Annotated in this window: 73 protein-coding genes and 1 other RNA gene; 11 read left to right on the top strand and 63 right to left on the bottom strand. The window is 39.4% G+C overall.

Annotated features, from left to right (window positions below; all coding sequences use genetic code 11):
* Positions 1–104 precede the first annotated feature (104 nt).
* Genes HMPREF2795_RS00800 through HMPREF2795_RS00815 form a run of 4 tightly spaced genes read right to left on the bottom strand, consistent with a single transcriptional unit; the run spans position 105 to position 3272 of the window.
* Positions 105–341 (bottom strand): acyl carrier protein, encoded by a 237-nt coding sequence (locus HMPREF2795_RS00800; protein ID WP_060955040.1) that lies wholly within the window; start codon positions 339–341, stop codon positions 105–107.
* A 5-nt stretch (positions 342–346) separates the two neighbouring features.
* Positions 347–1339, bottom strand: a complete 993-nt coding sequence (gene plsX / locus HMPREF2795_RS00805) for a phosphate acyltransferase PlsX (RefSeq protein WP_075227952.1) — start codon at positions 1337–1339, stop codon at positions 347–349.
* On the bottom strand, positions 1336–2106 hold the full coding sequence (gene recO, locus HMPREF2795_RS00810) for a DNA repair protein RecO (protein WP_049509320.1): 771 nt from the start codon (positions 2104–2106) through the stop codon (positions 1336–1338). The genes plsX and recO overlap by 4 nt, the downstream gene beginning before the upstream one ends.
* Positions 2103–3272, bottom strand: a complete 1170-nt coding sequence (locus HMPREF2795_RS00815) for a pyridoxal phosphate-dependent aminotransferase (RefSeq protein WP_075227953.1) — start codon at positions 3270–3272, stop codon at positions 2103–2105. The genes recO and HMPREF2795_RS00815 overlap by 4 nt, the downstream gene beginning before the upstream one ends.
* A gap of 256 nt (positions 3273–3528) precedes the next feature.
* Between HMPREF2795_RS00815 and HMPREF2795_RS10170 the strand changes: the two genes are divergently transcribed.
* The 4 genes from HMPREF2795_RS10170 to HMPREF2795_RS00830 all read left to right on the top strand — a co-directional run bounded on the left by HMPREF2795_RS10170 (position 3529) and on the right by HMPREF2795_RS00830 (position 6079).
* Positions 3529–3696: a plasmid mobilization relaxosome protein MobC gene (locus tag HMPREF2795_RS10170; RefSeq protein WP_398578192.1), complete on the top strand. Its 168-nt coding sequence runs from the start codon at positions 3529–3531 to the stop codon at positions 3694–3696.
* Positions 3697–3965: 269 nt separating this feature from the next.
* Positions 3966–4250, top strand: coding sequence for a type II toxin-antitoxin system RelB/ParD family antitoxin (locus tag HMPREF2795_RS00820; RefSeq protein WP_000213598.1), 285 nt, complete (start codon positions 3966–3968; stop codon positions 4248–4250).
* Positions 4240–4593, top strand: a complete 354-nt coding sequence (locus HMPREF2795_RS00825) for a type II toxin-antitoxin system RelE/ParE family toxin (RefSeq protein WP_049526778.1) — start codon at positions 4240–4242, stop codon at positions 4591–4593. Before HMPREF2795_RS00820 ends, HMPREF2795_RS00825 begins: the two co-directional genes overlap by 11 nt.
* A gap of 475 nt (positions 4594–5068) precedes the next feature.
* Positions 5069–6079 (top strand): YeiH family protein, encoded by a 1011-nt coding sequence (locus HMPREF2795_RS00830; RefSeq protein ID WP_075227954.1) that lies wholly within the window; start codon positions 5069–5071, stop codon positions 6077–6079.
* Positions 6080–6213: 134 nt separating this feature from the next.
* Here HMPREF2795_RS00830 and HMPREF2795_RS00835 read toward each other — a convergent pair whose 3' ends face one another.
* The 12 genes from HMPREF2795_RS00835 to tadA all read right to left on the bottom strand — a co-directional run bounded on the left by HMPREF2795_RS00835 (position 6214) and on the right by tadA (position 14939).
* A complete protein-coding gene (locus HMPREF2795_RS00835; protein WP_075227955.1) occupies positions 6214–6651 on the bottom strand; it encodes a CoA-binding protein in 438 nt (145 codons plus the stop codon).
* 135 nt (positions 6652–6786) lie between these two features.
* Positions 6787–7626 carry a class B sortase, LPKTxAVK-specific gene (gene srtB / locus HMPREF2795_RS00840; RefSeq protein ID WP_000091240.1) on the bottom strand — a complete coding sequence of 280 codons (840 nt, stop codon included), beginning with the start codon at positions 7624–7626 and terminating at the stop codon, positions 6787–6789.
* Between the two features lie 73 nt (positions 7627–7699).
* Positions 7700–8347 (bottom strand): amylase-binding adhesin AbpA, encoded by a 648-nt coding sequence (gene abpA / locus HMPREF2795_RS00845; protein WP_075227956.1) that lies wholly within the window; start codon positions 8345–8347, stop codon positions 7700–7702.
* 300 nt (positions 8348–8647) lie between these two features.
* Positions 8648–9616: a ribose-phosphate diphosphokinase gene (locus HMPREF2795_RS00850; RefSeq protein ID WP_000010179.1), complete on the bottom strand. Its 969-nt coding sequence runs from the start codon at positions 9614–9616 to the stop codon at positions 8648–8650.
* A gap of 216 nt (positions 9617–9832) precedes the next feature.
* A complete protein-coding gene (locus HMPREF2795_RS00855) occupies positions 9833–10327 on the bottom strand; it encodes a beta-class carbonic anhydrase (RefSeq protein WP_075227957.1) in 495 nt (164 codons plus the stop codon).
* A 160-nt stretch (positions 10328–10487) separates the two neighbouring features.
* The gene (locus HMPREF2795_RS00860; RefSeq protein WP_075227958.1) at positions 10488–11183 is read right to left on the bottom strand and encodes a TIGR00266 family protein; all 696 of its coding nucleotides are present in this window, start codon (positions 11181–11183) and stop codon (positions 10488–10490) included.
* Between the two features lie 70 nt (positions 11184–11253).
* Positions 11254–12618: a DNA repair protein RadA gene (gene radA, locus HMPREF2795_RS00865; RefSeq protein ID WP_186822891.1), complete on the bottom strand. Its 1365-nt coding sequence runs from the start codon at positions 12616–12618 to the stop codon at positions 11254–11256.
* Positions 12619–12659: 41 nt separating this feature from the next.
* Complete coding sequence (locus HMPREF2795_RS00870; protein WP_075227960.1) at positions 12660–13151, bottom strand: hypothetical protein; 492 nt, start codon at positions 13149–13151, stop codon at positions 12660–12662.
* 16 nt (positions 13152–13167) lie between these two features.
* Positions 13168–13725, bottom strand: a complete 558-nt coding sequence (locus HMPREF2795_RS00875) for a histidine phosphatase family protein (protein ID WP_075227961.1) — start codon at positions 13723–13725, stop codon at positions 13168–13170.
* Complete coding sequence (locus HMPREF2795_RS00880; protein WP_075227962.1) at positions 13685–14128, bottom strand: dUTP diphosphatase; 444 nt, start codon at positions 14126–14128, stop codon at positions 13685–13687. Before HMPREF2795_RS00880 ends, HMPREF2795_RS00875 begins: the two co-directional genes overlap by 41 nt.
* A gap of 213 nt (positions 14129–14341) precedes the next feature.
* An RNA gene (ffs, locus tag HMPREF2795_RS00885) (signal recognition particle sRNA small type) lies at positions 14342–14439 on the bottom strand.
* Positions 14440–14471: 32 nt separating this feature from the next.
* Entirely contained in the window at positions 14472–14939 is a 468-nt protein-coding gene (gene tadA / locus HMPREF2795_RS00890; protein ID WP_075227963.1) for a tRNA adenosine(34) deaminase TadA, read from the bottom strand.
* A 303-nt stretch (positions 14940–15242) separates the two neighbouring features.
* Here tadA and HMPREF2795_RS00895 point away from each other — a divergent pair, with 303 nt between their 5' ends.
* The 3 genes from HMPREF2795_RS00895 (at position 15243) to HMPREF2795_RS00900 (ending at position 16772) form a co-directional block, all read left to right on the top strand.
* The gene (locus HMPREF2795_RS00895) at positions 15243–15782 is read left to right on the top strand and encodes a hypothetical protein (protein WP_075227964.1); all 540 of its coding nucleotides are present in this window, start codon (positions 15243–15245) and stop codon (positions 15780–15782) included.
* 519 nt (positions 15783–16301) lie between these two features.
* The gene (locus HMPREF2795_RS10725) at positions 16302–16451 is read left to right on the top strand and encodes a hypothetical protein (RefSeq protein ID WP_169446852.1); all 150 of its coding nucleotides are present in this window, start codon (positions 16302–16304) and stop codon (positions 16449–16451) included.
* 141 nt (positions 16452–16592) lie between these two features.
* Positions 16593–16772, top strand: coding sequence for a hypothetical protein (locus HMPREF2795_RS00900; RefSeq protein ID WP_075227965.1), 180 nt, complete (start codon positions 16593–16595; stop codon positions 16770–16772).
* A gap of 88 nt (positions 16773–16860) precedes the next feature.
* Here HMPREF2795_RS00900 and HMPREF2795_RS00905 read toward each other — a convergent pair whose 3' ends face one another.
* The 45 genes from HMPREF2795_RS00905 to HMPREF2795_RS01110 all read right to left on the bottom strand — a co-directional run bounded on the left by HMPREF2795_RS00905 (position 16861) and on the right by HMPREF2795_RS01110 (position 46459).
* Complete coding sequence (locus HMPREF2795_RS00905; RefSeq protein ID WP_075227966.1) at positions 16861–17829, bottom strand: N-acetylmuramoyl-L-alanine amidase family protein; 969 nt, start codon at positions 17827–17829, stop codon at positions 16861–16863.
* Positions 17830–17831: 2 nt separating this feature from the next.
* Complete coding sequence (locus HMPREF2795_RS00910; protein ID WP_075227967.1) at positions 17832–18164, bottom strand: phage holin; 333 nt, start codon at positions 18162–18164, stop codon at positions 17832–17834.
* Between the two features lie 14 nt (positions 18165–18178).
* Positions 18179–18820 (bottom strand): hypothetical protein, encoded by a 642-nt coding sequence (locus HMPREF2795_RS00915; protein ID WP_075227968.1) that lies wholly within the window; start codon positions 18818–18820, stop codon positions 18179–18181.
* A 5-nt stretch (positions 18821–18825) separates the two neighbouring features.
* Entirely contained in the window at positions 18826–19146 is a 321-nt protein-coding gene (locus HMPREF2795_RS00920) for a hypothetical protein (protein ID WP_075227969.1), read from the bottom strand.
* Positions 19147–19149: 3 nt separating this feature from the next.
* Positions 19150–19626: a hypothetical protein gene (locus HMPREF2795_RS00925; RefSeq protein WP_075227970.1), complete on the bottom strand. Its 477-nt coding sequence runs from the start codon at positions 19624–19626 to the stop codon at positions 19150–19152.
* A gap of 32 nt (positions 19627–19658) precedes the next feature.
* Positions 19659–20075, bottom strand: a complete 417-nt coding sequence (locus tag HMPREF2795_RS00930) for a hypothetical protein (protein WP_075227971.1) — start codon at positions 20073–20075, stop codon at positions 19659–19661.
* Between the two features lie 16 nt (positions 20076–20091).
* Positions 20092–20715, bottom strand: a complete 624-nt coding sequence (locus HMPREF2795_RS00935; protein WP_075227972.1) for a hypothetical protein — start codon at positions 20713–20715, stop codon at positions 20092–20094.
* A 3-nt stretch (positions 20716–20718) separates the two neighbouring features.
* Positions 20719–20892, bottom strand: coding sequence for a hypothetical protein (locus HMPREF2795_RS10730; protein ID WP_186822889.1), 174 nt, complete (start codon positions 20890–20892; stop codon positions 20719–20721).
* Complete coding sequence (locus tag HMPREF2795_RS00940) at positions 20889–25205, bottom strand: phage tail spike protein (RefSeq protein WP_083303330.1); 4317 nt, start codon at positions 25203–25205, stop codon at positions 20889–20891. Before HMPREF2795_RS00940 ends, HMPREF2795_RS10730 begins: the two co-directional genes overlap by 4 nt.
* Positions 25206–25928 carry a phage tail protein gene (locus tag HMPREF2795_RS00945; RefSeq protein WP_075227974.1) on the bottom strand — a complete coding sequence of 241 codons (723 nt, stop codon included), beginning with the start codon at positions 25926–25928 and terminating at the stop codon, positions 25206–25208. It abuts the gene before it with no gap.
* Positions 25925–28945: a phage tail tape measure protein gene (locus tag HMPREF2795_RS00950; protein WP_075227975.1), complete on the bottom strand. Its 3021-nt coding sequence runs from the start codon at positions 28943–28945 to the stop codon at positions 25925–25927. Before HMPREF2795_RS00950 ends, HMPREF2795_RS00945 begins: the two co-directional genes overlap by 4 nt.
* 277 nt (positions 28946–29222) lie before the next feature.
* Complete coding sequence (locus HMPREF2795_RS00955; RefSeq protein WP_075227976.1) at positions 29223–29642, bottom strand: hypothetical protein; 420 nt, start codon at positions 29640–29642, stop codon at positions 29223–29225.
* Positions 29643–29653: 11 nt separating this feature from the next.
* The gene (locus tag HMPREF2795_RS00960; RefSeq protein ID WP_075227977.1) at positions 29654–30232 is read right to left on the bottom strand and encodes a major tail protein; all 579 of its coding nucleotides are present in this window, start codon (positions 30230–30232) and stop codon (positions 29654–29656) included.
* 11 nt (positions 30233–30243) lie between these two features.
* On the bottom strand, positions 30244–30567 hold the full coding sequence (locus tag HMPREF2795_RS00965) for a hypothetical protein (RefSeq protein ID WP_075227978.1): 324 nt from the start codon (positions 30565–30567) through the stop codon (positions 30244–30246).
* The gene (locus HMPREF2795_RS00970) at positions 30564–30923 is read right to left on the bottom strand and encodes an HK97 gp10 family phage protein (protein ID WP_075227979.1); all 360 of its coding nucleotides are present in this window, start codon (positions 30921–30923) and stop codon (positions 30564–30566) included. The genes HMPREF2795_RS00965 and HMPREF2795_RS00970 overlap by 4 nt, the downstream gene beginning before the upstream one ends.
* Positions 30920–31219: a phage head closure protein gene (locus HMPREF2795_RS00975; RefSeq protein WP_075227980.1), complete on the bottom strand. Its 300-nt coding sequence runs from the start codon at positions 31217–31219 to the stop codon at positions 30920–30922. The genes HMPREF2795_RS00970 and HMPREF2795_RS00975 overlap by 4 nt, the downstream gene beginning before the upstream one ends.
* Positions 31206–31487: a hypothetical protein gene (locus HMPREF2795_RS00980; RefSeq protein WP_075227981.1), complete on the bottom strand. Its 282-nt coding sequence runs from the start codon at positions 31485–31487 to the stop codon at positions 31206–31208. Before HMPREF2795_RS00980 ends, HMPREF2795_RS00975 begins: the two co-directional genes overlap by 14 nt.
* A gap of 2 nt (positions 31488–31489) precedes the next feature.
* A complete protein-coding gene (locus HMPREF2795_RS00985) occupies positions 31490–31780 on the bottom strand; it encodes a hypothetical protein (RefSeq protein ID WP_075227982.1) in 291 nt (96 codons plus the stop codon).
* Positions 31781–31791: 11 nt separating this feature from the next.
* Positions 31792–32955 (bottom strand): phage major capsid protein, encoded by a 1164-nt coding sequence (locus HMPREF2795_RS00990; RefSeq protein WP_075227983.1) that lies wholly within the window; start codon positions 32953–32955, stop codon positions 31792–31794.
* Entirely contained in the window at positions 32940–33524 is a 585-nt protein-coding gene (locus HMPREF2795_RS00995; protein ID WP_075227984.1) for an HK97 family phage prohead protease, read from the bottom strand. The genes HMPREF2795_RS00990 and HMPREF2795_RS00995 overlap by 16 nt, the downstream gene beginning before the upstream one ends.
* Entirely contained in the window at positions 33508–34710 is a 1203-nt protein-coding gene (locus tag HMPREF2795_RS01000) for a phage portal protein (RefSeq protein WP_075227985.1), read from the bottom strand. The genes HMPREF2795_RS00995 and HMPREF2795_RS01000 overlap by 17 nt, the downstream gene beginning before the upstream one ends.
* A gap of 19 nt (positions 34711–34729) precedes the next feature.
* A complete protein-coding gene (locus HMPREF2795_RS01005) occupies positions 34730–36460 on the bottom strand; it encodes a terminase large subunit (protein ID WP_075227986.1) in 1731 nt (576 codons plus the stop codon).
* A complete protein-coding gene (locus HMPREF2795_RS01010; protein WP_075227987.1) occupies positions 36453–36845 on the bottom strand; it encodes a P27 family phage terminase small subunit in 393 nt (130 codons plus the stop codon). The genes HMPREF2795_RS01005 and HMPREF2795_RS01010 overlap by 8 nt, the downstream gene beginning before the upstream one ends.
* 136 nt (positions 36846–36981) lie before the next feature.
* The gene (locus tag HMPREF2795_RS01015) at positions 36982–37302 is read right to left on the bottom strand and encodes an HNH endonuclease (RefSeq protein WP_075227988.1); all 321 of its coding nucleotides are present in this window, start codon (positions 37300–37302) and stop codon (positions 36982–36984) included.
* Between the two features lie 130 nt (positions 37303–37432).
* Positions 37433–37609 carry a hypothetical protein gene (locus HMPREF2795_RS10735; protein WP_186822890.1) on the bottom strand — a complete coding sequence of 59 codons (177 nt, stop codon included), beginning with the start codon at positions 37607–37609 and terminating at the stop codon, positions 37433–37435.
* Positions 37610–37773: 164 nt separating this feature from the next.
* The gene (locus HMPREF2795_RS01020; protein ID WP_075227989.1) at positions 37774–38316 is read right to left on the bottom strand and encodes a site-specific integrase; all 543 of its coding nucleotides are present in this window, start codon (positions 38314–38316) and stop codon (positions 37774–37776) included.
* Between the two features lie 191 nt (positions 38317–38507).
* A complete protein-coding gene (locus HMPREF2795_RS01025; protein ID WP_075227990.1) occupies positions 38508–38909 on the bottom strand; it encodes a transcriptional regulator in 402 nt (133 codons plus the stop codon).
* On the bottom strand, positions 38906–39244 hold the full coding sequence (locus HMPREF2795_RS01030) for a helix-turn-helix domain-containing protein (RefSeq protein WP_075227991.1): 339 nt from the start codon (positions 39242–39244) through the stop codon (positions 38906–38908). The genes HMPREF2795_RS01025 and HMPREF2795_RS01030 overlap by 4 nt, the downstream gene beginning before the upstream one ends.
* Positions 39235–39486, bottom strand: a complete 252-nt coding sequence (locus HMPREF2795_RS01035) for a hypothetical protein (RefSeq protein ID WP_075227992.1) — start codon at positions 39484–39486, stop codon at positions 39235–39237. The genes HMPREF2795_RS01030 and HMPREF2795_RS01035 overlap by 10 nt, the downstream gene beginning before the upstream one ends.
* Positions 39486–39746: a DUF1372 family protein gene (locus HMPREF2795_RS01040; protein WP_075227993.1), complete on the bottom strand. Its 261-nt coding sequence runs from the start codon at positions 39744–39746 to the stop codon at positions 39486–39488. Before HMPREF2795_RS01040 ends, HMPREF2795_RS01035 begins: the two co-directional genes overlap by 1 nt.
* Positions 39747–39758: 12 nt before the next feature.
* On the bottom strand, positions 39759–40094 hold the full coding sequence (locus HMPREF2795_RS01045) for a hypothetical protein (RefSeq protein WP_075227994.1): 336 nt from the start codon (positions 40092–40094) through the stop codon (positions 39759–39761).
* Positions 40095–40820 (bottom strand): DUF1642 domain-containing protein, encoded by a 726-nt coding sequence (locus tag HMPREF2795_RS01050; protein ID WP_075227995.1) that lies wholly within the window; start codon positions 40818–40820, stop codon positions 40095–40097.
* Positions 40813–41229, bottom strand: a complete 417-nt coding sequence (locus tag HMPREF2795_RS11045; protein ID WP_075227996.1) for a helix-turn-helix domain-containing protein — start codon at positions 41227–41229, stop codon at positions 40813–40815. The genes HMPREF2795_RS01050 and HMPREF2795_RS11045 overlap by 8 nt, the downstream gene beginning before the upstream one ends.
* 13 nt (positions 41230–41242) lie before the next feature.
* Entirely contained in the window at positions 41243–41659 is a 417-nt protein-coding gene (gene ssb, locus HMPREF2795_RS01060) for a single-stranded DNA-binding protein (protein ID WP_075227997.1), read from the bottom strand.
* On the bottom strand, positions 41656–41832 hold the full coding sequence (locus HMPREF2795_RS10740; protein WP_186822892.1) for a hypothetical protein: 177 nt from the start codon (positions 41830–41832) through the stop codon (positions 41656–41658). Before HMPREF2795_RS10740 ends, ssb begins: the two co-directional genes overlap by 4 nt.
* A 153-nt stretch (positions 41833–41985) precedes the next feature.
* Positions 41986–42252, bottom strand: a complete 267-nt coding sequence (locus HMPREF2795_RS01065) for a hypothetical protein (protein ID WP_075227998.1) — start codon at positions 42250–42252, stop codon at positions 41986–41988.
* 1 nt (position 42253) lies between these two features.
* On the bottom strand, positions 42254–42745 hold the full coding sequence (locus HMPREF2795_RS01070; protein ID WP_075227999.1) for a MazG-like family protein: 492 nt from the start codon (positions 42743–42745) through the stop codon (positions 42254–42256).
* A gap of 1 nt (position 42746) precedes the next feature.
* The gene (locus HMPREF2795_RS01075; protein ID WP_075228000.1) at positions 42747–42968 is read right to left on the bottom strand and encodes a hypothetical protein; all 222 of its coding nucleotides are present in this window, start codon (positions 42966–42968) and stop codon (positions 42747–42749) included.
* Positions 42961–43734, bottom strand: coding sequence for a DNA cytosine methyltransferase (locus tag HMPREF2795_RS01080; RefSeq protein ID WP_075228013.1), 774 nt, complete (start codon positions 43732–43734; stop codon positions 42961–42963). The genes HMPREF2795_RS01075 and HMPREF2795_RS01080 overlap by 8 nt, the downstream gene beginning before the upstream one ends.
* A 24-nt stretch (positions 43735–43758) precedes the next feature.
* A complete protein-coding gene (locus tag HMPREF2795_RS01085; protein ID WP_075228001.1) occupies positions 43759–43956 on the bottom strand; it encodes a hypothetical protein in 198 nt (65 codons plus the stop codon).
* Positions 43956–44828: a phage replisome organizer N-terminal domain-containing protein gene (locus HMPREF2795_RS01090; RefSeq protein WP_075228002.1), complete on the bottom strand. Its 873-nt coding sequence runs from the start codon at positions 44826–44828 to the stop codon at positions 43956–43958. The genes HMPREF2795_RS01085 and HMPREF2795_RS01090 overlap by 1 nt, the downstream gene beginning before the upstream one ends.
* Positions 44829–44842: 14 nt before the next feature.
* Positions 44843–45055 carry a hypothetical protein gene (locus tag HMPREF2795_RS01095; protein WP_075228003.1) on the bottom strand — a complete coding sequence of 71 codons (213 nt, stop codon included), beginning with the start codon at positions 45053–45055 and terminating at the stop codon, positions 44843–44845.
* Positions 45056–45135: 80 nt separating this feature from the next.
* Positions 45136–45393, bottom strand: coding sequence for a hypothetical protein (locus HMPREF2795_RS01100; protein WP_000370959.1), 258 nt, complete (start codon positions 45391–45393; stop codon positions 45136–45138).
* Between the two features lie 12 nt (positions 45394–45405).
* Positions 45406–46113: an ORF6C domain-containing protein gene (locus HMPREF2795_RS01105; protein WP_075228004.1), complete on the bottom strand. Its 708-nt coding sequence runs from the start codon at positions 46111–46113 to the stop codon at positions 45406–45408.
* 142 nt (positions 46114–46255) lie between these two features.
* On the bottom strand, positions 46256–46459 hold the full coding sequence (locus tag HMPREF2795_RS01110; protein ID WP_038804347.1) for a transcriptional regulator: 204 nt from the start codon (positions 46457–46459) through the stop codon (positions 46256–46258).
* Between the two features lie 423 nt (positions 46460–46882).
* Between HMPREF2795_RS01110 and HMPREF2795_RS01115 the strand changes: the two genes are divergently transcribed.
* From HMPREF2795_RS01115 to HMPREF2795_RS01130, 4 genes are all read left to right on the top strand, one after another.
* Complete coding sequence (locus HMPREF2795_RS01115; protein ID WP_075228005.1) at positions 46883–47248, top strand: helix-turn-helix domain-containing protein; 366 nt, start codon at positions 46883–46885, stop codon at positions 47246–47248.
* Positions 47249–47260: 12 nt separating this feature from the next.
* Positions 47261–47650, top strand: coding sequence for an ImmA/IrrE family metallo-endopeptidase (locus HMPREF2795_RS01120; protein WP_075228006.1), 390 nt, complete (start codon positions 47261–47263; stop codon positions 47648–47650).
* A gap of 9 nt (positions 47651–47659) precedes the next feature.
* The gene (locus HMPREF2795_RS01125; protein ID WP_007519035.1) at positions 47660–48079 is read left to right on the top strand and encodes an Ltp family lipoprotein; all 420 of its coding nucleotides are present in this window, start codon (positions 47660–47662) and stop codon (positions 48077–48079) included.
* Between the two features lie 172 nt (positions 48080–48251).
* On the top strand, positions 48252–49400 hold the full coding sequence (locus tag HMPREF2795_RS01130) for a tyrosine-type recombinase/integrase (protein WP_075228007.1): 1149 nt from the start codon (positions 48252–48254) through the stop codon (positions 49398–49400).
* Positions 49401–49663: 263 nt separating this feature from the next.
* On the opposite strand, the gene HMPREF2795_RS01135 is transcribed toward HMPREF2795_RS01130, so the two are convergent.
* Both HMPREF2795_RS01135 and comW read right to left on the bottom strand, forming a co-directional pair.
* Positions 49664–50950, bottom strand: a complete 1287-nt coding sequence (locus HMPREF2795_RS01135; RefSeq protein ID WP_070458011.1) for an adenylosuccinate synthase — start codon at positions 50948–50950, stop codon at positions 49664–49666.
* 231 nt (positions 50951–51181) lie between these two features.
* The gene (gene comW, locus HMPREF2795_RS01140) at positions 51182–51418 is read right to left on the bottom strand and encodes a sigma(X)-activator ComW (RefSeq protein WP_075228008.1); all 237 of its coding nucleotides are present in this window, start codon (positions 51416–51418) and stop codon (positions 51182–51184) included.
* Positions 51419–52769: the final 1351 nt, after the last annotated feature.

Genomic DNA, 52769 nt, shown 5'->3' on the forward strand with positions numbered 1-52769 from the left:
CTTAGTTTGCTCTTTGATTTTCATTGAGTATCAACTGTAAAATTTCAAAATCTTATCTTTTTTCGAGAAACAAAAAAACAACATGACTTGCATGTTGCTATATGTTAGATTTTATCTTTAATGGCTTTCAATACATCTGCCACACTTTGAAGATGGTCGATTTCTTCATCGCTGATTTCAATTCCAAATTCATCCTCAATGGTTAGTACGAATTCCATCAAATCTACCGAATCAGCATCCAGATCATCCTTCAAACTCAAGGCCTCTGTGACTACAAAGTCATCCCCTTGACGTTCTTGGATAATGGCCACGACACGGTCAAAAATTTCTTTTTCTGTCATATATATTATTCTCCTGAAAATTCACGCGCAGTTTGAGCAACTACGTCTGTTTCTAGCATGGTACGAATCTGACGAATCGTACTGTACACAGCCTTGGCATCACTTGAGCCATGAGTCTTGACAACAGGCGCCTTGACACCAAACAAGACTGCACCCCCAACATCTGAATAGTTGAGCTGCTTTTTCAAGCCTTTAAGGCTATCCTTGAGAAGAAGAGCACCAAGTTTTGCTCGAAGTCCACCACCTGTAATAGCATTTTTTAGCAAGCCCATGATTCCCATGGCTGTACCTTCGATGGATTTTAGCACAGCGTTTCCCGTGAAACCGTCTGCCACGACAACATCTGCAACACCCTCCATCAAATCACGCGCTTCCACATTACCGACAAAGTTCAAACTCTCATCAGCTGCTAGCAAGTCATAAGTTTCCTTGCGGAGTGGATCTCCCTTGCTGCTCTCTGTCCCGTTATTAAGCAAACCAACTCGTGGTTTTGCAATTCCACGAACATTTTTAGCGTAGAAAGAACCTAGGATGGCATATTGATGAAGGTGATGGGCTGTGTTTTCTGCATTGGCACCAAGGTCTAGCATATCAAAACCTTTCCCATCAACTGTTGGTAAGGTTGACATAAGTCCAGGTCGGTCAATATTCTTGATGCGACCAACGATGAAAAATCCTGCCGCTAGCAAAGCACCTGTATTTCCTGCAGAGAGCACAGCATCAGCCTCACCGTCCTTGACAGCCTTAGCAGCCAATACCATACTGGCTTTTTTCTTCTTACGAATGGCTTTTGTTGGTTCATCATCCGAATCAATTTTCTCATCTGTATGGATAATACTGACGCGATCTGTCGCTGTTAGATATTGCTTAATCTTGCTCTCATCTCCGTAAAGTTGAATCTCAATATCTGAAAAGTCAGCAAGGGCTTGATTAACACCTTCAACAATTGCCTGTGGTGCGTAATCCCCACCCATTGCATCTACTGCGATTTTTTTCATTTGTCTTCCTCTTTTAGTAATTGTCCCCAATCAGCTAGGGAATCAATAAATTTCTTTGATTTTAGGTGAATTCCTACGTATTCTTCATAAATTTGATCCATGAACTGACGCAATTCTTGCTTGATTTCAGACTTGAGAGAAATAGTCTCTAAAGTCTCAAAGTTAATAGCTTGAAATTGATTGAGCAGATAGGGAATGTTTGGATTCAGATGACAACGTTTCTCATCCTCATGATAATGCTCAGGACATAAGCAAGCGCCATATTTGAAAGAAAAATCAAAGGCCTGACCTACCCGATGGCAAAAAACACACTCATTAAAGTTAAGACTGATCCCAAAACGTGTCAAAATCTGAATTTCAAAAATATTAGTCAAAACTTGATAATCCAGACCCTCTTCCATCAACTCTAAAGTCTTTTGTAAAAAAGCAAACAAGGGAGCATCCTGTTGATTGTCCTGCAAACTAGCATCTGCCAGAGCTGCCACATAGGTCGCATAGGCCATGACAAAGAGATCACTATTGATTTTTGGAAAGGTCATCACCTCATGGTAGTCTTCAATATAACTAAGCCCATCATCATTGATTCGTAAAAGAAAACGAGCCAGCACCAAAGGTTGAATAACTGGAGCCAGTTTGGATTGACCGGCATGTTTGACAAAAAACATGCGCTTACCGACCTGCTCTGTAAAAATCTTGACTAGCTTGTCATCCTCACGAAAATTACGATTGTAGAGCACCAACCCCTGACTCGTAATAGACTGAATCATGCTTCTCTCATGTACTCCTCAAGACGTTTCATAGCCTCTCTGATGGTTTCCATACTAGCCGCATAAGACAAGCGCACATAACCTTCTCCATATTGACCAAAAGCTGCACCAGGGATAAAGGCAACAGCCTTCTTCTGAGCAAAATCCTTCAGAAAAGCAAAGGAATCTTGATTGTAGCCTTCTGGAATCTTAGCAAAGATATAAAAAGCACCATCTGGTTTGATGATCTCAAAACCAAGGTCAGTCATCTTCTCGATAATGTAGTCCCGACGTTGGATATACTCCTTCTTCATCGGCTCTGCATCGTTCTTACCAGCCGTCAAGGCTTCCACCGCAGCATGTTGAGCCATGGTATTTGCGGCAGTGACCAAGTACTGATGACTCTTGATTAACTGGGCTGTGAAATTTGCTGGAGCAAAGATAAAACCTAAACGCCAACCTGTCATAGCATGGGATTTGGATAGACCGTTGATGATAATAGCCTGATCTCTCAGCATCGTTCCCAAAGATACATGATTTTCCCCTGTATAGGTTAATTCTGAATAGACCTCATCACAGACAACGAAAATCTCATACTTACGTAAAACGTCTCCCAAGGCTTCCAACTGTTCGCGACTATAGGTAATTCCTGTAGGATTAGCTGGATAGTTGAGAATAACTGCCTTGAGCTTATCACCTTGCTCGATAATAGCTTTCTCTAGCATTTCAGGAGTTAAGACAAAACCGTTCTCAGTCGTATCAATCTCGACAATCTCTGCACCAACTAGATTAACAATTGGTTCATAACCAGGATAGGCAGGAGCTGGCAAGAGAACCTTGTCACCCTCTTCTAAAATAGCTGTCAAAGTAGCTGATAGAGCCTCTGTCGCACCAATTGTGACCAAGATTTCATTCTCTGGATTATAGTCGAGCTGGTATTTTTCTCTTACAAAATCACTAGCTGCCTGGCGTAAAGTCATCAAACCACTCATCCCTGTATAGTAGGATTGATTTTGGTCAATGGCTCGCTTAGCCGCCTCCTTGACATGGTCTGGAGTTGTGAAGTCAGGCTCTCCCAATGTCAGACGTAAAACCCCAGGAATCTCTGAAATAGCCTGGTCAAACTGACGAATCAAGGAAACTTGAATCTTATCTAATTGTTTATTAAATCGCTTGGTTAAGTCCATAGATACCCTCCTTGCTTAAAGAACATATGTCTATTATACTACAAAAGCTCTCTGACCGCAAAATCACACTAGTATAAGCAACTGATGTATGTTCATTTAAATTCATTACAACACTATGTTTTTAAAATACTCAATGAAAATCTCATGAAACTAGGAATCGAGGTGAAAGCATAACTAAAGTTAGGTAAGCCGAAGATAACAACGTATTAGGAGATTTTCGACGAGTATTGAGAAGTTACGTAAGGAAATAAATCGGATAGGGGTCAATATAAATCAGATCACAAAAAAAGTAAACGAAGATAATCAGGCTAGTCTAAATGAATTTAGTCAGATTCTTGAATTGCAGAAACATTTGAAAGATACAGTCAGACAATTTATTCAAAAACAAGAAAATCAAACACAGGTACAGGACAGATGGTTGTAATAAGAATTATTGTTGATATTCTCTCTTATCTATCCTAAACTTATAACTAAGGATAAGATGATGTCGAGTGACTAGTAACAGTTTGCTCAAATGTTGCTGATGATTCAGGTTCAGGTTCGGCACTACCTTCAGCTTTAGGTTGTAAAGAACCCGCTCCACCACTGGTCCTATTCGTTTCACTCTTGGAGTATATTCAAGAGTTTTTTTTCTTGCAAAAAAAGTTCAAAAAATATATACTGGATATACACGATATAGAACGGAGATATACCATGACTACATCACTTGTTAAGCAATACAATTTTAAAATCAATGAGTTAGCAATGGAACAAGCTAGAGCCATTATCAAGGAAAAAGGAATGACCATGACGGATGCTATCACTCTTTTTATAGAGCAGATTGTCCTCGAACAGGACTTGCCAATCAAGACTGCAGAAGATTTACACCGTGAACAGTTGATTGAGGAATTACAAGCTCAATCCGAACGAGCCTTAAGAGAGTATGAAGCAGGAAAAGGGACTTCCCTAGACAGTATGAGGGCACGCTATGGCTTATAAAGTAATTATTTCTGATGAAGTGAGCCAAGCTATTGACAGTATTCATGATTACATCACTACTGTTCTTTTATCATCTCAGTCTGCTAAAAATACTGTGGGTAAAATTTTAGATGGCTTAAAAAGTTTAGAAGTCTTTCCTGAGGCTGGTTTTGACGCCGATGAAAAAATTGGTATAAAGATTAATAGTAAGTACCCTACACGAGGAAAAATTATCGGTCAGTATGTCTTACTCTACTTCATCGACCAAAAACAAAACACTGTTTTTTTATCTCACCTATTCCACATAAAAAGCGACTATGTCACTTTGCTACAAAATGGTAATAAAAGAAGCTCAACTGATTGAGACATCTTTCTTTATTTTATAAGCTCCGAAACCTTAATTTTTGGTACCGTCTTGGTTTAACAGTACGCTGTATATATAATATTTTACAGCTACTTTTTCTTTAGAAACGTTGATTTAATAAGGATTTAAATATTACAGAGTATACCTTTGTAAAATACGGTTTTGCTAATCTTCGTTACAACTATTCTAGCACCATTATTGATTACTAGATCGGTAATGTCATTTCTGAGTGGATAGTCAGAAAGTGGTTAGATAAGTGCGACAAAAAAATATAACCTGAGTTTAGTTTTAATATGACTAGACAAACAGAAATACCAGAGGTGGAGCTCTGGTATTTCTGTTTTTTCCAAGACTTCGTTACAGTTCTAATCACATAAATTTGAGAAACTTGTCAAATAATTATTAAACTTTACTTTCTCTTTACTTTTCTGACAGATAAGATTATAATAAGGAGTATTTATTTTCGGAGGTTTTTATGTCATTTCTATCAAAAAATTGGGCTGGACTTTTGGTCTGTCTTATCATATCTATCATTTCTTGGATTTTAGGAGGCTTCTTGCCTGTTGTCGGGGCACCTGTCTTTGCCATCTTTATTGGCATGATTCTCCACCCATTTCTCACTTCCTATAAACAACTAGATGCTGGTTTGACTTACAGCTCCAAGAAATTGCTTCAGTATGCTGTTATCTTGCTTGGGTTTGGACTCAATATCTCTCAAGTTTTTGCAGTAGGAAAATCTTCCCTTCCTGTCATCCTCTCAACTATTTCAATTGCTTTGATTATAGCTTTCTTTTTCCAACGCTTTTTTAATCTGGATACTAAGCTAGCTACCTTGGTTGGTGTAGGCTCTTCTATCTGTGGCGGTTCTGCCATTGCAGCGACTGCTCCTGTCATCCATGCCAAGGAAAAAGAAGTCGCACAAGCCATATCTGTTATCTTTTTCTTCAATGTCTTGGCAGCTCTTATCTTCCCAACCCTAGGAACCTGGCTCCATCTTTCCAACGAAGGTTTTGCTCTCTTTGCAGGAACTGCGGTCAATGATACTTCCTCTGTAACAGCCACTGCCAGCGCTTGGGATAGTCTTTACCAGTCCAATACTCTCGAAGCTGCCACCATTGTCAAATTGACCCGTACCCTAGCTATTATCCCTATCACTCTCTTCCTCTCTTACTGGCAAAGTCGTCAACAAGGAAACAACCAAGGGGTAAAACTTAAAAAAATCTTCCCTGTTTTCATTCTCTACTTCATCCTAGCTTCTCTGATAACCACCGTCCTTACTTCTTTTGGTGTCAGCAGTAGCTTCTTTGCACCTCTCAAACAACTCTCTAAATTCCTCATCATCATGGCCATGAGCGCTATCGGCCTCAAAACCAATCTCATTGCTATGATTAAGTCCAGTGGTAAATCCATTCTTCTTGGTGCCCTCTGCTGGATTGCCATCATCCTGACTAGCCTCGGTATGCAAACGCTCATCGGTATTTTCTAATACTCTTCGAAAATCAAATTCAAACCACGTCAGCTTCGCCTTGCCGTACTCAAGTACAGCCTGCGGCTCGCTTCTTAGCTTGCTCTTTGATTTTCATTGAGTATAACACAAAAGGTAGCCTGCAAGCTACCTTTTTATTGTTCAAGAATTAAGCGTGTATGTTCTCTCTTAATACAACGATTCATCACGATATCATCGCAACCTCCAGCACGCAAGATTTCTTCCGCTTCTAGACTTTCAAGTCCTAGTTGCGCCCAGAAAATCTTAGCATTAGCCTTGAGAAAATCACGTGCTACATCAGGCAGAAATTCACTACGACGATAGACATTGACGATATCTACAGGGAAAGGAATCTCAGCTAGACTGGCATAAGCCTTTTCTCCCAAGATTTCCCCACCTGCAGCCTTAGGGTTTACTGGTATGATTTTATAGCCACGAGCCTGCATTTCCTTTGTCACTCGATTGCTAGTTGTTTCTTCACGATCAGACAAGCCTACTACTGCTAGAGTCTTACTGTTTGCTAGATACTGACGGATCACGCCATCACTTGGATTGATAAATTCTTGAGTCATAAAAATCCTCCTTTTTCATCAGTATAGCATATTTTGAAAGGGTTTGCAGAAATTTACTATAAAATCAAAAAATCCTCCCAAAATTAAACTATTTCATTTAATTTGAGGAGGATTCATAAAAATTTTATTTAAAGATTATTCTCTTGTTGGTTTATACTGAAGGCTTTCTCCATGTTGTTTGACAAAGTCACTCATCTCTGAGTCAGGAATTTGTCGAAGGTAGAGATTGGCACGAATCGTATCATCTTCTTCACGACAAGTAGAAAGAACAAGATATTTATCCTTAGCTGATACCTTAACATTTGGTTTCTTAACCTCTGCAGTATCATAAATAATATTTAGCTGTTTCTCAAAATCCGCATCATCATCAAAAGAAGTACGGTAAAAAGCTGTTTCTTCTGGAACAATAATCATAGCAACAGCTTCATAATAATACTTTCTCTCTGGAGTTTCAATGACTACATAAGGATGTTCATCAAAATATTCTTGGCGACTGAAGTAATTCACATCTTTAAACATGCGGTGGTCAGGAACTTTACTACCACGAGCATGACCAAATAACCAAGTCAATCGATCACTAAAGTCCTTCTTGTTATCAGCATCCATAAAGACTGCACCCATTAAAGGTTCGTTAACGCCATCAAAACGCTTATCCAAATAAGTCGCATTATCCGTTGTTTGAACAACTGGCTCATCTAACTGTGTACCAGGAATATATACATAGCCAACCGTTTCAGAGTTTGTTGCGAGCAAGCCTTTAAACTTATTAGCGAGATATTCTTTTTCTTCTTGGCTAGCAGTATAGGTTTGCTTTGGAGCTTCCTGAGTAACCTTTGCATCATTTAGCTTATCTCCACTTGGAGCTAGGAAGCTTTTATAGATAAAGAAGCCTCCCAAAGCAACGATAGCTACTGCAACGATTGAAGCAATTATTTTAGTAATTGGTGATTTCTTTGTCGTAGAACGTCTACTCATCTTTTCCTCCTCATTTTTTACCAAAAAAATCACTGAAACCAAGTTTCAGTGATTGGCTACTTTTTAAATAAAATTATTTAGCAGCGTGTGTTTTTGGAAGAGCTTTTTGACCTGCTTTAGCATTTGCTCCAGCTTTTTTAGCTGCAGCGTCTGCTTTTTTAGCTTGGTCTGTAGCACCTGGTTTACCAGGTTCTGGTTGAGCTGCTGCTTGGTCAGCTGCTGCTTGTTCTTCTGTTACTGCAGGACGACCAGTTTGGTTAGCTTGGTCTTCAGCAATACGAGTTGGGTTAGGTTTGTTGTCTTCAACACCAGTTGGGTCGTTCCAGTAGTTACCTTGAGCTTTAGCTGCGTTACGGTATGTTTCTTGCAAGTATTGGATTGCACGGTTACGTTGTGAATTTGTTGCATCAGCCAAAACTTCATCAAGGTTAGCTTTAGCAGCTGCTACAGCTTTTTCATGAGTGTGACCAACGATTGCTTCAGCTTTAGCAAGTTCTGCACGAGCTGCAATCACTGAAGGTTCTTTTTCAACAGCTGCTGCGATATCTTCTGGGTGAGCTTCTACGTATGCATAAGCTTGATCTGCAATATCACGTTCAGAAACATATTTCTTTTGGATCAATTGGTTAGAAGAAGCTGGGTTTTCTCCTTGTGCAAAAACTGGAGCTGCTGCTGAGAATACTGCAAGAGCTGCTACTGATGATAATAAAACTTTCTTCATGTTTTATCTCCTCTTTAATTTTAAAATTTAATTATAAGGATAATCCTTACTACCTCAAATTATATCACATATATTAGAGTTGTCAAGCTTTTTCTTAAAGTATTTATAAAATTTCTGGTAAAAAACGAGTAAAATTTATTATATTTTTAAAAAACAAGCAATATTCTCGAAGAATTAAGGAAAAAAATGGACTAAAAAACGAACAATTAGTGAAATTTTCACATTTTTCTGATCTAATTAAGAAAACTCCCAACAAGGCCTATCACTTTGTTAGGAGTTTTGTCTGATCCAACGAATTCGTTAGATTTTTTTCTCAATACTAAATAATGGAGATAGAGGACGTTTTTCATGGATACGGATGATAGCATCTGCCAAGAGATGTGCAATAGAGATTTGCTCAATCTTATCAATTAAACGCTCTTCTGGTAGGTAGATAGTATCCAAAACAACTAATTTTTTAATAGCTGATTTTTGGATATTATCCATAGCAGGCCCTGAAAGAACTGGGTGCGTACAGCTTGCGTAAACTTCGACAGCACCAGCTTCTGCAAGAGCATCCGCCGCATGGCAAATAGTTCCAGCTGTATCGATCATATCGTCAATCAAGATACAAGTCTTGCCTTCTACCTTACCAATGATGTTCATCACTTCACTAGTATTCATCTTGTCCACGCTACGACGTTTATCAATAATGGCAATCGGAGTTTTCAAAAACTCTGCCAATTTACGAGCACGAGTCACCCCACCATGGTCTGGACTGACAACCACATAGTCAGAACCAACCATACCACGACGCTCAAAGTAGTCTGCAATTAAAGGAGCACCCATCAAGTGATCGACAGGAATATCAAAGAATCCCTGAATCTGTGCAGCATGCAAGTCAATCGTCAATAAACGATCCACTCCAGCCACTTCTAGCATATTTGCTACAAGTTTTGAAGTGATTGGCTCACGCGCTCTCGCTTTTCTATCCTGACGTGCATAGCCATAGTAAGGCATAACAACGTTAACAGATTCTGCACTGGCGCGTTTCAAAGCATCTACCATAATCAAAATTTCTAGCAGATTGTCATTTACAGGTGAGCTAGTTGATTGTAGGATAAAGACGTGTTTTCCACGGATTGATTCTTCGATATTAACTTGAATTTCTCCATCTGAAAATTGACGTACAGTCGATTTTCCCAACTCTATCCCAATCTCTTGCGCCACACGCTCTGCCAATTCTCTATTTGAAGAAAGGGCAAACAGCTTTAAATCAGAAAAAGACATGATTTCCTCCAGTATTTATGTATCACTTGTGTTTTTTCACAACATTTTTCCAACTACCATTGTAGCGCTTTTTTCTTGATTTTTCAATAAAAAATAAGACAAGAGTAGACATTTATACCCTTGCCTTGTGCTCATTTATATTCCCTATATTCAAGCAAAAATGTGACAACTTATACATTCTATCTCATGGGAAGATAGGAACTCACAAAGGAAAAGTTAGTATACCTCTCTCATACTGCCTGTATCCACGTCATAAACAGCCCCTGAAATAACGACATCATCTGGAATCAATGGGCATTCTCGAAGTAACTGCATATCCTCACGAACACTCTCCTCAACATCTTGAAAAGGGAGAAAATCTTGATTCGAGACATCAACCCCTAATTCAGTTTTTAAATGTTCTTGAAACTCTTCGTTTTGAAATGTCTGAGCACCACAGTCTGTATGATGAAGAACCACAATCTCTCTTGTTCCCATTTGTTGCTGAGAAATCACGAGTGAGCGAATCATATCGTCTGTCACTCGACCGCCCGCATTCCGTAAAATGTGAGCATCTCCAAGTGCTAACCCCAAAGCTTGTGCAACGTGCAGACGTGAGTCCATACAAGTCACAATGGCTACTCTTGTTTTCGGCTTGATTGGCAGATTTAACTGCCCATGCAAGGCAACATAAGCCTGGTTGGCTTTCATAAACTGTTCAAAATACGACATGACAACACACTTTCTTACTTTTAAGATAATTTGAAAACCAAATTATTTATCTTCTATCTTACCATCTTTTCTTTGTCTTGTCAGTTTTCAACTTCCATATAAAAAAACTAGAACAGAGACTTCTAGCATCTAGCTTGAGTCCCTATCCTAGTTTTTTTTGTTATGATTCTTTTTGGATATACTTGTTGAGAGAGCCTGCAAAGCTTTGAAGATTGAGACTTTGTACATAAACCTCACCAGTACCTCGGAAGGTATTCACCACTCCTTCGCCTGTACCAATAGATTGCCAGAAACCATTTTCTAAGTGGATATGATAGTCCAAAGATTGACTCCAAGCCACCACATGGGCATTGTCAATAGTTATTTCTTGATTTTGAAGCTCAATTTTCTTAATAGATCCAAAAGCATTAGACAAAAGAGTTCCCTGACCTTGGGTTGTCATCACGAAAAGACCACCTTGACCCCCGAACAGAGCCTTCCCAATAGACTGACGCTCCATTGTATAGAAAGCTGTACCATCAAGAGCTAGAAAGGCTCCATCATTCAATCGATATTGCTTTTCTCCTAGCTCAAGAGCAATCACTTGACCAGGAGTATCTGGTGCTAAAGCAAGGTTGCCGTTGTCAGACTCAGCAACAGCTTGCGTGATAAAGGTACTTTCGCCAGAAACCATGGAACGCCCCACAGCTTTGACAAAACGTCCCAAACCAGAACCACTAGCATTGAGCTGGGTATTGAGGCTTACGTTAGGCGTGTGGTAGACCATGCTACCGCGCTGTATAAAGACCGTTTCTCCCTGATTGAGTGACAACTCTACCAAAGGAAATTGCATGTGACTGTCCATAGAAAATTTCATCAGAAATTCCTCCTTGTTTTAATAAATGTTAGCAATAAAATAATTAGTAATCTAAACCTGAGTACAACTATTAGGAGAATACTTTTTTCAAGACTTCTCCGATAGTCGTCACTCCGATCACCTGAATTTCCTTAGGCGGTTTGATTCCAGTCAAGGAATTTTTCGGTACATAGATTTTTGTAAATCCAAGCTTAGCAGCCTCATTGATGCGCTGCTCGATACGATTCACACGCCGAATCTCTCCGGTTAAGCCTAATTCTCCTACAAAACATTCCTGAGGATTGGTTGGCTTGTCCTTATAGCTCGAGGCAATAGCAACCGCAACAGCCAGGTCAATGGCAGGCTCATCTAACTTGACACCACCAGCAGATTTGAGATAGGCATCCTGATTTTGCAAGAGAAGACCTGCCCGTTTTTCCAAAACAGCCATAATCAAGCTGGCGCGATTGAAGTCAAGACCTGTCGTAGTACGCTTGGCATTTCCAAACATGGTCGGTGTTACCAAAGCCTGAACCTCCGCCAAAATCGGACGGGTTCCTTCCATGGTCACCACGATGGACGAACCAGTTGCTCCATCTAAACGTTCTTCTAGGAAAACTTGACTCGGATTGAGAACCTCAACCAAGCCACCTGATTGCATCTCAAAAATCCCAATTTCATTGGTCGATCCAAAACGGTTTTTGACCGCCCTCAAGATACGGAAGGTATGGTGGCGTTCCCCCTCAAAGTAAAGCACCGTATCCACCATATGCTCCAACATCCGAGGCCCAGCCAAGGTCCCTTCCTTGGTCACATGCCCGACGATAAAGATAGCGATGTTATTAGTCTTAGCCAACTGCATGAGTTCAGCTGTCACCTCACGCACCTGAGAAACCGATCCCTGAACCCCTGAAATCTCAGGAGACATAATGGTCTGAATAGAGTCGATGATAAGAAAGTCTGGTTGGATTCGCTCCACCTCAGCTCTCACGCTCTGCATATTGGTTTCAGCATAGAGATAAAACTCACTATCGATATCCCCCAAGCGCTCCGCTCGTAACTTGATTTGCTGAGCAGACTCCTCCCCGCTGACATAGAGAACAGTTCCTACTTGAGACAGCTGGGTTGAGACTTGTAAGAGCAGAGTTGATTTCCCAATCCCAGGATCCCCACCGATAAGGACAAGACTTCCTGGTACTACTCCTCCACCAAGAACTCGGTTAAACTCCTCCATCTCTGTCTTGGTTCGATTGACATTGATGGAAGTTACCTCAGCCAGTTTCATAGGTTTAGTTTTCTCACCTGTCAAGGACACACGCGCATTCTTGACTTCTGCAACCTCGACCTCTTCTACAAAAGAAGACCAAGACCCACAGTTTGGACAACGTCCTAGATATTTAGGGGAATTATACCCACAATTTTGACATATAAATGCCGCTTTTTTCTTTGCGATGATTCTAATCCTTTCATTTTAAAATCTCTTATTAATTTTCCAAATCAGTAACTATTTCTTTTCAGAACAATCAGTCCACCATCATCCACATGGACATAATACTCCCCATCAGGACTAAATCCAAAAATATAGGGTAAATAACCTTTATAAACTTGAGTCCTAGTTTCTTTATTCTCTTCCCAATAAATGGTTAAAATCGGATATTCTTCAGATTGGTCTTTATCCATTGTCACTCGGATGTCTTTACCATTATACAAAGGAAGGCTTCCACCATATTGTCCAGCGATAGGGATAGGAGAGTCGTAACCATCACACATAGCTACTAACTCTATCTCATCGTAATCCCCATCTATTGGAGTGACTTGACTTTTTTCACTATCGATGATGGACATATATTCTGAAGAAATGCAAAGGATTTTTTGATAGTCTACTGGAAGAAAAGCCAAGTAAAGAAAACCTCCAATACTAATCTCATACACCTTCTTATACCCTTGACAATTCTCTGCGGTAAAAGCTTGAAAATCCTTATAGCTCATTTCATTGTGCTTCTTTCTATATCTCTATCTCACATTCAATCACTTGGCAAAAATCAATCTTCTCGTCTGGTACAAATTGGCGCATGAGCATTCGATGAGTGACAACAACGACTGTCTGATAATCTCGGTACTTGCCCATAGATTCTAGAAACCGAGACCTCATTTCCTCAGCTATCTCATATTGAATAGGACTATTGGGAAGTAACTCCCCATTATTTTCTAGAAACAGAGTACGAGCTTTTTCAAAATTCTCTACGCCACTTTCATAGACTTGCCATTCATGCAATAATGACTCCACTCTCAAAGGAAGTCCAGTAGCACAAGCCACATAGCTAGCAGTCTCTAAAGCTCTTGTGACTGCAGAAGAAACTAGTAGATCAGCTGAGTGTAGCAAAGAATTTTTGCTCAGTTCCTGAGCTTGTTGCCGTCCTTTCTCAGATAAAGGGGCTAAATCCATCCCAAAACCTGTATAAGAACGCTCCTCTAACTCACGGTAATCTGGCTCTCCATGACGTACAAAGATAATCTTCATCTTAGTGCCCTGTCGATCCAAATCCACCAGTCCGAACGCCATCTGCCGCATCGCCATCCGCAATCAAAAATGGTGCAAAGACAGCCTGAACTACACGTTCCCCAACTTCAAGAACAACTTCCTGATCGGTAATGTTTTTCATCTGTGCAAAGATATGTCCTTCATTTCCTGGGTTACCATAATAATCTCCATCAATGACACCCACAGAGTTAATCAAAACCAAGCCCTTCTTACGAGGGTTTGAAGAACGATCATAGAGGTAGAGAACCTCAGTCGGTTGCATATAGGCCTTAACCCCTGTTGGAACAAGGATAATCTCACCTGGAGCAATGACCGTACGCACAGCAACCTTTAAGTCGTAACCAGCTGCATGTGCTGTCTCACGCTTCGGTAGCAAACTCTCATCTGTAAAACTAGAAACTAATTCAAAACCACGAATTTTCATATTTTCCCTCTTTTTAATCTTTCATTCTAGGCTATTTTATCTTATTTATTCGAAAAAAGCACGAAAAATCTTCTATATAAAATAAAGAAAAGTGTACTATCAAAAAGCAAACAATAAAATCATACAAAAAAATTTAAAGACATTTCAAATGTCACTTATTTTCCCTTTTATTAACAAACTCATTCCTATTTAGCCATACTTAAACTATTTTCTTTAAAGCACAAAAAAAGAGCACACAATTCACTTCGCTTAGGGCTGCTGGATTCCTCCCCTGACCCGCTTCACGCAGAACTGTTGCTCCATTAATTATTATACCACATTCCCAAAGATTTTAAAAGAGAAATTATTTTTTCCGTCGATTTCTAAAAAATTCCTGCATGATACCTGCACATTCACTCTCTAAAATCCCTGTTTCAACATCTACACGATGATTAAGACGTTCATCTGTCAAAATATCATACAGACTTCCAGCTGCACCAAATTTCTGATTTTTAGCCCCATAAACTACCTTAGGGATACGGGCAAGCCCAATCGCCCCGCTGCACATCACACAAGGCTCAATAGTCACAAAAAGTGTACAGTCGAGTAAGCGCCAACTCTCTTCCCTCAGATTCGCATTCTCGATGGCCATAATCTCTGCATGCATAACCGCACGTTGCAACTCCTCACGTGCATTGTGCCCCCGACCAATGATTTCTCCATCCTTTACAATTACGCAACCTATTGGGATTTCATCGTGGGCAAGAGCAATCTCTGCCTCCTTTAAGGCCTCTCTCATAAATGCTTCTTTTTCTTCAACTGTATAATCCATAGCTTCTCTCTTTTCTCGCCTATCAATTCTATCATTATAGCATGTTTTTCTAGACAAAAAAAGAGCTCTGTAATATTTGCAGTAACTAACTTTAGATATTATTCAATCTCTGGTTTGTAGAAATAATGTTTTAAAAAGAGTATAATAGTAGCAAAATTGAGAGAAGCATTAGAAATCATGAACTGAAAGTAAAGGAGACAACTGATACGGAATGTCCAAATCTATTGAAACATTTTTAACTATAAGTCTCCAAGAGATGATTATCCTGAGATTTAAATTACAAACAAGATGAAAGGATAACTAATGCAATTAGAATGTTTACAGGATGACCCAAAACTTATCTTGATGTCCCCTTACAAAGATACATTTAATAGAGTAGGAGGGCCATCCATAATATCTTTATCTGTTATGGTTCTCTGGATTCTAAAGCACCTGATGGCTTGTAATACTGATTTTTCAGACAAGATTGTTATGGCGATAGTGCTAATTTATGCTCCCCTCCTTATATGGTTTATGAGCTATTCTCTCTTCATAAATGGAGTAAAATTAGAAGTTTATAAAAACAATATTGTTCAGTATTATACCTATAGCAATAGAGGCCACAGCCTGTTACATTATCAATTTAAACTTCAAGATATTGAACAACTAACCATTAAAAGGCGTCCCTTTAACTGTGTAAAGTTAACCATAAAAATTAAAAATCCTATTTGTGTGGCATTACATGAGAAAAAAATAAATAAGCTAAAAAGTGTCAGTATCATCACAGCTAAACTAAAGGCAGATGCTTTTATGCACGAAATACAGCAATTTCAAAGTGATAAATCAGATAATCAAGTAAGCTGATTCAGAAAAAAATTCAAGTTTGTCTAACTTACAAATTCTCAAGAAAATAGTTCACTGAAGAGGCTGGGATCAGAAATCCCAACCTCATTTTTTCTTAGTTATGCGCCTTTGATGTGATGGCAAATTGAACGATTTGTTGGTATTTGAGAATTCAAAAAGCTTCTTTTACCAAAACTTCTTTTCTCAATTCACAACTTTAAGCAATTTACCCAAATGTTGAAAACTCGTAGATCTGGGGCTACCAAATCAAGACTTAATCTAGAGACTTAATACCCACTGTTTTTTTCTTCAACTGAAAAAAAAGCCACCGAATGCGGTGACTTTATAGGGAGATTATTATGAAAAAGGTAAAATAAAATCTTATTAAATCAACACTCTTGGAGGGTGTCCCCTCCAACTCCCCGACCTCTGGACAAGGTCTATTTTTTTGAAAAAAATAAAAAAACTTTATCAAAACGCTTGACTTTCTCGGTGTACCGTGATATAATATAATCAAGATAAGGAAAGGAGGTGAGGAAGTTGAACAAAGAAGATTGGCTTAGGTTGCTTGAAAAGGCGATAGATAATATCCCTGAAACAGTAACTGCTATCGCAAGTCTAGTGACCGCAATAACGGTCGCCAGGCAAAACAAAAAGCGTAAACCCAACTCCCGCAAAAGAAAAAGGTAAACGCTAAGAGGTGGGGGCGAAAGCCCCTCACACCTCTATTTTATCAAATGAAAAGAGGAAAAGCAATGGTTAGTGCAATAGCTATTTTTATAATTGCCATCAATGTATACATTTATCTAAAAAATAAAAAGGACAAATAATATGAGAAAAGTTATTCAAGAATTGTTAGACAGTTCGATGTCTACATCTGCTATTTCGCAAGGCGCTGGAGTTCCTTGGACTACTGTTTCTGACATCAGAAAAGGAAAAACCAGCATGGACAAAATGGCGCTTCTAACGGCAGAAAAGCTCTATGAATTTGCTATAGCTGATAAGCAGTGATTTCGGTCACTGCTTTTATTATTGCAAACAAAAAAACCGCAAGCATAAGCCTGCGGTCTAGTGTAATAATTTTTTATTCTTTCTGTTTTTATTTCTCTTCTTTTGGTTTATCAACTATAGTGATAAGCCCGTCTGGTTCGGTTTTGAATGCTGGATCTGTGTGAAGTTCACCGTTTGCCTTCAGATAGTACCAACCATCGCCAGACTTGATAAATTGCTTAGACAACATATATCCGTCTTTATCGTCAAGATAATACCAGGTTTCTCGATACTTAACCCAGCCTTTGACCATGCCACCGTCATTATCGAAGTAATACCAGCGATGGTTGATAAATACCCAACCAGTTACGGTTGCACCGCGCTTATCAAGGTAGAACCAGTATTTTCCATCGAAAAACCATTTATTGATTAGGCAATATCCCTTATCGTCGAATCTGAACCACTCGCCGTTGATCTGCTTCCAATCGTTTGTTGGATAAGAGCCGTCTGACTCTTCCCACCACCAGCCATAAGCATCCTGGCGCCAACCTGCTTCAGTAGAGATCCCACCTTCGATATCCTTCTTGAATTGCTCACGACTAATGCCCCACTTGGCTAAGTAAGGATATGGATCCACATGGTCAGAGTAGTTTCGTGGCTGGTTATAAGTACAGTATTGGTGCGTCTTAATTCCAGCCAAGCTGTCAGAATCTAGCGTTTTAGGAATGCCAGCTTCATCAGCAAGGTCACGCAACAATTGGACGTAAAGCCTGTAATCACGATCAAATTCTTCTTGAGTTTCATGGCTTTCAATAAGCTCAACTTGACCGTATCCTTCAACGTTCCAGCCACCTCCTACGTCATAGGCTCCCCTGTCAGTATACCAGGTCTGCATCACACGTCCGTTCCCAACAACGTGGGAGAAGAAGCCTGACTCGACAGGTCGCCGCATGTGGTAGTCTGCTTCATTTTGGGCAGTAGAATTTGGATTACCAGTTGAGTGAGCGTGTACTTGTCTGTACGGTTGAACTCCTACTTGTGGCAAGTCAGTTCTTAGTCTACTTGTATCAATATCCATTGCTATTCTCCTTTCCACACATCATTCATCTGCTTCACAGCAGATTCAACGAATGTGTCCAAATCTTTGTCAGTCATACTAATATTGTATTTTGATAGTTCAGCACGGATTTTAGTTCGTGCCTGTTCCAGCTTCTCCTCACCCTTATATCCAGTTTCAGCCGATACCTGCTCCACGGCATTGACCGCATTTTTAGCCAAGATTTCCACGATTTTGACAGTCTGTTCACCACCTTTTTTTACAAGGTAGTCTTTGACTGCCTTAACCACAATCCCAACCAAAATGACTAGGATGCTGATTGCTCCGTTTAGTAAAATTTCGTTAATCTGTTGCATGTTATTTTTCCTTCCTAGCGCCTAACTGCGCCTAAGCTTTCGACGGTTTTAGCATCCCAGATACCGAGCTGGTACATCACACGAATGATGTTTGCTTCACGTCTCCACTGCCATTGTTCTTTAGCACCTTCTTCTCCACATCGAGCGTTAGCCCAATCATAGTCGTCTTTGTTTTTTATAGAATTTAATACAGTTGTATCATCTGCCCAGTATATTGCGTCTACTGTATTCTTTACATTATCTAATGTCAAATTCCCACTTGATAGCGAAATGATATTCCCAACGATGGGAAATTGTTGCCATTTCTTGCTTTGTAAATCGATGTTTTGACCGTAACCATAAATTGTAGCTGTTTCGCTATACGAAGGCATCTGTAATCCACATCCATTATCAAACCATATTGTCCATGGGACGGTTGTTCTATCTAACATGTAAGCCATCGGTGCTCTTCTAGGAGCTGGCTTAACGAGAGCCAACTGCTCCTGCAGCAATTTATTTTGTTTTTCCAACTCTTGAACACTGCGCTTCAGAAAATCGTATTCTGAATTGCCAGTGATACAGTCCTTTGAATTGAATTCACTTTTTGTCAATTGTTGCTCTTTGATGTTCTTGACATCCTTGCCGACTGCTCTTGCAAATTCTTCGAAATTGCTCATAGTAATCACGCTTTCGCTTGATTATACGTTGCTACAAGGTCAATATTTGCAATAGCATCAATACGATTTCCGAGGTCTGCAATCTTCTGAACCACTGCTCCACCAGTATCACCGCTCAGATTAGCGATATGATCAGCGATTTCTTTAAGGGTGTCAAATTGTTCAGATACACCTTCGCCCAAAATATCGTTCTTGACTGCGGTCTTGGCTTGCTCAATTAGTTGGTTGACAGTAGCATTATCGACCTTACCATTTAGCAATTGCTTCAACTCTTTAATGTCAACGCCGACTGCTTGAGCGAATGCCGTTAATTTAGTTGTGTCCATTCTCTATACCTTTCCTAAGTTGTAATACATGAGCAGGTCAGGGAATTCAAAACCTACTTCAGCGTTACCTGTGGTCCTACCTGCGAGTTGTTTTTTGACTTCTTCCGAAATATCCAGCTCTTTGAGTGAGTGGATTTCTTCTGTTACCAAGTTCTTATCCGATTTTGTCACTCGAATTTGCGTCGAGTCATCGCTTGGAAATGTGAATCCACCAGCTGAAATCTCGATTCGATAGAGTCCGACAGGCAGAATCTTATCCAAATTAAAAGCCACTGTTCCGTTAGTTACAATGGCTTTTTTCTTAATCTGCTCTTGGTCCTTTGTTAGCGTGATGGATGCCTCTTGACCTTCGAGTTGAGGGATAGACATGTGGTTTTCATCTAACAAAGAGAAGGCGAACGTGGATGCCACATCGCCTTGTTTGACCAAAAAGCCACCATCCACTTGCTCAAGATTGGTTGAATTGTGAACATTGGCCATTTTCGTACCTCCTTTAAGTCCTTATTTTTAACTCAATCTGTTGCATTTATATTTTCTTCCACGATTTCCAATGCAAGAAATTTTTCATACAATACCTTGATGGCTCCATTTCCACCAAGCTCGACATAACTTTCATAAAGACGAGACAATTCCTCAATCTCATGCTGAGTGGTATTGCCTCGTCTAATTGCTTTTTTTAGGTTTTCTTGCAATCGAAAACGTTGTAATCTTTGAAGACCTTTTCCAATAATGGTCAAGCCTTTGCTATTATCTTTGCCAATGTTCTCAACATTTGAGACTGTTTTTTCAATAGCGCTAATTTTGTCAGATAAGAGACTGATTTGTTTGTCAGTCTCTTTCGTATTCTGCGTGCTCTTGAATGAAAAATAGCTAGGAATGATCACGATTAGAATCGGGCTTAGTTTATCTAGAAATGCTAGTAATTCCAATCAGACCACTTCCAATCTATTGTGCAGGAACTCGAGTGGTATCAAGATCACTTCCATTCTTTTGCCCGTCCCACTTCCAAATTGCAAGAAGGCCATTTTGGGATGGTCCACTTTCAAGTTGCTTGATAGATTCGCCTTTGTAAGTGAAAGCCTGATTTGTCTGAATCAAGACGCGCTTGCCCTCGCCATTCAATTCAGCGTGTTCAGGATCTTCAACAACAAACATATCCCCTGGTTGATAGGCCTTGCCTTCTTCTGCAAATGGGAAGAGTTCTACAAGCTCCTTGTAGGTTGTTCCGTAGGCAATCTTCTCACCCATAATTGAATCTTGTGCCATAACACGCACTACTTTATCGATTTTATTTGCAAGCGTAGAAAGTCTATCCTGTTCGCTCTTGTTTTGAGCAATCTGTTGCTCAGCTTGTTCAAGCTGCGCCTGTGTTTTAACGATTGCTGCTCCTGGATCAAGTTCTGCACGAATGATACTTTTAACTGCTTCAATCAATTCTTCGTCTGACTTAGCTGTCTGATCTCCAGGTAGCTCTCGAGAAAAAATTGTATAAGGCGATTCACGATGAATCACGACTTCTGTTGTGTCAAATTTCAAGTATTTGCTTCTCAATGTATACTCTGTTGCCATTTTTTATTCCTCCACTGTTCCTTCTTGGTGTTTAGGTTCGAGTTGGTTCTTCAACTCTTCAAGTTGTTTTTCTAATGCTTCACGTTTTTGAACTTCTTCCAGATACAATGACTGGAAGGTTGCTTTCTCTAACGTGATTCGTGCTACGTCCTGTGCGATAATTTCTAATGCATTCATGCTAATTTCCTTTCTAGTGTCTCGATTCGTTGAGACAGTTCCTGAATCGCCTTGAGAGCGATATTAGTTAATCTGAGATTATCCAGGTTCAGCGTGTCGCCGTTCTCGTAAACAAGCGTAGGATCTACTGCTTGAACCTCTTGGGCAATCAAACCAATCTTCGTGTGTGCTTGTTGTGGTCTATCCTCTTGCTTCTTCCAGTCGTATTCCTTGAACTGGAATTGTTTGATATAATCAAGAGCCTTGTGCTTACATTCAACGATGTTTTCTTTCAGACGTCTGTCTGAGAAGTGTTGATTGACAACTGACCACAGACTGTATGCTGTGCCATTGTAACTATAGTAGATATCATTCCCTGATCCACCAAAACTCAAAGATACATTGTCTGAATTCCAGAGTCCAATAGTACCTGTTGTTTTACCGTTAACACTTCCTTGCCCTGTCTTGAGCCAACCGATTCCCTTCGCATTGATGTATCCATTGACGGTTATAAGAAAGTCATCGCTATCCAACCATGTCCCGCTGGTAGTCAAATCTGAATCTTTATATACATAAAGTCCATATGGTACGTTTGTTCCACGGCCGTAAGAACCTATAAATTGTACTCCCAAACCATCTTTTGAATTGACCGTTCGAGGTACATTGATTTGAAGACCACCATCAACGGCATCAAATGAGCCGTATGTTCCTAATTGGATTTTCGTATGACCTGTTAAAGTCGCACCAGAAATACTAGAACCTGTGATTGTCCCACCTGAGATACTAGATCCCGTGATGATGCTCCCTTGTATTCTTCCACCAGTCAAGACACCAGTTTTGATTTGACTGGCATCAAGCGTAACACTCTGAACACGGTTGATAAAGGCTTGCTTAGCAAAGAGCTGACTCAAGTAGGCTTCATTTGCGACAAGTTTATTGAAAAATGCCTGATCAACTTTCAATTTATCAGCCGTGACAGCTTCAGCATCCAAAACAACAGTAGTCACTGAACCAGCTTCAAAGTTTGCAGTCTTTAGCTTATCAACCATAGCAGACTTGATAACCGCCTTATCAATCAAGGTCTCGCCAGTAATGTGAGTCAATTTCCCGTCAAATCGGTTATAACCATTGGCTCCAAGATTGATCCCTGAAATCAAATCACCTGCGCCGTTGATATTTTGAACCGCCCATGAGCCACTTAGTTGACTCTGAACCGAGCGAATAGCTTCATCTGTATCTTCAGGAGCTTCTGAAAATGGAGTTGATACTGTTCCGATTTCAATTTTTGGAAATGCAATCCAAACGGTCGCATTTGAAAGAACATGTAAGATTAACTCACTAGTAGCGTTTGAATTTTCGTTTCTTACGAACTCAACATCGTAAAATTGCCAATCAGTAGTCAATGAGACACCTTTAACAACACCTCTATATCCTGCTCTTGCTTGAAAATTCGTATTATTGACAGTAGATTTCGCCCAAAAACTAAATCTTACTGATTTATTCTTAAACTCATCATCTCGGCCAGTGCGGCCATTTCCGCCGATAGCGAATGTGATTTTTTGATTATCGATTTTTCCATTAAAAGTCGATACAATCTTTAACGTATTCACTCCTCTAAATTGATTATCATAATCAATGCTTACAGCCAATTGCCCTTTTGTCTGAGTGTTGTCATCATATAACTTGTACGTTGAGTATTTTTCTCTTAAATCACGCTTGAATAATGAATTCAAGAATAGATTTCGTCCACTTGATGATGCTTTTGCCACCTCAACTTGAAACAGTTGATTCGTCAGAGCCATACGAGCCACATTATTAGCAATGCCATTATCTGTATTTCCTAAAATTCTCTCGTAAAGCTGACTAGTCTCCTTGACTCTTTGAAAGTCCGTCTGATTTGCCTTGCCAGAAATTAATGAAGTGATGCCTGCGAATCTGCCATCAACTGATTGCTTGTAGTTGGCAATCTGAGTAGCTATCGTACCATTTCGGGGGTTGGTAATAGCTTCAAACCTACGCTCAATGCCTCTCACGTCCTCTTGATAAGTAGCCTTACCAACATAATCACGAGAGACCAGCTCACGGACAGCGCTAGCTTGACGAGCGCTCTCTTCACGAGTGTAGCGTTGTAATTCTTCTTTTCGCTGACCGTCTTTATTGACATATTCCTGAATAGCTGACAAGTTAGTTCGCAAGCCTTCAGCAGTTTTCTGAAATTCAGACTTAGCAACGACAAGATCCGTCCTACCATCTTCAGGAGCAGGTCCTGCATCTATACGAGTAGAACTTCTGGTTAATTCGACTTTACGAAACGCCACATGTCCAATTCCGTTATAACCAAGAATAATTCTCCAGAAATCGAAATTATCAGGCTTGGTCAAAGCTGGAATAGTGACTTGATAAGTCTGCCAGTTAGACGTGAGATTGAAATTGCCATTCATGATTTCAGAATTTCCAGGCGCCGTTCGATTGGCTCTTAAGGATATCCAGACATTGGGAGAACCAGAATAGCAAATCCCTTGAAATGAGAGGGTGTAAGTCTCGCCAATATCCAAATCAAGAAGAGCTGTCGAATTCTTACCTGAAGCTCGGCTCCCCTCTTTCGAATAGATTTGCATCTGCTTCCAGGTGTTAGTCGTGCCTTTGACGTTATATTCGCCGTTGATGATTTTCCAGTCAACAGGACTACTGTCGCCTTGACTATACTGCCAAAGACCTCTTGAAAAGTCGTAGTCTTCAGCGTAGTTGCGACCCCCGACCTTCATTTTAGCGAAAGTCTGAGTCAATCCATCGATACCCTGAGCGACTTCTGATTTCGTCGCAAATCCGTTCATCTGTCCAGTCATACGACTAAGAGCCTCTGTGGTCGTTCTGCGATGTTCTGACGCTTGGTTGACCTCACTTGTGACCGTCCGTTTCAGAGCATCTATAGCGCCTGACAATGCCGATTGAGTGTTAAAGGTTTGTCTCTTAAACTCCTCAAGCTTGGTAATCGAATCCAAGCCAATCCGCTTCGCTTCCTGAGCGAGTAAGCCACTTGCGCCAGCGTTTTGTAAAGCTTCTATAGCCTTGCGCTTGATTTCTTGTAGAGGGCCATTATCAAAACTGCTAAAGCGCTGGTCGATGGTGTCAGACAGTTCTTGCTTGACTTCTTCGGCTTTAGCTCTGGCAAGTTCGATACCGTCCGCAATTTCTTGTCTTAACAATCCAGCTTGGTGATCAAAGCCTAAGTCAGCATTTTGAAGAGCCTTTTCAAGGGCAATTTCTTGAGCTGATTCTGTCACACCAAGGATGGCATCGGCTGCACTAGATAAGCCACCAGAAGCTCTAGAACCACCAGTTCCCGCCTTATCATCGAAAGTCAGAGAGATGTATTCTTCTTTTAAGGCATCGAACTCATAAGCAATAGCTTTCTTGAATGCATCGACATTGTGTTTCCAGCTCTTGAGGTTGACCGTATCCCCCATGTGAACAACTTGCCCATCAAGTTCATAGGCTTCAATTTTGATAGCATCAGAGACCTTGTCAATGCCTTGATTTGTAAATTTAGACTGTGCCCACTTCTGCAACTCTTCAACAGTTTTAGCATTGTTGTTCTCATACTCTTTTTCATTGATGTAAGGATAAGAGTTGATAAGAGGACTATCAACAGTCACTTTGATAGTCGTTTCCTTTTCAGCACCTTCAGGCTTAAAAGTCGACTTTGCGTGAATTCTTGTGACAACATTCTGACTGTTTTTTGTGCGTTGGTAGTCCTTCAGATTTTTGTGCGTTGTAATAACAACACCACGATTCTCGCCACGACTCTTCTTGACAGTCATCGCAAAGTTATCACGAACCAGCTCTCCTTCCCACGTTCCGACGATACTATGCTTGCCGTCTAGCAATACAGAGTACAAAGTTTCTGTCTCAGTCGTGTTGAATGTCCTACGGTCCTGGATATCGCTATTGAATGAAAAATCCCCCAAAGCGGTTTTGGTGTTTTGAACCATGCGAGAAAGAGCCATGCCACAGCTCTGACTAGTCACACTTACTGGTGTGATAGAACGTTGCATCACATCGTCTGAAATGTGATAGGCTGTGATTTCAAGATGGTCATTGTGCTCAACAGGTTTCTTGATGCGAAATAGCTGCGCACCAAGAACAGGAGTCGGCGCTTTTATCAACATATCTTCTTGGATGAGTTGATAAATACCAGAGTCAGAAATAGGATATTTCACAGTTAAGGTGAAATCGCCATTCATGGTCTCTTTAACAATCGCCGAAGTCGCTTCATGAAGTGGCTCCCCGTTCCACCGAACGGTTCTCACATCTTTATTAAGTAGATAAAGCAATTATGCCCACCCCCAAACCGTCTCAATTTCAAGTGATTGAATACCTGGACCCAAAACAACCCCAATATTATTCACTTTCGCTGGATCAACTGTGATAAAATCCCCTGACCATTTCACTGGTTTTCCTGTTGTTGTCTTAAAACTAGGATTATCAGGATTGTTGACCATCACAAGCGACTCAGCAAGCCTTTCAAGCCTAATGACCTGCCCAGCAATTGTAAACGAAGTCTCAGCAGCGCTCTGACCAACGATTGTGATTTTAGGAAAGGCAAGTGCAGAACCTTGCACGGTTAAAGTCCCACTTCTTGTCAATCTTTGTGTATCGGTGCCTTTAAAGTATTTGGTAGGGTGGCAAGTGAAGGTTGCTTTGGTCATGTAAAGACCAGGTTGCACTTCTTCAAGATCAGTCACATTGACCTTATAACACCAGAGTCTAGTTGTTTTGACTCGCCCACTCTCTAGCCAGAACTTCTCACGGATAAACAGACTCATAAATTGGTTCATCTGTTCTTCAGTAGGTTTGACCAAGTAAATCGTATAAGGTTTCTTGACCAGTTCCCTATGTTTGTTCGTCTGAACGATTGCTCCACTGATACCACCATGCTCCAAGAGAGCTGTCTTGCTCTCTCCTAAAGCAATTGAGGGAGAATCATGGACAATGACCTTAAAAGGAAAAGACGATGTTCTCACACCGTCAATCACAAGCTCATTATGCTTTATCATGCAAATCCTCCTCTCAATTGTGTCCTACGTTGTAATTCATCAGCAATACGCTGAGCCACCTCATCAGCAATCCGACTGATGTCAGCTTCTTCTCTGACAGTGTTACCAGTAATAGTAATGTTGATGGTCGGTGAAGTTCCACCCATAGTCTGAGCGATACCTCGACCGATGGCTCCAAGTGTTTTATCATTAAGTGGCAATACTGCTTCGTTCCCAGCTTCACCACCAACCATAAGGCTATTGCCATTCATTCCAAAAATGGTCGGTTTCGTCATGATACCGCCCTTGGCATACCATTCGATGCTGATGCTTGGCACTCCTTGGCTCAACCAATCTAATGGGTTGGCCGAACCACTTACAGAGAAGTGAGGTAGTGGGATATGTGGCCAGCTGATACTAAAGTTAAACAATCCTTTGATAGCTTCAATAGCTGAAGATACGGCATCTTTTGCACCGTTTATTGCACCTGAAATGGTACTCTTGATACCTTCCCAAACACTTGATACAGTACTAGATATAGCATTTAACACATTTGAGACAGTATCCTTGATGCCGTTCCAGACATTTGATACAGTTCCTGAAATACCGTTGAGGATATTTGAAATGTAACTCTGGATAGCTGATAAAATGGTCTGAACAATGCTTTGAATAGCTTGCCATACAGTAGAGAATACTCCCTTGATGGTTTCCCAAGCTCCTGACCAATCACCAGTAATAATCTGCATAACTGCTTGGATAACACCAAGGACAACATTGATTGCAGTCTCAACAACGGTCTTGATGATTTCCCAAGCTGTTGTAATGACAAGTTGGATATTATCCCATGTGGCTTGAATGAGTGGACCTATGTACGTCATGACCGTTTCAATAACTGTTGAAATGGCATTCCAAACAGTCTCAGCACTTGTCCTGATAAGTTCCTGGTTCTCCGTCCACCAAGTAACAACCGTCCCAAAGATACTCATGACAAAATTAGAAATCTCTGATACGACTGCGTTGATGACTTCAAGAATCGCATTCCAAACGGTGGTAACGACTTCACGAAAACCTTCGTTTGTATCCCAGAGATATTTTAAAGCAATTACTACTCCTGCAACAGCAGCAGCAATCGCTAAAGCTGTCCCGATAATTGGGAGAGCAGCTGTGATCATTGCACCAATCGAAATCTCCAAAGCAGTTGCAGCCGCTTGTAGTGTCAAAAATATAGGGACAATTACACCTACAATAGCCACAACAGTACCCATAACCACTACAAACTCTTTAATCGGTCCAGGTAAGCCACCAAACCATTCAGCAAAACCCTTGACGATATTCCCTAGCATTTCAAAAACAGGGGCCAAGACTTCTGCAATCGCAGCGCCTAGTTCAGACATGGCCAAGGTAGCTGAATTTTGAGCTGTCTTAAATTTGTCAATAGGATCAAGCGTAGATTCGTATGTTGAGGATACTAGTCCGGCTGATACTTGGGATGTATAGCCTAATTCTTCAAAACTTAGTGCTCCACGTTTGATTGCGTCAACCATTTGAGGAGCTTTTTTTGCTCCAAAAATTTCCATCGCAGTGCTAAGAGCTTCTGTCTCACTCTTACTATTTTTGATAGAATCGATGGTTTCTTTCAAACCCTCTGTCATAGATTTGCCTTTTTTGGCATAAGCTCCTGCGGCCTTTGTCAAACCAGACAATGCAGCAGATGAATCTACACCATGTTGCTCCAATTGGCCAATAAGGGTGACCGCTTCTTCAAAACTTAGACCTAGCAACTTAATTTGAGGTGCACCGTCAGTTGCCTTTTTCATCAAGTCATCTACCGAAACACCTGTAGCTTGAGCCACGAAAGTGGTCGAATCTAAAACAGTAGATAAATTTTCGACAGACAATCCATAAGCTTCCAACGCTTGTTTCGATTGTATGGTCGCATTAGTTACATCCGAACCATTTATTTCTGCAAATTTGATAACGTCCTCTGAAGCGTTTTTCAATGCCTCTCCGGTCAATTGAAATTGTGTGTTGACTTCTCCCACGGCATTCCCGACAGTTGAGAAGTCCGTCGGTAACTCTGTCGCAATATCATTTGCGATTTTTTGCATTTCTTCAAGCGCTTCACCACCAGCACCAGTTTTAGTAACAATGATGTCCATACCTTCGTCAACTTGACGAAAGGCTTCAAGAGCACTCTTTCCAAAATCAACCAACTTTTGACTGATATCTGATAACTTTTCAGAAAATTGATTGAGCAATTCAGCTTTTAAGAGATTGTTTGTCTCGCTTAAGGTTCCGCTCGCTTGTTTACCAGCGTTCCCAAGGTTACTCATCTCTTGAGAGAGATTTGAGTAAGCTGTTTTAGCTTGATTCAACTGGGTTTCCATTTTATTGGCTTCAGCTGAATTTTCACCATACTCTTGCTTTGTAAGAGCTAGTTGTTTTTCTAGATTTTCAATCTGCCGAGCAACAATATCAGATTGAGCTCCAATCCTTTTCTCAGCAAGCGCCAATTTGTCAGCTTCACTTGCGTTAGCTCCTAGCTGACTTTCTTGCAATTTGAATGAACTGACTACTTTTTCATTCTCGCTAGCCAGTTGCTTCTGCTCATTTTGCAATTCTTTTAATTGGTTCTTGTTGTTCTGAGTAGCACTCCCATTCTCAGCAAGTGCCTGGTTGACATTAGCAAGTTTGCCTTCATAACCTTTAAGGACATTCTTGGTAGTTTCAACTTCACGTTGAAAAGCTCGGTACTGATCAGCGCCGATATCACCATTTTTGAACTGCTGTTCTACCTGAGACTGAGCTTGTCTCAAAGTTTCTAGCTTCTCCTTGGTCGTCGCAACTTGCTTTTGCAAGACTTCTTGCTTCTGAGTCAGGAGCGTTACGTTTCCTGTATCAAACTTCAAGGCCTTGTCAATCTGTTTCAACTCCTGACTTGCATCAGTAGCAGCCTTATTGACATTTTTCAGCGCCTTCTGTAAAGGTTGCGTGTCGCCATCAATTTCAATTTTGATACCTTTGATATTTCCTGCCATATTTCCTCCTTTCTCAAAAAATAGAAAAGCGCTGAGAGAACTTATACCACTGATAATGCAGTCAGAACAAGGAACTTGGTCTTAGAATCGCTCTCTCAGCACTCATTTTTTCTTTAAAAACTGTCAAAATCAGCTTGCGTGGCTTTCCGTTCGCCACCCTTATCCTCACTCCGTAAATTCACATAATCCGTCTGATAATCTAGAGCCATTCCGATTGAGATGTGCTTTAGATCATCGATAGACAGACCAGTTTCTTTACAGCAGGACAAATAGGACTCTACTGTGAAGATTTCTTCGCTAGCTGATTCCGATTCATCTGGTGCTTTTTTGTCGTCATGCTCGCATTCAGCATTTCCATCAGCACAGGTCCAACTTCCTGAATCGGGAAGACTTCCATTTCCATGAAGAATTGTTCATAAGGCTTGATGTTAGGGTTTGCAGATTTAGCAAAGGTCCAAAAAAGACGGTTGAAAAAGGTCATGTCAAAATCTGACAACATCGAAATATCAATATTAGTCGCTGTCAACTCCTTATCGGTTTCCAGCTTGTTCAATTCATTCATGAATGATTGATTTTTCAACATCGAGAACAAATCTTGAAAATAATCTTTCCCAAATTGTTGCTTGTAGGCGATAGGAGTGTAGCCATTAGTTCCTAACTCATACTCCTGATCACCAACCAAAACGATTTTACGCATAGATTTTCTCCTTAAGCTGCAACCGCAGTAGGCTCATATACTTTCTTGAACCAGTTGTCATAAATTTCTTTATTATCAGCTGACGTGATAGAACGTTTAACAACTGAATCCAGAGGACGAGGACTTGCCTTAAAGCCAAGTTCACGCTCGTTGACATTTGTACCATTTTTGGTTTTTGAGCCATTGCCTGGACGGCTCGCTGAACAGTAGTAAAGGACGTGACGTGTTTTATTCTTGTCCCCTGAAAATTCAAACATCAAGGCAAATGATGTGAATTCTGCATCAGCTTTTTCAGTCAAAACACCTGTCTGAGCATCTTTGATTTCACCCAAAATCTTAGTCGCAAACATTTCAATAATGTGAGAGATTTTGAACTTCCCTTCATACCCTTCATTTGAGTTCATGAAGTGATAATCAATATCGTCTGCTTTGATTGGTGTTGATTCACCCTTTGGATCCAATATCAATTCCATTGCCCCAGGAAAGCGGAAAATTTCATCGTAAGCAATCACTCCATCGGCACCAATTGATTTAATTGGCGCAACGTGAACATTTTTTAAACCAAAGGTTACTTTATTTTCTTGATTCATGTCATTCCTCCTTAGTATAGATAGACTGTATAAGACTTGACATAGAGTCTTTCAGTCTCGATAAATGTTTCTTCTTGAGCATCGAAAAAGAGCTCGTGGGTTGTCCACAGCTCTTCCAGACGTTCCTCCAAATCTTCATCCTTATTCTCAAAAGCCAGCTCAACTGTCACGCTCTTAATCTGATGATTAACCGTGTTGTCAGCTCCATTGATGGCTGGACTCGATTCATAATAGACCAGGTAAGGCAGGTCAGGAGCGTTCCCAGTTTTAAACGCTCGATAAGTGACATGCAAATTTGCCTGTTCCAAAATAGCAACAAAGTCTGATAGCTTCATTTTCCAATCTCCTTGATTCGCTTCTCAAAGTTTTGAATCGCTTTTTCCTCAACAGGTTTAATGTGTGGAAATGCCCGACTACGACCGCCATTTCTCAAAATATGCCCCTTTTCTAGTAAGTGAGTTAAACGATAGGTTGGAGTCGCGTTGTAGATGACATATGACCCCTTAGCATTTTTCTTGAAGCGCCAATTTCTAGCATACTTTCCATGACGTTTTGGACTAGTCGCTTTTAATTCCGTAACGGCTTCGTTTACAACGTCCTCAGCAATCAGGTCAATCTTATCTTCTACCTCAGCAGAGTACTCTGCCATTGCTTTTGCAATTTCATTCGCTAAATCACTTGTTAAGCTCATTTCAAGACCTCTGACAAAGTCAACTCTAAAATTTCAGAATCGATAGGATAGGTTTTCAAAATGCGATATTGTTTACCTTCGAACTTCGCAAATTCTTGATTCTCATACTCAAAATTTCGAATCTCAACAACCAAGCTCGGTTTTAAACCTGCCTGATTTGCTTGATAAAATTCAGAGCGAGCGACACTCTTTTTGCGACATAAGAGAGTAACTTCAACATCTTCAGAGATTGGTTGTAGTAGCTTGTCCTTACCTGTGACTTTCTTAGAGATCAGCGTGATTTCATGATTCCACATTCTTGACCTCTTTCTTTGATGCTAGTTGTAAATTATGCAGTCGCCATTGAAGGTGACGTGGCATATCCACCCCACCCTCATAGCGATAGGCAGCATAGTCAACGATAAACATTTCATGGTCAGCACGCTCACCAACAAGCTCGATACCGAGGTTATCGGTCAATTCAGTGATGACACTTGAAATGATTTTTTCTAACGGCTTGTCTCTTAAGCGGGTTGAAATACCCAGCTTAAGCTTCAGCAATTCCAAAAGCTGGCCTTCGTCCATGTTTACTCCTCAACTTCCTTAGCAGGCTCCTCAGCTGTTTTCTCAGCTGTTTCTTCCTTCTCAACTGCGGGCTCTTCCTTAACTTCTTTTGTTTCAGGAGCTGGTTTCTTAGGCTCATCATCTCCCAAAACCTCAAGGAAGATAGAGCCAGCAGTGTTAGAACCAGTCAAAAGGCCATTGGTAAAGCTATCTGTGGGCTCATATCCTTCACGAGGAAAGATATCGCCAACAGCATAGTCATGTTTTTCAGGATCAGCCAAGTCCTTGAAAGGACGGATTACTTTATAGCTCATACGCTACCTCCTTAAGCTACAACATCAGTGTAGGTTCCAAATACCCCAGCATCTTCATCAGTCTTCTTGATGTCAAAACGAAGATATGAAGCTAGGTTCTTACCGAATCGATGGTTATCTTCCCAATTCACACTCAATTGCATACGGTCAAATAATGTAAGGAAGTATTCAACATCTCCGATAAAGTACTTCATTTCCCCTTCTTGACCCAAAAGAGTGTCATCAACAGGGTAGATAGTTTTTCCAGAGAATGAATAGCCCGTTGGTGAAGTGATGTCAGGTTGAAGCATGTAGCGGCCGTCCTTGTCCTTAACTTTATCCAATGCGTTGAACATAGAGTCAGTAACAACAAGAGATTTTTTATAAACAGATGAAATCTTAGTATTTAAAATATCTTTAAGTCCATCATAACCGCTAGCATTTACAACTTTTGCAGTTTTCAAAACATCCGCAACAATTGCCAATTTTGTTTGTTCGTCTTGGTCTTGGATGTCTGCTTGCATGATTCCAATAAGGTCATATTGTGCATCTTCAATCGCTTCACGAGAGATAGGAAGTTCACCACGATAAGTCTTGATTTTATAATCAACATCCGTGATTTTTGTTTTTCCTAATTCTGGATTTTCTTCAAGTTCACCAACCTCTGTCATCTTACGATTTGATTTCTTCATAACTGGATAAGTACCTGATCCACTTGTTACTTTCACAATATGGATTAGGTTAAGCAGCGGGTTCTGACGTTCAGGTGTTTTTTGTGGTTCCAAAACCTCTTTCGGAATGATCGCTCCTACATCTGTTGTTTTAACACCTGTGCGTTTTTGTCCACGAGAGCGGATGAATTCTAGTACTGCGTCACGTTGTTCCAATTTTTGTCCTCCACGATGTTCTTTGCTTGGATAAGTCGGTGCTTTGCGATTCAATTCTTCAACTTGATTTTGCAAATCTTCGATTTCTTTTTCAAGTTGTTCTTTTTCTGCCAATTTATCTTCCAATTCTTTTTGGATATCTTCCAGGTTCTTTTCAACCGCTGAAACTTCTTCATCATTTCCAGCTTGATCCAATTTCTTCGCTTCAAGTTCAGAACGCTTGTTCAATTCTTTGATTGATTCTTCAAGCTCTACCACTTTTTCTGCTTTGTTGCGCATGCGAGCGCCTAAAATCAATGATTTGTGCATAGGTTAAATTTCTCCTTAATTTCTTTCTTACGCTTGTCCAGCGCTTCACGATTGGCACGCTGTTGACTTTCAAAGTCTTTCTGCCGTGCAGCAATTTCCGTTTGCGGATAGGCTGGGAATGTGCATGGACTCACTTCAAAGATTTCTAATTCTAAGACAGTGTCCAGGTACGAACCATCTGCTTGCTCTTCCGTGTTGATTTTGATCGGGATAAAGCCAAAACTACATCCAATCACATCACCACGCTGAACACGAGCATAGGCCCCAACAGCTTGTGGGTCATCTTTATTGATAATGATATCACCGTAAAGTCCGATTTCATCAACTCCCAAAGTGACCGTTCCATTGCCAGTCCGACCAAGCACTAAACTATCATCATGGTTAAATAATGCCCTGATATCGGCTCCTTTGATGGCTTTTTCAACACCCTCACGCTTAATCACTTCAAAATAACCAGGCCATAATTCAGTAACTTCATCGAACTTGATAAAGTACCCACTCAAAATCAAATCACCAGTTTCTTCTCGTGTTTTGAACTGAGCGGTGCGATAACTATTCCGTTTGTTCATTCTCTTCCTCACCCCCTTTCAGTTTCTTCTGGTCCCCAAGTCTGTCTTGCGGTAGATAATTTTCAAGAGCAAGGAGCTCATCCATATCAGGATCTGGTGGCATCCCAAGCCAATCTCTCCACTCGTTTCGACGCATTGCCATATTTTGGGTCATCTGTTTAGCTACTGATGACAATTCTGTAATGTCATACGAATAAAGAGAACGAGCATTAAGTTTGAAATACCGATTGTTTGAAACTAGTAAATCTCTAGTTAAGGTCTGAGTAATTGTATTAGCAATACTCATAACTGTTGTATTGACAAAGTTGTTGTATTCTTCTTTGTCGAAACTTCCAACTCCTAAAATAAAAGCTGGAACTCCCAAAAGTCCAGCAACTGTTTTCTTGTCAATTTCAACAGATTCATTGATAGCGATATCTTTTAAGCTGAGTGGCTTAACCTGTTCTACACTCAACAAAGCATCAGGAATAATCCACGGCTCACCTGCCTGACTTGTTGTTAAGTATTTCTTAGCGACCTTGTCTCGCCCCTCTTGAGTGCCCAATTCTCCATTCGAAGAATCAACCTTAACAATCAGGCTAGGAACGTTCTTTCCATTCATAAATCCTTTTTTGATTTGAGTAGCAAGGTTTAAATTCCTAACAATATCCCTCAGAGCAAGCCTGTAGCCAGTCCCTATAAATGGATTATCTGGATCTGGGTTGATTACAAAGTGCACGATTTCGCTTGGGTTGTAGTCGATACCACGATAATTCACGATATAACCAACATCATCACTTTTGAAAGAAACTTCACTCATAGAGAATGGTCTCAGGTTCAAAATATAATCATTCACAGGATCATATTCGACATGAAGAACCGAATTCCCGTCACCGAATAGCAATAGGTCACGCACAATCTTGAAAATCCAAGTCTTGCGAGTCATGTTTTCGCATGGATTTACATCAATCTTCCGAGCTAGTCCATCTTTAACCCGTATGTCTCCCTTGTCGGTATTCTCCATCAAATGAATGGTCATGTTAGATACCATGTCAGCAACCTTATTGACTGCTGCAATCACATCAGGATTGCGAGCTAAAGGAACATAACCATCGCCATCAAGAAACAAACCAAAGTCTGAATGAGTGATGATATTTGTGCCACTTTGAGTTTTACCTCGTTTCAAAATCCTATCTAAAAGCCCCATTTTCTCACCTCCTTTCCCTCTACTTGAAAAAGCTCATGACATCTTGGTTCTTACCAAGATTTGCAAGAGCTTGAATACAAGCAAAAACGCTGGCATCGAACAAGTCAATTCTTGCAGTACCACCGTCACCGTCTAATTTTTCATATTGCACAGCATCGTCCACTTTCTCAATAGCTCTGACATTACTTACACAATATTCATAAGCATCAGAGTGAAGATAGTAAAATTCTTTATTTTTAACTTTGAACTCAATTCGTCTGAAACCCTCTGATTTCAGCCAAAAAAGTTGGGGTTGGTCAATCATCTTAAACCGAGCTTGTTTCATCTTCGTCAGGAACTCACGACCAAACTTCCTATCCATTCCGACAGCAGCAATCTTGAACCCTTTCTCCCTCATCTTGATGAACCATTTAACGATATCGTCATAAAGGACGGTTGGAGTGTTGCTCATGGTCAACCATCCATCAGACTGCCACCCAAAGAGTGGAATTCCGTCATCGTTGGCCTTCTTTTGAGCATTGACACGAGGAAAGAAAGCGTGTGTGATACAAATATCAACGTCTTTCTCACCATCATGATAGACACCATAGAGAGCAGCAGCGGTCAAGTCGTGCATTCTTGATAAGTCAGCACCACCATACCACTGAATAGGCAAGCGTGCCAGCTCCTCTAAGGTCCAATCGTATTGACTATCTGAAGCAATGAATTCATCAGGATTGAAATAAGCGTTCATCGAGTTAGTAAATACATTCAATGTCTTGTTAAAGAACTCATTTCTTGTCTGTGGATCGTTCATAGCTTGCTCTGCTTCTTCTTTCAGAGCCTTGAGCGACACCGTCACTCCCCACGAAGGGTTGGCTTTTTTTAGAACATTCTCGTCCAGGTAGTCGCCCACGTCTCCATCAGTCGTCTGGTCAGCTTTGCAGATAAACATGAACAAGGAATCATCCTTGACCAATTGCTTAAGGACCTTTTGACAATATTTCAGACGGTTAGCAAGGAAACCAGTAGGAATATCACCAGCTGTAGAGATAACAAAAAGCATACTGTTTCGGTATGCTGACATTGTTTTCTTCATAAGACCGTACTTCTTGCTGTTTCTCATCGTGTGAGCTTCGTCTAGGATAATTACGTTACCGTTCAATGAGTCCAAACGGCTTTCATCGTTGGCCAGTGCCTGGATAAAGAAAGAACCCTCGATACCAAAATTAGCAGTGATTGAGTGTTCCTGGTTGTTATCCTTGATACGAATGTTCTTGTCATTCCATCGCTCTACATTGAATTTTAAGAATCCAAAGGCTTCCATCGCTTGCTTGACCGAGTTGGCCACGATGTAGCATTTTGAACCGCTATCCGTGTCTAATATCTGATAAGCAAGTGCGATTGCAGCAGTAAACGATGTTTTCCCATTCTTACGAGCAAGCATGATAAGCGCTTCTTTGAACCTGCGCTCATTTGACCCTTTGTAGTAAAAACCAAACAGGTTCACAACTACAAAATGTTGCCACGGTTGCAATAGCAATGGCTTATTACGGATAGACACCGCAAACATATCATCACCCTGCTGATGGACTATCGTATTTTCGATGAAGTGAACAACAAAATCAACGATTTCCTCATCCATTTCAAACTCATGATTTTCAAGATCACGCAAGAAACGTTCAGCAGCAAGAATGTTCTCCTCACAATGTTCCTCTCTGTGAGATATGACGTGCTGAGCATACTCTTTCGCTTTACCCAGATTACCCATTGCCAGCCACTCGCTTCTTCTTGATTTCGTTCTTGAACTTCAAGACCTCAGTAAGAACTGAATCACCTTCTTGTTCTACTACCTCACCGAGTGACTTCGGATTCATCATCAGCTGATTAGAGTAGCTGAGAATGTCTTTCCTCAAAATTTCCATCGCTGTCAAGATTGGGACTTTGCGCTCATTCTCAGCACCAGCCTTATTGACGTAGGTGTCTGTTACTGGATAACCCATATCAGCATAATCTTGAGCAAGTTTCTGATACTGATAGAGCATTCCTGCAAAAATATCAATGATCATTTCGAACTCTTTACGATAAGTGCCCAAGTCTTTCATCTGCTTGACCACTTTTGACTTAATCGACTTCGCTGTAACTGGTTTAGCCAAAAACTACCTCCTTTCGTCAAAATCGCTTAGTTTTTACCCCCTTTTTGTTTGAAGGCCCCCGACTTGGAAAAAGTTCCCTTCACCGGTACCCTACTGGCCAAATTGATTTTTTAAAAAGAGGGGGGACTAAAAATTTTCATTTTTCATTTTTGAAAAAATTTAAAAATTCTTTTTTTCTCTTTTTCTGCCAGTACAAGCCTTGGTTGATTACTCTATCGTTCACTCTATCATGAAACGTATTGTGTTTCTTATTCGTCAACGGCAAACAATTCCATTCAACGAATTCAAGTTCAGGATATTCAGATACAGGAAAGATATGGTGAACCATTTCTGCTTGAACAGAAATTCCGTAACGCAAACTTTCTTGACAAAGATAGTCATGCTTACGCATTATCCTATCACGGAACTTCTCCCACTTCTTAGACTTCAAGGATGATCTGATAGGTTTGTTGTACATGGCAAACCTCCTTTCCAATACTAAAAGGGACAGGCCAGTGACCTATCCCCTCTCATACAAGAAAACCATGTTACCATAATAAACCTTTTTTTGTGAGACTTCAAGATGTCTTTTGTCTCATTCTTAAAAATTATTCAGGATTGTCTGGTATGTTAAAACGTTTTGAAATAAACTCTAAAACTCCAGGATCTGTGCTTGTGGCTATTTCTGACTCTGGGATTATAGAAATTTTTGTTGCAGAATCTTCAACGTTTAGTTTATCAACTGCTCTAGATTCAAACAGCATATCGCAATATTCTTTAGTCATGTTACACTCCTTTTTTCTAGGTTGTTTTACCCCTCACTTTCACATATCTTATATTTTGTTAAACTCACTCTAAATCTCAAACCCTTACTAAGCATGGGTTTTAAAGAGTTTCATTTTTTCAGTTTATGCTTAACTCATTATGTGAAAGTAATATCTAAAAAAATTTAAATGACAAAGTTCCGTAAAGCATCATCAAGCTCTGCTTGTTCTATTCCTATGTATCTCAAGGTTATTGCAGGTGATGAGTGATTGAACATTTTTTGTAATGTTCCTACGTCCTTTGTCTTGTTGTAGTATTTATAGCCGAATGTCTTGCGCATTGTATGCGTACCGATATTATCAATGCCAAGTTCTTCAGCTGCTTCATGTATGATTTGATAGGCTCGCTCACGAGTGATCGCTTTATTCTGACCTTGCCTACTCTTGAATAAGAAATGATGAAATGGTTTACCCTCGACATATCTTCTCATTTCTTTCTTGAGTTCTTTTGTCATCCGTCTTGTTATCTGCTTGCCAGTCTTCCGTTCTCTCAGTTTGATGTGCCAGCCTTGAACATCTTTAACTTTCAAGGTAAGTATATCTCCGACTCGCAAACCAGTATTCAGGCCTGTAATGAATAGCATATAATACATCTCATTCCACTCTCTGAGATAATCTTTCATTGCCTGAATGTCGTCATTATCTTTTATCGGTGATACAAATTCCATATTCTACCTCCTTTCCCAAAACAAAAAGCCAGCATTTGCTGACTCTTGACGATACTTCTGTTGGACAACTTTTCTGACTAGAATTAAGGATGACTCCTAAGATGTAATGTGTGTTTTTGTTTCAGAAGTTCATGCTATCATAATAAACCTTTTTTTGTGAGACTTCAAGATGTCTTTTGTCTCATGTTTATTTATAGCTCACCTTTCAAAATAGCGTACTGCTCTAGGATAATCCTTCTACGTCGATAGATTGTAGCTTTGCTCATGAATCTCTGTTCTGCTATTTCTTCCCATCTAAGTTGAGGATACCTCCAGCGCAGATTAAAGATTTCCTTGTCTTCATCAACTAGATTGATCAGGAGTTTGTTAATAATAGCTTTGAACCCTTCGAGAAATTTTAAGGTTGGGTCATCTGCAATTTTTATTGCGATGGTTTCGGTAGGTTTGCTTATTCCTACGCTAGGCCCACTTTGAGCATCTGGATTTCGAGTTTCTAATTCTAGCCTTCTCAAATCTATTGTACGTTGAACGTTTTGAAATTTGAAAAGTTCTCTGTCTAATGTTTTGAGGTCTTCGTCGCTCAATTTCTTCAAATCCTACCTCCTCGAAATCTTCGTGATTGCTTCCACTTGATAATCTTACCATCGTTATTATTGTTAAAATAATCTGGCAATCTTGCCGTTGGGCTCTCTTTGTAGACCACTTTTTCAACGACCTGGACTCCAGGCATCATTTCATCCTCTATCCACCCAACAAGCCAAGCAGGATTTACATCATAAGTTTTAGCGATCATTTCAATTTGCTTAATGGACGGATATCCACCTCGCTCATACAAATGGATTGTATTTTGAGAAACACCTGTCTCTTTCGCCATCTGACCGACAGAAAGACATAGGTCCTCTCTAAGTTCTTTCAGTCTTAGCTGCATCTTGCTCTCCACTTTCTAGTATTAGCTTTTATGAATCTAGCCTGCTCTTGCATCTGCTTCCATTCATAATCCATGATGATTTCAAGCTGGTTGTTACAAAGACCTCTTAAGAAATCATTTTGAGCATCTAGCTTCTCAATATCCTTATAAGCCCTTTCATACAGTTCATCTTCCAGAAATCTAATGCGCTCTGCCATTGCTTCCTGAATGATGATGTAAGTTTGTTTCTTGTACTCTGCCATTACAAAATTACCTCATCTCCTATTTTTAGAGATTCATAGTTTGTTTGAGTAACTACGAATACTCCGTAATTTTGTACTGTGATAGTGTACATGTCGCCATTCTTCTCCTTTTGTAAGACTCTGCCTTTGATTTCTGCTCCTTGATTGTCAGCTTTATAAACGACAATCGGACGCTTTGCTTCTAGTTTTTTAATGTGGATACTCTGCCAAATATTTAATACAGCAGACAATAAAATCCAGATTGCGATAAAACGTTTCATCACTCCACCTCCTTACTTTTCGAGCTTTTCGATTTCACGTTCAACTAGTTCTTTACGTTTTTGTAATTCTTCTAGTTTTTGAACATCTAACGCTTTCTTAATGATTTCAAGTTGTTCAAGATTCATCTTAAATTTTTCCAGAGAATCAACTTTACGAGCGTACTCTCTAAAATTATGCGCCCATTCCCATTCTTCCCAGCCAAAGCAATTATTTAACTCTCGTGTTAAATCGTTATATTTATTTCTCAAATCAATATTAACTTGACGTTGATAGAGCAATACGAATACTGCCATTACTAAAACCGACACACAAGCTAAGAACATTCCCCAAAACATTAAATTTTCCATTTACTCCACCTCCTCAATTTCAATACCTGGACAATCAAGCACCCAAGCAAAATCGGAATATTCTAGTTCCTTTCGTGTAAATTTTTTATTGTTTTTACCATTGTTAAAAAAATGAAATCCAATTTCTGTTTCATTTAGATAATCATCTGTATTTTTTAACTTGACTTTGTATTTTGGTTCTTTCTCAGCCTCGTAGTCAGTCAACCAGGCTTTAGCAAAAAGTTCTTGGTTCTTTTTGTCATTAAGCCATTTCTTCACTACTTCGCTATTCTTAGCATAGAGATGAATAGTGTTACTATCAAGTGCATCACGCAAACTAAAATCATTTAAAAGTTGACATTTAAAGATCCAGTCATCCATAAAACTAGGTAGAAGCACTTTATTCAATTCTTGTCGAATCTTATCAGCATCTTTCAATTGATTACCAACCCATGCTCCCTCAAATTTTCCTTGCTCGTAGCCTTCACGCCATTTTGCATGACTGAAATCTTGCTCAAATTCACCCATGATAGCCTTTAGCCAAACTTCACGATCATGCACTGGCAGTTCTCGTAATCTTGCTAGTATATTCTTGACATAACGAGGTGCTTCGTCTGCGTGACCTGTTTCTGGTTCGTCTAGTTCAGAAATAAGTGTAATTACCGAGTCTATTTCGATATATTCTGATTTGTTGCCGAAAAGATTTTTTAAACCTTCTATACGCTCAATCAATTCCTGTTTATTCATCTTCAATCACCTCATTTTCTTCAAAGTCTTCAACAAAAAAATAATTGATATTCTTAGGATTTACAGACAAATTTCTAATCCTCATCAAATTTCCATTGTTGAACTGACTAGTAATCTTCGTAAGTTCTTTTTCTGTAAAATTTCTTACTAGAAAACTAAGTTCTTCACCATTAGAGAAGCAAATTTTTATTTTTTGATAGTTGCTAGCTTGCTCACTTTCAGGTTCATAACCAAGCAAGTATCCTACGCTTACACCAAAATAATCTGCTAACTGGCTTGCTCTATTCGCTTTGATTTGGTTTTCTCCATTTTCCCAACGTTGAATAGTCCGAGCTGGTGCAGTTATTGCTTCAGATAATTCCTGCTGAGTCAATCCCTTTTCTTTTCTCAATTGTTTCAATCTGTTCATCCTTCACACCTCCCTAAAATGGCAATCCATCATTTGGAATATCCATCGGATCACTGGCTCCGAAAGTTGGTGGCATCTGATTTTCCATGCTCGACTGGTTCGCAGAATTATCTTTCTTTTCAAGAGTTTGAAAACTCTCAACAACCACTTCCGTCACATAGACACGTTGTCCTTGCTGATTATCATAGCTACGAGTCTGGATGCGACCTGTGATTCCCACAAGAGCACCCTTTTTAACCCAATTTGCAAAATTTTCAGCCTGTTGGCGCCACATGATGCAACTGATAAAATCAGCTTCACGATCACCTGCCTGATTCTTAAAATTGCGATTCACTGCCAAACTGAAACTCGCAACAGCCACATTTGACGGTGTGTATTGTAACTTAGGGTCACGAGTCAAGCGACCTACTAACACAACATTATTGATCATTCTCTATCTCCTTCTTCATTTTCTAAAACGGCATCTTGTATGAAAGTATTACCAATTTCATAGTGCTTGTATTCCTTAGCTGTCACTTCAAACGTTTCTTCAACTTGCTTATTACCTGCACGACCTGAAACGACCAGAATGTATTTTCTTTTGGTTCTGGTTGGCACAAGCACCGAACTTTTTCCTGTTGTAACAGGTATGAACGTTGTGTGAGGTTCATCGATGTACTTATCTACTACCGTCCCACTCGAAATCTGGTGACATGCCACGAGGAAGAATGTGAGTAAAACAACACATAGGATTTTAAAATATCTCACTCCTTGACCTCACAAAAACAAACTAGCTAGCCACAGAACAAATGCAAAATATATAATCTTCGAAATTGCCTGGGTAAGTTTTTTTGAAATTTCTTCATCACTATAGATTGTTGGATTTATGAAGCTTAGTAAAGCATCTACTCCCAAAGCTTGCCAAAACGAAATCTTTCCGACAGGAAGGATTGTCGTTACAATCCCATTCCAACCAAATTGAACAACAAACGGTGAGACAATTGTTACGAGTAATACACCAATAATAATTCCTAGTTTTTTCATTTTATAAATCCTCCTCTTTGACGAACACTCCGTCAATCATTTTCCCTTTTCGGTCTTTGATAACGTTGTACGCTTCTTCTAAACAATTTTCAGCTGTAGTGCCATTGCAAAATGAAACCGTACTAACAACACTGTCAAGAAACATTAAATCTGCCTTAATTAAAGGAATCTGTGTCTCATTGTGACAGACATGAGCGTATAGTTTCTGAGCGATATTGCCCAAACTTGAAACCATCAGCAGCAATTCAAGTTCCTGTTGATTTGCTGAAATCTGAGCACCATTCTTGATCTGTTGATCAAGCCCAATCAACACTACCTGAATATCACCAAGCGCATCATAAATCAATTCAGATTTATCCTTCGCAATACCCTCAAACAATTCACCCGACTCTTCCATTAGCTTTAAGAATTGTTTGACAGGATTTGCTTCATGTAGATTTCTATCAACAAACCACTGTTGAACCTTTTCTTCTAAATTCATTTTTGTATTCATCTTATTTTTCCTCCGTTTTCCTAGTAATCAAGTAGTAGCAATCAACTGCTCCGTAGTCAATCCTAATGTTCTCACCACTCATGCTTTTCCGAAATCGTGGATGACTGATTGCTGAGTAACTAGCTTGATGTTTCTTTAATTCATTGATTGCACTATGTATGTGTGTAAAACGCCCGATGAGCATCTTTCGGTGCCCGTTGTAAATGAAATAGAGTTCAATCATCTTTACTAAACTCCTTGTAAATTTTTTTGAATATTTCTGACACCAATTTTTCAGGTATATTAGATCTCTCGTTGTATGATTTTGAAAAGTTTTTCCACTCGATATCCTGCTTGATAATTTTATTTTTAAGATTAAGTTCAATATTGCTTCCAAAAATCGTCCGTTTTTGTAAAGGATAATCATAATTATTGTATCTAGCTAGATTTTTGTATGGAATTCTGAATCCAATAATATCCTCGATGTAAGGCCACAATCTGTCAGCAGCTGGATTCTCAATAACCCAAAATTGTGGTCTATATCTTTTTATGATTTCTATTGTGTTGAAAGCTGTTAGCTCACCATTGACCCTTTTTAGAAATTGTCTGTCATACTGGTAATTTATATAGGCTGACTCGTAATCCTTATTTGCCCTGATCGTGAACGGTGAAGGTCTTACTTGTGGAGCAAACAAGCTATCAGAAACATCATTGCGTTTCCAACACGCATTTCCGTTTTCCATCGCAGAAGCATTTGACCATGATTCACATGGTGGACTAGCTATTATAAGGTCAGGTTTTGGTAATTTGTCTAACACATCAAAAAGTGTGTTGTCTCCAAAAAGGCGCCCAAAGTCAGCAAGGTCCAGATTTATGAAATGATTGTTCTTGTTTTCTATATCCATTCCGATTGAATAGATTTCAATATTCGCCCCCCCTGAACTATTTAGAGAGTTGGCACCCTTGAGGTAAGAGCCATTCCCACTATCAAAAAGCGCCCAAACTGTCATTTTTTTAATGATCGATACCTCCAATCATCCCTCCACCTCCACTGGATAGAAATTCCCAAAGGACACTCTCAATGCCTTGCCCACCTGCAACGCAACCGCACGAGAAATAAACCGCATAGCTTTTCGCTCGTCCGAATATGAGACATCAACGCCAGTCACACTAATAGCCACAGACATCAAGAACGGTTTATCTTCTCTTGTCCCATGTTTTAAGATAAACATCAGCCACCTCCATTATCAAGCCTATCAAGAAGTTCACGTTTACGTTTTTCAAGTTCTTCTTTGTCCTCCTCACTCGTAGTATTCACATAGTTAGGTTGAGACCACTCAGGAACATTTGATTTCTGATTACCTAGACGTTTGCTGATTTTACTTTCTTTGTACGCTCTCTCTCGTTCCTCGACTGCTGCAATCGTCAAAACTCCATCGTTCTTCCAATTGGTCAAAATCGCTCTGATATAACTAAAATTTCTTTTACCATTGTCAGCAGCAAGACCAATTGCCTTCAAGATAACCTTTATTTCCATACCATCTAATGTAATGAACTCTTTTAAAATTTCAAATTGGGTTCCATCTAACGGAGCGATACGAGATTGATATTCTTCGACGATGAGTGCGACTGGATTTTCATCTATATCTTTCTCTATCTCTGTATCTATATCTTTCTCTATATCTATATCTCCGTTACGCTTTGTTACATCGTTGTTACATTGTAACGCTAATTGATTCTCTCGAAACTTGCGAACCCTTCTGGCACTTGCGGTTTCACTACCTACCATCTCAGGAACTTGTTCTAAGAAATAATCTCTGTCATTTTTTCTAGTCAGCAAGCCTTTGCTTTCTAAAAAAAGCAAAGTAATTTTGATGTCTTCAACATTCTCGTCAATCATAAGAGCGATTTCTTCGGCTAGATTGTCAGCGAGACCATCGTAGTAGATGCACCCTCCATCTTCCAAACTAACCAACATCATTTTGAGATAGATGATGGTGTGCGTATCGCCGCCAGCAATCTTCCGAAGCAATTTCATTTCTTTTGACTTGAAAAAATCTTGAGTGAGTTGAATCCAGTAGTATCGCTTATTTTTAACTACCATCAATACCCTCCGTTTTAATCCACAAATGTTTCTTTTCGTGTCACGGGATCAATATCCACACGTCGCCCTGTTTTAAAGTCGATAAACCCTTTTTCAAATTGTGGCACTTGAAATTGAATCTTCTTTTTCGCTCTCATGGCCATTTTCAGCTTGATATTCATCATCAGCGATTCAATCAAGACCACTGAAACTACTGTGCATACTGCGATAATTTGTAAATTGTTCATGTTTTTTATCCTCTTTTTGTGCTATAATATAGTCAAATAATTTTGCTAAGACCTTGTCCAGAAGCCTTTTAGTAAAGTTATTATATTTGATTAGAGAGCCATTCTTTGATGGCTCTTTTTGACCATTTCTTACCAGGTAATTCCTTTGGAAATCCCTTTAAATAACGATAATTATCTGAAAATGTGGCATACTTAATTCCTAGAAATTCGCAGGTAGTGTTCACATCCATCAACTCTGGATAGTGATCACTATCTTTTTCTATTTCGACTAGCCTTGTGATTGTGTCCTTGATAATGGACTTAATCCATTCAGATAGTGAAAGTAGAACATTGTCCATCTTCTTCCCCTCCTACACTTCGTCAAGTGAGTTCAATTTCATGATTTTCATCTTGGTATTGGTGCTTGGCTCCCACGTCATCCAGTAAGCTAGAGCGGCATCCGCATGCTTCTTGGGTAGCAGGTCATAGCGACTGATATTGAAATGATCTTTGAAATCAATCTCTGCTTGCCTGAAGACAGATTGAGCGAAGATTTTGTCAGCATAAGCTGGACTATCAATCCCACCCAAGCAAGCTACCACACGAGCCTTGCGCTTCTTCAGTAGCGACTGAGTATAGCTTGGATGAATCGGTTGCTCACTCTTGAGGTAGTCGATATCTTCTAGCATGGTCGCCTGTTGCTCACGCAATTTCTTTTGCCCAGTAAACAGAGCAATAAAGGCATCCTCGTCCAAGTCCTCGCGAATGAAACCGCCCTGTTTGCGAATGGCTGGTAAGACCTCTGATGTCACCCAACGCTTAAACTCTCTAGCTTGTAGAAGTTTACTTGAAAGAATGAGAGAGTAAAGACCAGATTCGTTAATAACGGTAACACCTCTATTTCCAAAAGTACCGTTTTGGTAGTTTTGGCGATCTTCTTCATCTACGTGACGGTTTATGTCTCGACTACCGTTTTGGTATCCTAGAATATCCGCAACATCCTTCCCGACAAACCAAGGCTCATCATCAATTGTCAAAGTACGGACTTCCTGCCCGTGAAAATTAAAAATTTCGTTCATAATGTTCCTCTTCTTACTTTTCCTAGTGTTAAAATAGTTTCCCAAACATCTAGTCCCTCAAGACTATCGATCATCATCTGACTAAGTTGGTGATTTTTCTTCTGCCAATTCAGTATTATTTTCGCTTGCATGTATGCACCTCTCAGTGATTTCTCCAAGGGTTTTCAATACCCAAAATATCTACGACTTTTTCTTTCACATAATCACTTCCTTTGCCATACTTCAGTAGTTCTGAAATGACCGAAGGTGCGACGAATACTTGTTTTGCCAACTCAGCTTGAGTCATATCTAGCTCAATCAAACGAGTTTTGATTTTAGCCTTGATTATCTTTAGTTCTTTGCTCATATTTTTCCTTTCTATATTTCTCTGCTTCTTTTGAAATTTTCAAAAGCATTGAAAGTCCCCCAATTACTCCATTTAGATACCCTCGCCCATAATCTGTCGCTAAGAGTTCCAATAATTCTTTCAGGTCTTCTTCGTTCCTCCCTGACCTCCTTTTAAAAGATTATCTAAAAAGTTAGCGAATTTCTTGACAAAAAACAATCTATAGTTTAGAATTTAATCATAGAGAAAAGACCTACTAAAAGTAAGGTTCTACCTAGAAAACGGACGCCAATCAGTTTCATTAGGCTTTATTTTTTAGTTGTCTTATTCGCTAACTCTTTAGCTTACAAATAATATTCTAAACTATAGATTGTGTTTTGTCAATAGATTTACAATCAAAAGTTTAAATATTTTTTGTCATGCCTTAGAAAGGTTGATAAATCAATGTTTTCTTTGTTCGAAAAAATAAAAGAACTTTGCCAAAATCGTGGAATTTCTATAAATTCTCTTGAAGAAACATTAGGATATAGTAGAAATACAATCTATAGTATGAAAAACAAAAAACCAAATGCTGAACGCCTTCAAGAAATTGCTGACTACTTCAACGTGTCCACAGATTATTTACTTGGTCGCACGGATAATCCTACTATTGCTGGTGATTCAAAAGAGTATAGCTGGCAAGGGAAGGCACTAAATGTTGAAGAAATGGCATCTAATGTCATGATGTTCGGTGGCCGAGAATTAACAGATGAAAAGAAGAAAATCATCCAGTCTATCATTGAAGGTTATCTCAAAGAAGCTGGTGATTAGAGGTACTGCTTAGTGACCGAAAAAGAAATTATAAGTCATTTTCAGATTCGTATTTTCGATTTTGATGGAGATTTGATGCCTGATGAACTTGGATTTTACGAAAAAGAAACCAATACAGCTTTCCTATCGAGTAAACTCAGCAAAAAAGAGAGAGTTAAAGTCCTACTGCATGAACTAGGACACAAAGATCACACACGCTCAGAGTACCAGAACGCTCGCCTACGATGTGAAAACGAAGCTGATAGGAATATGATCCATCATCTCGTAAAAGATGCGATAGAAAGCTTAGACGACCCTACAGAGTTTGACTACCTCAAATTCATGTCCTACTACAATCTAAAAACCGTGACAAATGAAATCATGGTAAAAGAGGAATATTATAATTTAGCAAATATAATTTAAGGAGATGTTATGAAAAAAGAAAAAGATTCTAAACCTTTTTATAAAAAAGTTTGGTTTTGGATATTGGTAGCTATCTTAGCTATCGGTGGTTCAAATGCTCTTACAAAACAAACATCAAGCAAAGCAGACGAAGAAAAAGCAAGTGCGCTTAAAACAGCTCAAGAACTTGTCGAAAGTAAAGCGTCATTTTCTGAAAAAACACTTCTTTGGTATTTAACAGAAAGTGCGAGTCACAAATATTCAAAGAAAGCTGCTCAATATGCTGTTGAGAATGTTGGTGATGTTTGGGTTAATGAAGCGCTCGATATTGCAAAAGAAGAAAGAAGTGAAGGTAAGACTGACCAAGAAATACTTAAAAGTTTGACAGATAAAGATGCTCAGTTTACTGAAGAACAGGCCCTGAAAGCTATTGAAAAATTAAATGAATAAAAAAAGCCCCACAATCTCCCTCGCCAAAGTTTGATTGTGAAGCTCACCCTTATAAAAAATCAGCCATTAAAAAGGCCTCTTTTCTATACCCTATTTTACACCATGAAAGGGGTGATGTCAATATTCTCAATGTTTAGACCTTGTCCAGAAGCTGATAAACAAGGAGAATACAATGAAATATAATAAAACAAAATACCCAAATATCTATTACTATGAAACTGCAAAAGGCAAACGTTATTACATCAGACGCTCTTTCTATTTTCATGGTAAAAAGAAAGAGATTACTAAAAGTGGTCTCACAACCCTTCCACAAGCTCGTGCAGCCTTGACAGAGATTGAACAACAAATCCAAGATCAGGAGTTAGGTATCAATACGAATCTAACACTTGATAAGTATTGGGATATCTATTCTGAAAAGAGATTGTCAACAGGGCGCTGGAATGACACTTCCTACTACCTCAATGACAACCTCTATAAAAACCATATTAAACCCAAGTTTGGTTCTGTTCTGCTTAAAAACCTGGATAGAAATGAGTATGAACTCTTTATCGCTGAAAAGTTGCAGAACCATACCAGATACACTGTTCAAACTCTCAATTCCAGCTTCATGGCATTGCTGAATGATGCCGTGAAAAGTGGGAATCTGCTCTCAAATCGCTTGAAAGGTGTCTTTATTGGTCAGAGTGATATCCCTGCTACTAACAAGAAAGTGACTCTCAAAGAGTTTAAGACTTGGATAGCAAAGGCAGAAGAAATCATGTCAAAACAATTCTACGCTCTAACCTATCTGACAATTTTTGGGTTAAGAAGAGGAGAAGTCTTTGGATTGCGCCCAATGGACGTCACTCAGAACGACAGTGGACGGGCTATACTACATCTTAGAGATAGTCGAAGCAACCAGACCTTGGAAGGGAAAGGAGGGCTTAAAACGAAGGATTCAGAGCGCTATGTCTGCCTTGATGATGTCGGAACAGACCTTATCTATTATCTGATAGCTGAAGCTTCTAAGATTAAGCGAAAGTTAGGGATTATCAAGGAGCAACAAAAAGATTATATCACGCTGAATGAAAAAGGCGGTCTCATCAATCCAAACCAGCTAAATAGAAACTTCAATCTAGTGAATGAAGCAACAGGATTGCATGTAACACCTCACATGATGCGCCACTTCTTCACAACTCAAAGTATTATTGCAGGGGTTCCGCTTGAACAATTAAGCCAGGCGCTGGGCCATACAAAAGTCTATATGACCGATCGTTACAATCAAGTAGAGGACGAACTTGCTGAAGCGACAACAGACCTATTTCTTAGTCATATTCGCTAAAAAGTCCCCGCCAAAACCTCAAAAAATCCCCGCCAATTCCCCGACCAAAATCCGAAAAATACCGAAAAATATCGAAAAATGATTTTTAGAATAGTCCCCAAAAGCCTGAAATAGAGCCAAAAAACTCCACCTGATTTGGTGGAGTTAAGGGAGATTATTATGAAAAAGAAAAGTTTAGGATATTTGTTACAACAAGTTAGGAGGTCTTCTTGTAACTGTCTATAGTATAGCTGAACTATCTTAAACAAATCTTAAAAAATCTCTTATGACCAAACACTTTCTAAAATATTTGTTTGTTCACGACCAGGACCTACTGAAAAAGTAGAGATACGAACGCCAACCAATTCGCTAACACGACGAACATAGTTACGTGCATTTTCAGGAAGGTCTTCCAAAGTACGTACTCCAGTGATATCTTCTGACCAACCAGGTAATTCTTCATAAATAGGTTTACAACGTTTCAATTGTTCAAGACTAGCTGGATAGTAGTCAATACGTTGACCATCAAGATCATAAGCTACACAGATTTTAACTGTATCCAAACCACTCAAAACATCGATAGAGTTCAAAGAAAGATTCGTAATTCCAGAAACACGGCGACTATGACGCATCACAACTGAGTCAAACCAACCTACACGACGTGGACGACCTGTTGTCGTACCATACTCATGACCTACTTCACGAATGCGTTCTCCCACTTCATCAAACAATTCAGTTGGGAAAGGCCCATCTCCTACACGACTTGTATAGGCCTTACATACACCTACAACCTTGTCAATCTTGCTTGGACCAACACCTGAACCGATCGTCACACCACCAGCAACAGGGTTTGATGACGTAACAAATGGATAAGTACCTTGGTCAATATCTAGCATGACACCTTGGGCACCTTCAAATAGGACACGTTTGCCATTATCAAGCGCATCATTTAAAATAACAGAAGTATCTGTGACATATTGCTTAATTTGTTGACCATACTCATAATATTCTTCAAAAATATCATCAATTGAAATAGGGTTACTATCGTACAATTTTTCAAACAAACGATTCTTCTCAGCAAGGTTACGTTCTAATCGCTCACGGAAAATATCTTTATCTAAAAGATCCGCAATACGGATTCCAACACGAGCAGCCTTATCCATATAAGCTGGTCCGATACCCTTGATAGTAGTACCAATCTTATTTTCACCCTTAGCTTCTTCTTGCAGACGGTCTAACTCGATGTGGTACGGCAAAATAACATGCGCACGATCAGAAATACGTAGATTATCTGTTGTAACACCTTCATCATGAAGATAGCTCAACTCTTTCACAAGTGACTTAGGATTTACAACCATCCCATTCCCAATGACAGAAATTTTTTCAGGGAAGAAAATTCCAGAAGGAATCAAGTGCAACTTAAATTTCTTTCCATCAATCACAATTGTGTGACCAGCATTATCACCACCTTGGTAACGCGCAATCACTTCTGCATTAGCTGAAAGGAAGTCTGTAATCTTCCCTTTACCTTCATCACCCCACTGGGTACCTACAACAACAACTGAAGTCATAATCTTGTCTGAGCCCTTAGGCTCTTCCTTTCTCACATACATGGCAGGAATCTCACCTACAATTATATCTTACAATTTATTATAATAAAGATTCTCAATTTTTTCAAGACCAAAGACCAGAAACATTAGGGAACTAGAGAAAACTAGAAAATTAATATTAAAAAAATATTGTAAATTTATATTTTGAAAAGAAAAAACTATGAAATCGTTCGGAAATATGGAATTTATAAATTATCTCCCAACACAATCATTTGAAATCAATAGTTGCTCAATGTACAAACGGTAGCAAGCTCGATAGTGATAAGAAATCAACGGATGAATAACATCAACATTATAACGAAGAAGATAATAAAGTAAAAATCGAAGATGAAAAATTTCCCATTCTAAATCATTATCTATTAAATTACTATATTCCTTTTCAATAACATCATAAAAATCAAGATATTGTTCATAAATCTGTTTAATCATTTTATTTAACTCCATTTCTATTGATAAAATGAGTATAACAAAAAAATAGAAGAACCAGGGAAGATACTTCTATCATGTACTATAATGAATATTCAAATAAATAACAGATAAAAAAATTAACAAATCAGGTGGACAATCCTACATTTCAAAAAAGATCTAAAATTTCTGTAATGAAAAAAATACTGTAGGAATTATGCTAGTATACTTTATAATCCCAATTTGTAAAATTAAGCTAGACAGAAAAAGCCATCTTTGTTAGGCTCAGATAAACTACCACATTTGTCTGATAGGAACTAACATAAATAACCTATCTACATCTTACCACAAACGAACTCGTAATGATAAAGGCTTACTTTCAAGAAAACATAAAAGTTTTAGATATTGCAAACTCACTAGGAAGATCAAAACAGACAATCTACAATGTCATCAACTATCTGAAAGAGGGGCACTCTGCTTATGATTACTATAAGCGATATAAAGTCAATAAGAATCGCTGTCGCAGGAATAAAACAAGTCTTTCGCAAGCAGAAAAAAACTTTATTCAAACTCATTTAGATCTAAGCTGGAGCCTTGATATCATTAAGGGAGCTCATCCAGATAGGATTTCTTGTTCTATGAGAACTCTCTATCGACTAGCAGACCGCGGTATTTTTAAGAAAGAGGACCTCCATAAAACCAAATGATCATAGCGAAAAACAAGGAAAACAAGCGTTTCGTAGAGATTTACGTGAGAGAGCAGACAGTTATCCTGATTTTAAGACGGAATTCGGTCATCTAGAAGGGGATACAACTGTGGGAGAAAAACACAAAAGTGCAGTTATTTCCTTAGTAGAACGCTGCTCAAAAGCATCATCGCACTGAAAACCAATGGACGGATAGCAAGTGATATTGAGGCTTCTATTAATCAATGGTTGTCTCAAGTCCCTAGCTACCTTTTTAAGTCTATAACTTTTGATTATTTTCTAATTGGAAATCTATTTCCAATGCGCATGACATTGATATTTTCTTTGCGGGTCCAGATTGTCCTGGTCAACGGGGGCTCAATGAACATTCTAATGGCTTATTAAGACAAAATGGACAACCGAAATAAATGGATTTTACTAATATTTCTGAACATTATTTATCAGCTATCGCTGATAAAAGAAATAGAATGCCTAGAAAATCTTTTAAGACCTATTAAAAGGAATAAAAGTTACTTAAAAAAACTCAAATCTAACAAACTTATAAAAGATACTAAATATTAATAAAGAGCAAAATTAAAAAGGGTCAAGATGACCCCTGAAAGATAAAAAAAGACGTTCCTCGGAACGTCTACATACTCCGCCAGTAGGACTCGAACCTACGACATCAT

Source organism: Streptococcus sp. HMSC056C01 (assembly GCF_001811305.1).
Classification (GTDB): Bacteria; Bacillota; Bacilli; order Lactobacillales; family Streptococcaceae; genus Streptococcus.

What these genes read in the sequence shown, in the direction of transcription:
- HMPREF2795_RS00980 (WP_075227981.1), bottom strand. Translation starts at nt 31,487, where the DNA reads ATGGACGAAGGCCAGCTTTTGGAATTGCTGAAGCTTAAGCTGGGTATT.
- HMPREF2795_RS00985 (WP_075227982.1), bottom strand. Translation starts at nt 31,780, where the DNA reads ATGAGCTATAAAGTAATCCGTCCTTTCAAGGACTTGGCTGATCCTGAA.
- HMPREF2795_RS00975 (WP_075227980.1), bottom strand. Translation starts at nt 31,219, where the DNA reads ATGTGGAATCATGAAATCACGCTGATCTCTAAGAAAGTCACAGGTAAG.
- HMPREF2795_RS01080 (WP_075228013.1), bottom strand. Translation starts at nt 43,734, where the DNA reads ATGACAGTTTGGGCGCTTTTTGATAGTGGGAATGGCTCTTACCTCAAG.
- HMPREF2795_RS01045 (WP_075227994.1), bottom strand. Translation starts at nt 40,094, where the DNA reads ATGGAAAATTTAATGTTTTGGGGAATGTTCTTAGCTTGTGTGTCGGTT.
- HMPREF2795_RS01030 (WP_075227991.1), bottom strand. Translation starts at nt 39,244, where the DNA reads ATGCAGCTAAGACTGAAAGAACTTAGAGAGGACCTATGTCTTTCTGTC.
- HMPREF2795_RS00955 (WP_075227976.1), bottom strand. Translation starts at nt 29,642, where the DNA reads ATGCGTAAAATCGTTTTGGTTGGTGATCAGGAGTATGAGTTAGGAACT.
- HMPREF2795_RS00875 (WP_075227961.1), bottom strand. Translation starts at nt 13,725, where the DNA reads ATGGCGTTCGGACTGGTGGATTTGGATCGACAGGGCACTAAGATGAAG.
- HMPREF2795_RS00970 (WP_075227979.1), bottom strand. Translation starts at nt 30,923, where the DNA reads ATGAGCTTAACAAGTGATTTAGCGAATGAAATTGCAAAAGCAATGGCA.
- HMPREF2795_RS00900 (WP_075227965.1), top strand. Translation starts at nt 16,593, where the DNA reads ATGAGAAAAGTTATTCAAGAATTGTTAGACAGTTCGATGTCTACATCT.
- abpA (WP_075227956.1), bottom strand. Translation starts at nt 8,347, where the DNA reads ATGAAGAAAGTTTTATTATCATCAGTAGCAGCTCTTGCAGTATTCTCA.
- HMPREF2795_RS00950 (WP_075227975.1), bottom strand. Translation starts at nt 28,945, where the DNA reads ATGGCAGGAAATATCAAAGGTATCAAAATTGAAATTGATGGCGACACG.
- recO (WP_049509320.1), bottom strand. Translation starts at nt 2,106, where the DNA reads ATGATTCAGTCTATTACGAGTCAGGGGTTGGTGCTCTACAATCGTAAT.
- HMPREF2795_RS01100 (WP_000370959.1), bottom strand. Translation starts at nt 45,393, where the DNA reads ATGGACAATGTTCTACTTTCACTATCTGAATGGATTAAGTCCATTATC.
- HMPREF2795_RS00820 (WP_000213598.1), top strand. Translation starts at nt 3,966, where the DNA reads ATGACTACATCACTTGTTAAGCAATACAATTTTAAAATCAATGAGTTA.
- HMPREF2795_RS00910 (WP_075227967.1), bottom strand. Translation starts at nt 18,164, where the DNA reads ATGCAACAGATTAACGAAATTTTACTAAACGGAGCAATCAGCATCCTA.
- HMPREF2795_RS00870 (WP_075227960.1), bottom strand. Translation starts at nt 13,151, where the DNA reads ATGAGCTATAAGGATTTTCAAGCTTTTACCGCAGAGAATTGTCAAGGG.
- plsX (WP_075227952.1), bottom strand. Translation starts at nt 1,339, where the DNA reads ATGAAAAAAATCGCAGTAGATGCAATGGGTGGGGATTACGCACCACAG.
- HMPREF2795_RS01090 (WP_075228002.1), bottom strand. Translation starts at nt 44,828, where the DNA reads ATGGTAGTTAAAAATAAGCGATACTACTGGATTCAACTCACTCAAGAT.
- HMPREF2795_RS00855 (WP_075227957.1), bottom strand. Translation starts at nt 10,327, where the DNA reads ATGTCGTATTTTGAACAGTTTATGAAAGCCAACCAGGCTTATGTTGCC.
- HMPREF2795_RS00905 (WP_075227966.1), bottom strand. Translation starts at nt 17,829, where the DNA reads ATGGATATTGATACAAGTAGACTAAGAACTGACTTGCCACAAGTAGGA.
- HMPREF2795_RS00800 (WP_060955040.1), bottom strand. Translation starts at nt 341, where the DNA reads ATGACAGAAAAAGAAATTTTTGACCGTGTCGTGGCCATTATCCAAGAA.
- HMPREF2795_RS00925 (WP_075227970.1), bottom strand. Translation starts at nt 19,626, where the DNA reads ATGGCCAATGTTCACAATTCAACCAATCTTGAGCAAGTGGATGGTGGC.
- HMPREF2795_RS01000 (WP_075227985.1), bottom strand. Translation starts at nt 34,710, where the DNA reads ATGGGGCTTTTAGATAGGATTTTGAAACGAGGTAAAACTCAAAGTGGC.
- HMPREF2795_RS01085 (WP_075228001.1), bottom strand. Translation starts at nt 43,956, where the DNA reads ATGTTTATCTTAAAACATGGGACAAGAGAAGATAAACCGTTCTTGATG.
- HMPREF2795_RS00995 (WP_075227984.1), bottom strand. Translation starts at nt 33,524, where the DNA reads ATGAACAAACGGAATAGTTATCGCACCGCTCAGTTCAAAACACGAGAA.
- HMPREF2795_RS01135 (WP_070458011.1), bottom strand. Translation starts at nt 50,950, where the DNA reads ATGACTTCAGTTGTTGTTGTAGGTACCCAGTGGGGTGATGAAGGTAAA.
- HMPREF2795_RS01075 (WP_075228000.1), bottom strand. Translation starts at nt 42,968, where the DNA reads ATGATTGAACTCTATTTCATTTACAACGGGCACCGAAAGATGCTCATC.
- HMPREF2795_RS01070 (WP_075227999.1), bottom strand. Translation starts at nt 42,745, where the DNA reads ATGAATACAAAAATGAATTTAGAAGAAAAGGTTCAACAGTGGTTTGTT.
- HMPREF2795_RS00830 (WP_075227954.1), top strand. Translation starts at nt 5,069, where the DNA reads ATGTCATTTCTATCAAAAAATTGGGCTGGACTTTTGGTCTGTCTTATC.
- HMPREF2795_RS00895 (WP_075227964.1), top strand. Translation starts at nt 15,243, where the DNA reads ATGCAATTAGAATGTTTACAGGATGACCCAAAACTTATCTTGATGTCC.
- HMPREF2795_RS01125 (WP_007519035.1), top strand. Translation starts at nt 47,660, where the DNA reads ATGAAAAAAGAAAAAGATTCTAAACCTTTTTATAAAAAAGTTTGGTTT.
- HMPREF2795_RS11045 (WP_075227996.1), bottom strand. Translation starts at nt 41,229, where the DNA reads ATGAACAGATTGAAACAATTGAGAAAAGAAAAGGGATTGACTCAGCAG.
- HMPREF2795_RS00945 (WP_075227974.1), bottom strand. Translation starts at nt 25,928, where the DNA reads ATGATAAAGCATAATGAGCTTGTGATTGACGGTGTGAGAACATCGTCT.
- HMPREF2795_RS00915 (WP_075227968.1), bottom strand. Translation starts at nt 18,820, where the DNA reads ATGAGCAATTTCGAAGAATTTGCAAGAGCAGTCGGCAAGGATGTCAAG.
- HMPREF2795_RS00825 (WP_049526778.1), top strand. Translation starts at nt 4,240, where the DNA reads ATGGCTTATAAAGTAATTATTTCTGATGAAGTGAGCCAAGCTATTGAC.
- HMPREF2795_RS00860 (WP_075227958.1), bottom strand. Translation starts at nt 11,183, where the DNA reads ATGAAATTTTCTATGGACAGTCACATGCAATTTCCTTTGGTAGAGTTG.
- HMPREF2795_RS00850 (WP_000010179.1), bottom strand. Translation starts at nt 9,616, where the DNA reads ATGTCTTTTTCTGATTTAAAGCTGTTTGCCCTTTCTTCAAATAGAGAA.
- HMPREF2795_RS01040 (WP_075227993.1), bottom strand. Translation starts at nt 39,746, where the DNA reads ATGAAACGTTTTATCGCAATCTGGATTTTATTGTCTGCTGTATTAAAT.
- HMPREF2795_RS01065 (WP_075227998.1), bottom strand. Translation starts at nt 42,252, where the DNA reads ATGAAAAAACTAGGAATTATTATTGGTGTATTACTCGTAACAATTGTC.
- ssb (WP_075227997.1), bottom strand. Translation starts at nt 41,659, where the DNA reads ATGATCAATAATGTTGTGTTAGTAGGTCGCTTGACTCGTGACCCTAAG.
- HMPREF2795_RS01115 (WP_075228005.1), top strand. Translation starts at nt 46,883, where the DNA reads ATGTTTTCTTTGTTCGAAAAAATAAAAGAACTTTGCCAAAATCGTGGA.
- srtB (WP_000091240.1), bottom strand. Translation starts at nt 7,626, where the DNA reads ATGAGTAGACGTTCTACGACAAAGAAATCACCAATTACTAAAATAATT.
- HMPREF2795_RS01020 (WP_075227989.1), bottom strand. Translation starts at nt 38,316, where the DNA reads ATGGAATTTGTATCACCGATAAAAGATAATGACGACATTCAGGCAATG.
- HMPREF2795_RS00880 (WP_075227962.1), bottom strand. Translation starts at nt 14,128, where the DNA reads ATGAAAATTCGTGGTTTTGAATTAGTTTCTAGTTTTACAGATGAGAGT.
- HMPREF2795_RS01035 (WP_075227992.1), bottom strand. Translation starts at nt 39,486, where the DNA reads ATGGCAGAGTACAAGAAACAAACTTACATCATCATTCAGGAAGCAATG.
- HMPREF2795_RS00935 (WP_075227972.1), bottom strand. Translation starts at nt 20,715, where the DNA reads ATGGCAACAGAGTATACATTGAGAAGCAAATACTTGAAATTTGACACA.
- HMPREF2795_RS00835 (WP_075227955.1), bottom strand. Translation starts at nt 6,651, where the DNA reads ATGACTCAAGAATTTATCAATCCAAGTGATGGCGTGATCCGTCAGTAT.
- HMPREF2795_RS01130 (WP_075228007.1), top strand. Translation starts at nt 48,252, where the DNA reads ATGAAATATAATAAAACAAAATACCCAAATATCTATTACTATGAAACT.
- HMPREF2795_RS00815 (WP_075227953.1), bottom strand. Translation starts at nt 3,272, where the DNA reads ATGGACTTAACCAAGCGATTTAATAAACAATTAGATAAGATTCAAGTT.
- HMPREF2795_RS01015 (WP_075227988.1), bottom strand. Translation starts at nt 37,302, where the DNA reads ATGTACAACAAACCTATCAGATCATCCTTGAAGTCTAAGAAGTGGGAG.
- HMPREF2795_RS00960 (WP_075227977.1), bottom strand. Translation starts at nt 30,232, where the DNA reads ATGAATCAAGAAAATAAAGTAACCTTTGGTTTAAAAAATGTTCACGTT.
- HMPREF2795_RS00965 (WP_075227978.1), bottom strand. Translation starts at nt 30,567, where the DNA reads ATGAAGCTATCAGACTTTGTTGCTATTTTGGAACAGGCAAATTTGCAT.
- HMPREF2795_RS10735 (WP_186822890.1), bottom strand. Translation starts at nt 37,609, where the DNA reads ATGACTAAAGAATATTGCGATATGCTGTTTGAATCTAGAGCAGTTGAT.
- HMPREF2795_RS00920 (WP_075227969.1), bottom strand. Translation starts at nt 19,146, where the DNA reads ATGGACACAACTAAATTAACGGCATTCGCTCAAGCAGTCGGCGTTGAC.
- HMPREF2795_RS00990 (WP_075227983.1), bottom strand. Translation starts at nt 32,955, where the DNA reads ATGCACAAATCATTGATTTTAGGCGCTCGCATGCGCAACAAAGCAGAA.
- HMPREF2795_RS01095 (WP_075228003.1), bottom strand. Translation starts at nt 45,055, where the DNA reads ATGAACAATTTACAAATTATCGCAGTATGCACAGTAGTTTCAGTGGTC.
- HMPREF2795_RS01050 (WP_075227995.1), bottom strand. Translation starts at nt 40,820, where the DNA reads ATGAATAAACAGGAATTGATTGAGCGTATAGAAGGTTTAAAAAATCTT.
- HMPREF2795_RS01105 (WP_075228004.1), bottom strand. Translation starts at nt 46,113, where the DNA reads ATGAACGAAATTTTTAATTTTCACGGGCAGGAAGTCCGTACTTTGACA.
- tadA (WP_075227963.1), bottom strand. Translation starts at nt 14,939, where the DNA reads ATGGATTATACAGTTGAAGAAAAAGAAGCATTTATGAGAGAGGCCTTA.
- HMPREF2795_RS01005 (WP_075227986.1), bottom strand. Translation starts at nt 36,460, where the DNA reads ATGGGTAATCTGGGTAAAGCGAAAGAGTATGCTCAGCACGTCATATCT.
- HMPREF2795_RS01110 (WP_038804347.1), bottom strand. Translation starts at nt 46,459, where the DNA reads ATGAGCAAAGAACTAAAGATAATCAAGGCTAAAATCAAAACTCGTTTG.
- HMPREF2795_RS10730 (WP_186822889.1), bottom strand. Translation starts at nt 20,892, where the DNA reads ATGAATGCATTAGAAATTATCGCACAGGACGTAGCACGAATCACGTTA.
- comW (WP_075228008.1), bottom strand. Translation starts at nt 51,418, where the DNA reads ATGATTAAACAGATTTATGAACAATATCTTGATTTTTATGATGTTATT.